53 protein-coding genes (2 of these 53 only partly in view) are annotated in these 56399 nt (G+C 69.4%); 19 read left to right on the plus strand and 34 right to left on the minus strand.

The window, feature by feature from the left end; translation table 11 throughout:
* A protein-coding gene (locus GQ56_RS0117060) for a DUF3459 domain-containing protein (protein WP_031399805.1) crosses the window boundary here: on the minus strand, positions 1 to 1404 show its 5' portion. It extends 249 nt beyond the left edge of the window; the window shows 1404 of its 1653 coding nt (coding positions 1-1404); its start codon is at positions 1402 to 1404; its stop codon lies beyond the left edge, outside the window.
* Positions 1405 to 1710: 306 nt separating this feature from the next.
* Here GQ56_RS0117060 and GQ56_RS0117065 point away from each other — a divergent pair, with 306 nt between their 5' ends.
* Positions 1711 to 2418: a class I SAM-dependent methyltransferase gene (locus GQ56_RS0117065; protein WP_031399806.1), complete on the plus strand. Its 708-nt coding sequence runs from the start codon at positions 1711 to 1713 to the stop codon at positions 2416 to 2418.
* Between the two features lie 88 nt (positions 2419 to 2506).
* Positions 2507 to 3175: a glutathione S-transferase gene (locus tag GQ56_RS0117070; RefSeq protein ID WP_031399807.1), complete on the plus strand. Its 669-nt coding sequence runs from the start codon at positions 2507 to 2509 to the stop codon at positions 3173 to 3175.
* Positions 3176 to 3205: 30 nt separating this feature from the next.
* Here the strand turns inward: GQ56_RS0117070 and GQ56_RS0117075 are convergent, their stop codons facing one another.
* Positions 3206 to 3859 (minus strand): DUF1345 domain-containing protein, encoded by a 654-nt coding sequence (locus GQ56_RS0117075; protein ID WP_031399808.1) that lies wholly within the window; start codon positions 3857 to 3859, stop codon positions 3206 to 3208.
* A 137-nt stretch (positions 3860 to 3996) separates the two neighbouring features.
* Here GQ56_RS0117075 and GQ56_RS0117080 point away from each other — a divergent pair, with 137 nt between their 5' ends.
* Positions 3997 to 4728, plus strand: coding sequence for a metallophosphoesterase (locus GQ56_RS0117080; protein WP_031399809.1), 732 nt, complete (start codon positions 3997 to 3999; stop codon positions 4726 to 4728).
* 55 nt (positions 4729 to 4783) lie between these two features.
* Here GQ56_RS0117080 and GQ56_RS0117085 read toward each other — a convergent pair whose 3' ends face one another.
* Both GQ56_RS0117085 and GQ56_RS0117090 read right to left on the minus strand, forming a co-directional pair.
* On the minus strand, positions 4784 to 5479 hold the full coding sequence (locus tag GQ56_RS0117085; RefSeq protein WP_407638592.1) for an RES family NAD+ phosphorylase: 696 nt from the start codon (positions 5477 to 5479) through the stop codon (positions 4784 to 4786).
* 2 nt (positions 5480 to 5481) lie between these two features.
* Positions 5482 to 5901: an MbcA/ParS/Xre antitoxin family protein gene (locus GQ56_RS0117090; protein ID WP_031399811.1), complete on the minus strand. Its 420-nt coding sequence runs from the start codon at positions 5899 to 5901 to the stop codon at positions 5482 to 5484.
* 232 nt (positions 5902 to 6133) lie between these two features.
* On the opposite strand from GQ56_RS0117090, the gene GQ56_RS0117095 reads away from it, so the two are divergent.
* Both GQ56_RS0117095 and GQ56_RS0117100 read left to right on the plus strand, forming a co-directional pair.
* Positions 6134 to 6916 carry an ABC transporter substrate-binding protein gene (locus GQ56_RS0117095; protein ID WP_031399812.1) on the plus strand — a complete coding sequence of 261 codons (783 nt, stop codon included), beginning with the start codon at positions 6134 to 6136 and terminating at the stop codon, positions 6914 to 6916.
* A gap of 1143 nt (positions 6917 to 8059) precedes the next feature.
* Positions 8060 to 8446, plus strand: a complete 387-nt coding sequence (locus tag GQ56_RS0117100; protein WP_031399813.1) for a GtrA family protein — start codon at positions 8060 to 8062, stop codon at positions 8444 to 8446.
* Between the two features lie 25 nt (positions 8447 to 8471).
* Here GQ56_RS0117100 and GQ56_RS0117105 read toward each other — a convergent pair whose 3' ends face one another.
* Entirely contained in the window at positions 8472 to 9953 is a 1482-nt protein-coding gene (locus tag GQ56_RS0117105) for a sigma-54 dependent transcriptional regulator (RefSeq protein WP_031399814.1), read from the minus strand.
* Between the two features lie 443 nt (positions 9954 to 10396).
* A complete protein-coding gene (locus GQ56_RS0117110) occupies positions 10397 to 11314 on the minus strand; it encodes a metal-dependent hydrolase (RefSeq protein ID WP_031399815.1) in 918 nt (305 codons plus the stop codon).
* Between the two features lie 580 nt (positions 11315 to 11894).
* On the opposite strand from GQ56_RS0117110, the gene GQ56_RS0117115 reads away from it, so the two are divergent.
* From GQ56_RS0117115 to GQ56_RS0117125, 3 genes are all read left to right on the plus strand, one after another.
* A complete protein-coding gene (locus GQ56_RS0117115) occupies positions 11895 to 12236 on the plus strand; it encodes an FKBP-type peptidyl-prolyl cis-trans isomerase (RefSeq protein WP_031399816.1) in 342 nt (113 codons plus the stop codon).
* A 34-nt stretch (positions 12237 to 12270) separates the two neighbouring features.
* Positions 12271 to 13044, plus strand: coding sequence for a helix-turn-helix transcriptional regulator (locus GQ56_RS0117120; protein ID WP_031399817.1), 774 nt, complete (start codon positions 12271 to 12273; stop codon positions 13042 to 13044).
* Between the two features lie 188 nt (positions 13045 to 13232).
* The gene (locus GQ56_RS0117125; protein WP_031399818.1) at positions 13233 to 14681 is read left to right on the plus strand and encodes an MFS transporter; all 1449 of its coding nucleotides are present in this window, start codon (positions 13233 to 13235) and stop codon (positions 14679 to 14681) included.
* 10 nt (positions 14682 to 14691) lie between these two features.
* On the opposite strand, the gene GQ56_RS0117130 is transcribed toward GQ56_RS0117125, so the two are convergent.
* Positions 14692 to 15627 (minus strand): hypothetical protein, encoded by a 936-nt coding sequence (locus GQ56_RS0117130; RefSeq protein WP_031399819.1) that lies wholly within the window; start codon positions 15625 to 15627, stop codon positions 14692 to 14694.
* A gap of 160 nt (positions 15628 to 15787) precedes the next feature.
* On the opposite strand from GQ56_RS0117130, the gene GQ56_RS0117135 reads away from it, so the two are divergent.
* A complete protein-coding gene (locus GQ56_RS0117135) occupies positions 15788 to 17023 on the plus strand; it encodes an MFS transporter (RefSeq protein ID WP_031399820.1) in 1236 nt (411 codons plus the stop codon).
* Positions 17024 to 17144: 121 nt separating this feature from the next.
* Here GQ56_RS0117135 and GQ56_RS0117140 read toward each other — a convergent pair whose 3' ends face one another.
* The 10 genes from GQ56_RS0117140 to GQ56_RS0117185 form a co-directional block, all read right to left on the minus strand.
* The gene (locus GQ56_RS0117140; protein WP_031399821.1) at positions 17145 to 18311 is read right to left on the minus strand and encodes a glycosyltransferase family 4 protein; all 1167 of its coding nucleotides are present in this window, start codon (positions 18309 to 18311) and stop codon (positions 17145 to 17147) included.
* Positions 18311 to 19495 (minus strand): glycosyltransferase family 4 protein, encoded by a 1185-nt coding sequence (locus GQ56_RS0117145; RefSeq protein ID WP_031399822.1) that lies wholly within the window; start codon positions 19493 to 19495, stop codon positions 18311 to 18313. Before GQ56_RS0117145 ends, GQ56_RS0117140 begins: the two co-directional genes overlap by 1 nt.
* Positions 19492 to 20958 (minus strand): O-antigen ligase family protein, encoded by a 1467-nt coding sequence (locus GQ56_RS0117150; protein WP_031399823.1) that lies wholly within the window; start codon positions 20956 to 20958, stop codon positions 19492 to 19494. The genes GQ56_RS0117145 and GQ56_RS0117150 overlap by 4 nt, the downstream gene beginning before the upstream one ends.
* A 10-nt stretch (positions 20959 to 20968) precedes the next feature.
* Complete coding sequence (locus tag GQ56_RS0117155; RefSeq protein WP_031399824.1) at positions 20969 to 22105, minus strand: glycosyltransferase; 1137 nt, start codon at positions 22103 to 22105, stop codon at positions 20969 to 20971.
* A gap of 49 nt (positions 22106 to 22154) precedes the next feature.
* On the minus strand, positions 22155 to 23114 hold the full coding sequence (locus GQ56_RS0117160; protein WP_031399825.1) for a glycosyltransferase family 2 protein: 960 nt from the start codon (positions 23112 to 23114) through the stop codon (positions 22155 to 22157).
* Positions 23115 to 23179: 65 nt separating this feature from the next.
* Positions 23180 to 25405, minus strand: coding sequence for a polysaccharide biosynthesis tyrosine autokinase (locus GQ56_RS0117165; protein WP_031399826.1), 2226 nt, complete (start codon positions 25403 to 25405; stop codon positions 23180 to 23182).
* 50 nt (positions 25406 to 25455) lie between these two features.
* Positions 25456 to 26634: a polysaccharide biosynthesis/export family protein gene (locus tag GQ56_RS0117170; RefSeq protein WP_031399827.1), complete on the minus strand. Its 1179-nt coding sequence runs from the start codon at positions 26632 to 26634 to the stop codon at positions 25456 to 25458.
* Complete coding sequence (locus GQ56_RS0117175) at positions 26628 to 27071, minus strand: low molecular weight protein-tyrosine-phosphatase (protein ID WP_031399828.1); 444 nt, start codon at positions 27069 to 27071, stop codon at positions 26628 to 26630. The genes GQ56_RS0117170 and GQ56_RS0117175 overlap by 7 nt, the downstream gene beginning before the upstream one ends.
* Before the next feature lie 30 nt (positions 27072 to 27101).
* Positions 27102 to 28514, minus strand: a complete 1413-nt coding sequence (locus GQ56_RS0117180) for a UDP-glucose dehydrogenase family protein (protein WP_031399829.1) — start codon at positions 28512 to 28514, stop codon at positions 27102 to 27104.
* Positions 28515 to 28589: 75 nt separating this feature from the next.
* On the minus strand, positions 28590 to 29963 hold the full coding sequence (locus GQ56_RS0117185; protein ID WP_031399830.1) for an undecaprenyl-phosphate glucose phosphotransferase: 1374 nt from the start codon (positions 29961 to 29963) through the stop codon (positions 28590 to 28592).
* 74 nt (positions 29964 to 30037) lie between these two features.
* On the opposite strand from GQ56_RS0117185, the gene GQ56_RS45565 reads away from it, so the two are divergent.
* Both GQ56_RS45565 and GQ56_RS0117190 read left to right on the plus strand, forming a co-directional pair.
* The gene (locus GQ56_RS45565; RefSeq protein WP_152603349.1) at positions 30038 to 30310 is read left to right on the plus strand and encodes a hypothetical protein; all 273 of its coding nucleotides are present in this window, start codon (positions 30038 to 30040) and stop codon (positions 30308 to 30310) included.
* Positions 30311 to 30391: 81 nt separating this feature from the next.
* Positions 30392 to 31918, plus strand: a complete 1527-nt coding sequence (locus GQ56_RS0117190; RefSeq protein WP_031399831.1) for a mannose-1-phosphate guanylyltransferase/mannose-6-phosphate isomerase — start codon at positions 30392 to 30394, stop codon at positions 31916 to 31918.
* Between the two features lie 121 nt (positions 31919 to 32039).
* Here GQ56_RS0117190 and GQ56_RS0117195 read toward each other — a convergent pair whose 3' ends face one another.
* The 8 genes from GQ56_RS0117195 to GQ56_RS0117230 all read right to left on the minus strand — a co-directional run bounded on the left by GQ56_RS0117195 (position 32040) and on the right by GQ56_RS0117230 (position 39058).
* On the minus strand, positions 32040 to 32981 hold the full coding sequence (locus GQ56_RS0117195; protein ID WP_031399832.1) for a transposase: 942 nt from the start codon (positions 32979 to 32981) through the stop codon (positions 32040 to 32042).
* A gap of 705 nt (positions 32982 to 33686) precedes the next feature.
* Positions 33687 to 34268, minus strand: coding sequence for a DUF3501 family protein (locus GQ56_RS0117200; RefSeq protein ID WP_031399833.1), 582 nt, complete (start codon positions 34266 to 34268; stop codon positions 33687 to 33689).
* Between the two features lie 31 nt (positions 34269 to 34299).
* Positions 34300 to 35637 (minus strand): heterodisulfide reductase-related iron-sulfur binding cluster, encoded by a 1338-nt coding sequence (locus tag GQ56_RS0117205; protein WP_031399834.1) that lies wholly within the window; start codon positions 35635 to 35637, stop codon positions 34300 to 34302.
* A 120-nt stretch (positions 35638 to 35757) separates the two neighbouring features.
* Positions 35758 to 36180, minus strand: a complete 423-nt coding sequence (locus GQ56_RS0117210; RefSeq protein WP_031399835.1) for a rubrerythrin family protein — start codon at positions 36178 to 36180, stop codon at positions 35758 to 35760.
* 264 nt (positions 36181 to 36444) lie between these two features.
* Complete coding sequence (locus GQ56_RS0117215) at positions 36445 to 37713, minus strand: RNA polymerase sigma factor (RefSeq protein WP_031399836.1); 1269 nt, start codon at positions 37711 to 37713, stop codon at positions 36445 to 36447.
* Complete coding sequence (locus tag GQ56_RS0117220; RefSeq protein WP_031399837.1) at positions 37710 to 38126, minus strand: VOC family protein; 417 nt, start codon at positions 38124 to 38126, stop codon at positions 37710 to 37712. Before GQ56_RS0117220 ends, GQ56_RS0117215 begins: the two co-directional genes overlap by 4 nt.
* Positions 38127 to 38157: 31 nt before the next feature.
* Entirely contained in the window at positions 38158 to 38580 is a 423-nt protein-coding gene (locus tag GQ56_RS0117225; RefSeq protein WP_031399838.1) for a YciI family protein, read from the minus strand.
* 124 nt (positions 38581 to 38704) lie between these two features.
* Positions 38705 to 39058, minus strand: coding sequence for a YciI family protein (locus GQ56_RS0117230; RefSeq protein ID WP_031399839.1), 354 nt, complete (start codon positions 39056 to 39058; stop codon positions 38705 to 38707).
* A 202-nt stretch (positions 39059 to 39260) separates the two neighbouring features.
* On the opposite strand from GQ56_RS0117230, the gene GQ56_RS0117235 reads away from it, so the two are divergent.
* The 4 genes from GQ56_RS0117235 to GQ56_RS0117250 all read left to right on the plus strand — a co-directional run bounded on the left by GQ56_RS0117235 (position 39261) and on the right by GQ56_RS0117250 (position 43746).
* The gene (locus GQ56_RS0117235; RefSeq protein ID WP_031399840.1) at positions 39261 to 41063 is read left to right on the plus strand and encodes an ExeM/NucH family extracellular endonuclease; all 1803 of its coding nucleotides are present in this window, start codon (positions 39261 to 39263) and stop codon (positions 41061 to 41063) included.
* Positions 41064 to 41398: 335 nt separating this feature from the next.
* Positions 41399 to 41785 carry a DUF883 family protein gene (locus tag GQ56_RS0117240; protein ID WP_031399841.1) on the plus strand — a complete coding sequence of 129 codons (387 nt, stop codon included), beginning with the start codon at positions 41399 to 41401 and terminating at the stop codon, positions 41783 to 41785.
* Positions 41786 to 41837: 52 nt separating this feature from the next.
* On the plus strand, positions 41838 to 42422 hold the full coding sequence (locus tag GQ56_RS0117245) for a BPSL1445 family SYLF domain-containing lipoprotein (RefSeq protein WP_031399842.1): 585 nt from the start codon (positions 41838 to 41840) through the stop codon (positions 42420 to 42422).
* 271 nt (positions 42423 to 42693) lie between these two features.
* Positions 42694 to 43746 (plus strand): AI-2E family transporter, encoded by a 1053-nt coding sequence (locus GQ56_RS0117250; protein WP_031399843.1) that lies wholly within the window; start codon positions 42694 to 42696, stop codon positions 43744 to 43746.
* Positions 43747 to 43804: 58 nt separating this feature from the next.
* Here the strand turns inward: GQ56_RS0117250 and GQ56_RS0117255 are convergent, their stop codons facing one another.
* From GQ56_RS0117255 to GQ56_RS0117280, 6 genes are all read right to left on the minus strand, one after another.
* Positions 43805 to 44326 (minus strand): hypothetical protein, encoded by a 522-nt coding sequence (locus GQ56_RS0117255; RefSeq protein WP_031399844.1) that lies wholly within the window; start codon positions 44324 to 44326, stop codon positions 43805 to 43807.
* A 203-nt stretch (positions 44327 to 44529) separates the two neighbouring features.
* Complete coding sequence (locus GQ56_RS0117260) at positions 44530 to 45546, minus strand: NADP-dependent oxidoreductase (protein WP_031399845.1); 1017 nt, start codon at positions 45544 to 45546, stop codon at positions 44530 to 44532.
* Positions 45547 to 45583: 37 nt separating this feature from the next.
* Entirely contained in the window at positions 45584 to 46372 is a 789-nt protein-coding gene (locus GQ56_RS0117265; protein WP_031399846.1) for an SDR family oxidoreductase, read from the minus strand.
* A 435-nt stretch (positions 46373 to 46807) separates the two neighbouring features.
* Positions 46808 to 47398: a phosphatase PAP2 family protein gene (locus GQ56_RS0117270; protein WP_031399847.1), complete on the minus strand. Its 591-nt coding sequence runs from the start codon at positions 47396 to 47398 to the stop codon at positions 46808 to 46810.
* Positions 47399 to 47479: 81 nt separating this feature from the next.
* Entirely contained in the window at positions 47480 to 48796 is a 1317-nt protein-coding gene (locus tag GQ56_RS0117275; RefSeq protein ID WP_031399848.1) for an Nramp family divalent metal transporter, read from the minus strand.
* A complete protein-coding gene (locus GQ56_RS0117280) occupies positions 48745 to 49815 on the minus strand; it encodes a helix-turn-helix domain-containing protein (protein WP_031399849.1) in 1071 nt (356 codons plus the stop codon). Before GQ56_RS0117280 ends, GQ56_RS0117275 begins: the two co-directional genes overlap by 52 nt.
* A 496-nt stretch (positions 49816 to 50311) precedes the next feature.
* Here GQ56_RS0117280 and GQ56_RS0117290 point away from each other — a divergent pair, with 496 nt between their 5' ends.
* Positions 50312 to 51235 (plus strand): LysR family transcriptional regulator, encoded by a 924-nt coding sequence (locus tag GQ56_RS0117290; RefSeq protein WP_031399850.1) that lies wholly within the window; start codon positions 50312 to 50314, stop codon positions 51233 to 51235.
* Positions 51236 to 51333: 98 nt separating this feature from the next.
* Complete coding sequence (locus GQ56_RS0117295) at positions 51334 to 51735, plus strand: OsmC family protein (RefSeq protein ID WP_031399851.1); 402 nt, start codon at positions 51334 to 51336, stop codon at positions 51733 to 51735.
* Between the two features lie 89 nt (positions 51736 to 51824).
* Here GQ56_RS0117295 and GQ56_RS0117300 read toward each other — a convergent pair whose 3' ends face one another.
* The gene (locus GQ56_RS0117300; RefSeq protein WP_031399852.1) at positions 51825 to 52706 is read right to left on the minus strand and encodes a Dyp-type peroxidase; all 882 of its coding nucleotides are present in this window, start codon (positions 52704 to 52706) and stop codon (positions 51825 to 51827) included.
* A 490-nt stretch (positions 52707 to 53196) separates the two neighbouring features.
* Here GQ56_RS0117300 and GQ56_RS0117305 point away from each other — a divergent pair, with 490 nt between their 5' ends.
* Together GQ56_RS0117305 and GQ56_RS0117310 are read left to right on the plus strand one after the other, a co-directional pair.
* Entirely contained in the window at positions 53197 to 55059 is a 1863-nt protein-coding gene (locus GQ56_RS0117305; RefSeq protein ID WP_031399853.1) for an ABC transporter ATP-binding protein, read from the plus strand.
* A 211-nt stretch (positions 55060 to 55270) separates the two neighbouring features.
* Positions 55271 to 55984 carry a riboflavin synthase gene (locus tag GQ56_RS0117310; protein ID WP_031399854.1) on the plus strand — a complete coding sequence of 238 codons (714 nt, stop codon included), beginning with the start codon at positions 55271 to 55273 and terminating at the stop codon, positions 55982 to 55984.
* Positions 55985 to 56002: 18 nt separating this feature from the next.
* On the opposite strand, the gene GQ56_RS0117315 is transcribed toward GQ56_RS0117310, so the two are convergent.
* Together GQ56_RS0117315 and GQ56_RS0117320 are read right to left on the minus strand one after the other, a co-directional pair.
* Complete coding sequence (locus GQ56_RS0117315) at positions 56003 to 56296, minus strand: hypothetical protein (protein WP_235212708.1); 294 nt, start codon at positions 56294 to 56296, stop codon at positions 56003 to 56005.
* Positions 56297 to 56367: 71 nt separating this feature from the next.
* Positions 56368 to 56399: the end of a voltage-gated chloride channel family protein gene (locus GQ56_RS0117320; protein WP_031399856.1), read on the minus strand. The gene runs 1210 nt beyond the window's last position; the window shows 32 of its 1242 coding nt (coding positions 1211-1242); the start codon falls outside the window, past its right edge; its stop codon occupies positions 56368 to 56370.

Genomic DNA, 56399 nt, shown 5'->3' on the forward strand with positions numbered 1-56399 from the left:
GAGCCGCCATGACGCGAGCAACGCGTCGGCATCGCCGTCCCCGTCCGCCTTCAGCGCGCGCGCATCCTGCGGCCGGCAATCGGACAACCGCGGCGCGATCAGCTTCGCGCGCACCGCGAGCGCCGACTGCACGAAATGCGCGCGCTCGGCATCGCGCGCGGTTTCGTCGAAGATCAACGGAATCTGCGGCGTGAGCAGCGACAGCGCCAGCGCGGCCAGACCGGCCGCGTGCCCGCCGTTGCCGGGCCCGCCGTCGCGCCACGCGCCGTCGGACAGCACGAGCGACGTCAGCGAAAGCCCCGCCTCGGCGGCCATCCCTTCTCCCGGCGCGGCCGGCTGGAACGCCGCGCCGGCCGCGGTCAGCGCGCGGGCCAGCGTGTGGATCGACTGGTGCGTGGAAATGCCTTCATGCGCCGACGTGTCACGCCCGGTCAGGCGGTGCAGCGCGCGTTCGCCGCAACCGTTCCACTGCGCATCGAAATGGGTATCGGCAAGATGCGCCGGATGCCGCTCGCTGCCGAGCACGAGATGGATCAGCCGGTCGGCCGGCACGGCCGCGCGCACGCGGTCGGCGATCTCGCGCAGCCACGACACGCCGATGCGATCGGCTTCGCGCAGGCGCAGCCCGTCGCAACGATATTCGTCGATCCAGTACAGCGCGTTGTCGCAGAAGAAATCGCAGACTTCCGGATGATCGAGCGCGAGCGGCGGCGCCTGCAGCGGATCGTCGCGCGTGTGGAAGAACGGCGCCGCATAGTGGCGCAGCGCATCGGTGCCGCTGCCGAAGCGCGCATAGTCGAGCTCGAGCAGCACCGCGAGACCGTAGCCGTGCGCGTCGTCGATCAGCGCCTTCAGCGCGTCGGGGCCGCCTTCGGACGCCAGCGGCGCGAACGGCAGGCTGTCGTGCGGCGACGCGAGCAGCTCCAGCGCGGTCACGCCGAGGCGGGCAAGCTGCGGCAGGCGGCGGCGCACGCCGGCGAAGCCGCCCACCGCGTGCGGGCGAATCGCGTAGAGCGCGATGTCTTCCCACGCGCGCCCGCGCCAGAACGTGTTGCGCCACGTGAACGCACGCGGATCGACGACTTCGCTCGGGCCGTTGAGCCCTTCGGGTTGCGAGCGCGATGCGGGATCGGGAATCGACACGGCGTCGTCGAGGCGATAGCGGTAACGCACGCCCGCGCCGTAATCGGCAAAGACTTCGAACCAGTTCGGGCCGGCGGCCGTCATCGGCACGACCACCGGGCCGTAGCCGGTATCGAGTTCGAGCTGAACCTGCGTGACGCCCGGCGCCCACACGCGAAAATGCGTGCGCGGCGTCGCGCAGAGCGCGCCGCAGGGCTGCGCGCCGAACGGCAGGCAATGGATGAAGTGCTGCGCATACGGATCGTGCGGACAATCGGACATCATGCGCTCCTCGTGCGTGCCGGGCGGCATGGCCGCGCCAGCGGCGCGGCGCATCGGGGCCCGGCATGCGACGGCCAGGCGAGAGGGAGAAACGAGTATGCGCCGGATTCGCCCTCGCAATGTGGGGCACCCGGACATTATTAAATACGAACAGACCCCTCGAAGCAGGCAGCCGCGCACCGTGCCGGCGAGGCGGGTAGCCGGCATACCGGGATGGCGGCTCGCCTTGTTGCCCCGGCCGTGCCCGCTTACGCTCGGTACGATGCGCGCGAACACGTCGTCCGCGCCCGACCCGAGGAGCCCGTCATGTCCGTTCCCGCCAGCGCCGCGAAATTCGACCCGGCCCGCGCCCACGAATACGCCGAGCAATCGCGCATCGCGCTCGCCGGCTACGATGCCTGCCATGAACTCGCCGCGTGCATGCTCGCGTCGGCGATCACTGCGCCCGATGCGCGGATCCTCGTCGCCGGCGCCGGCGGCACGGGACAGGAAATCTGCGTGGCGGCCGCGCTCGAGCCGGGCTGGCGGTTCACCGCCGTCGATCCGTCCGCGCCGATGCTCGCGCTTGCCCGCGCGAACGTCGAGGCGGCGGGCTTCGGCACGCGCACGGCGTTCGTCGAGGACGGCGTCGAGGCGTTGCCGGACACGGTCGCATTCGACGGCGCGACGCTGATCGGCGTGCTCCATCACGTCCCCGGCGACGATGCGAAGGACGCGCTGCTGCGCGCGATCGCACGACGCCTGAAACCCGGCGCGCCGCTGGTGCTCGCCGGCAACCACCGCCGTTACGCGGACCACCCTCGCCTGCTCGATGCGTGGCAGCAGCGCTGGCGCATGAAGGGCGCGTCGCCCGACGCCGTGCGCGCGCAACTCGCGAAGATCCTGCAGGGCGCCGATCCGCCCGCCTCCGAGGAAGCCGTGTTCGGACTGCTGCGCGATGCGGGCTTCGAGGCGCCACTGCGCTTTTTCGCGAGCCTGTTCTGGGGCGCATGGATCGCCGTGCGGCGCGCATGACGGATCGGCGCGGCGCACGACAGGTTGTCGCACGGACGCCGTGCGCGCTGGGTATGATGTCGTTCCCGCCCCCACTTCCGGCGTCGCCATGCTCACCGTCCATCACCTGAACAACTCGCGTTCGCAGCGCGTGCTCTGGCTGCTCGAGGAACTGGATGTGCCGTACGAGATCGTGCGCTACGAGCGCGATCCGAAAACGATGCTCGCGCCGCCCGCGTTGCGCGCGATCCATCCGCTCGGCAAATCGCCCGTCGTCACCGACGGCGGGCGCACGTTCGCCGAATCGGGGGCGATCGTCGAGTATCTGGTCGAGCGCTACGGCAACGGGCGCCTCGCGCCGCCGCCCGGCACGCCCGAGCGGTACGACTACACGTACTGGCTCCACTACGCGGAAGGGTCGGCGATGCCGCCGCTGCTGCTCAAGCTCGTCGCGCTGCGGATCGCGCACGCGCCGATGCCGTTCTTCGCGCGGCCGGTCGCGCGCAAGATCGCCGCGACGCTGCAGTCGAGCTTCGTCGATCCGCAGATCGCGCTGCATCTCGGCCACATCGACGACACGCTGAGCCGCACCGGCTGGTTCGTCGGCAACGACTTCAGCGCGGCCGACATCCAGATGAGCTTTCCGCTCGAAGCCGCGACCGCGCGCGGGGACGACGGCCGGCATCCGGCGATCGCGCGCTTTCTCGACACGATCCACGCGCGGCCCGCGTACCGGCGCGCGCTGGAGCGCGGCGGCCCGTACGAGCTGCTCAAATAGCCCGGCGGGCGGCGCGGGCGCGGGCCCGGCTCAGCTCAGCAGGCCCGCCGCGACGTTGATCGACAGCCCGAGCACGGCCATGTTGAAGTAGAACGACAGGATCGACTGCGCGAGCACCGCGCGCCGCGCGGAGCGGTTCGTCAGCGAGACGTCGGCCGTCTGCGACGCAACCGCGAGCGTGAACGCGAAATACAGGAAATCCCAGTAATCGGGTTCGGGGTTCCGGTCCGGGAAGCGCAGCGCGCGATCGCTGCTCGGCGAGCCGTAGTAGAGCCGCGCGTAGTGCAGCGTGAAGATCGTCGGAATCAGGAACCATGCGCCGAACAGCGTCGCCCCCGTGATCGCGTAATGGCCGAGCCCCGCGCGGAAGCCGACGCTCTTGGCGGTCGCGAGCTCGATCGCGATCGCGGCCACGCTCGCGACGGTGGCGACGCAGATGACGGTCAGCACGGTGGTCGCGTTCTCGTCGTCGCGGATCGCGATCTCGCGCACCTTGTGATGGTGCGCGGTGACCATGCGCACCCACATCAGCGCGAGATACAGCCAGATCGCGCAATCCCAGCCGATCAGCGCACGCACGGTCGGACGCAGCGGAAGCGGCAGCAGCACCGCGCACAGCAAGCCGGCGGCGAACGCCGCGACCATGCGCGGGCGGTTACGCAATACCTGCGGATAAAACGTCATCGTGTGATTCCGAAAGCGAATGGAAAGGATCCGGCCGGCGCGCGGACAACCCCGCCGCGCCGTACCGGCGGGTAGCGCCCCGATTATCGCCATTCCGGCATGACGTGACGATGGGCGCGAGCGCCTAAGATAACGGAATGACCGCCACCGCCTCCCTCTGCCGCCATCCGGCGAATTCGGCCGGCCGCGACTTCGTCGTCGGCGACCTGCACGGCTGCGTGAACGTGCTGCGTGCGCTGCTGCGCGAGATCCGCTTCGATCCCGCGTGCGACCGGCTGTTCTCGGTCGGCGACCTCGTCGACCGCGGCCCCGAATCCGAAACCACGCTCGACCTGCTCGACCGCCCGTGGTGCCACGTCGTGCGCGGCAATCACGAGGAAGTGCTGAGCCTCGTGTCGCGCGGCAAGCTGTCGCCCGACGCGTGGCGCGGAATCGGCGGCGACTGGGGCGCCGACCTGGCGCCGGAGCGGCTGCACGCGCATGCCGCGCGCGTCGACGCGCTGCCGCTGGTGCGCACGATCGGCGACGGCCCGGGGCGCTTCAACGTGCTCCACGCGGAATTCTTCGGCACGGACGCCGCGCTCGACACGGGCCGCTATGCGCCCGACGTGCGCGAGCGGCTGATCTGGGGCCGCGATCTCGTCCAGGGGCTCGCCGATCCGGCGCGGCAGGCCGGCCTGTCGCTGACCTGCACCGGGCACACGCCCGTGCGCGCGCCGCAGCGGATCGGCGCACAGTGGTTCATCGACACGGGCGCGTTCGCGCCGGCCGGGCGGCTCACGCTCGCCGAGCCGCACACCGGACGCACGTGGTCGATGACGCAGGCCGAAGCGCGCGAACGCCACGCGAGCGACTGGCCGCTGCCTTAGGGCCGGCTCCGCCAATGACGGGCCGCCGGCCCGTTCATCCGGGCAACGGCCCCCCCTAACCGACCTGATTCAGTTCGAACACCGCATCGACGGCCGAGCCGTTCCAGTTGTATTCGAGATAGGCCGCGTGATGGCAGTCGTGCAGCAGCGCGGTGCGGAACGCCGCCAGGCATTCGCCGCGCGGGTCGCGCACCGACGGATAGACGATTCCCGCGCCGCCGGCATTGCGCACCGCGCGGCCGAGCGCCTGGCCGGCGCTGTAATCGAGCGGGTGCAGCAGCGCCGGATCGCGTTGCGGCCAGGCGCGCACGTCGACCGCGTCGCCTTGCGCGAACACCGTGTAGAGCCGCATCTGCTGGCGCATCGGCGGCTCCTTCGTGGCGGCCAGGAACAGCGCGCCGTGATAACGCGTTTCCGCGATCGCCGTATCGCGCGAGCGCGCGCAGTAGAACACGCCGTAGCTGCCGTCGGAAAAACGGCTGCCTTGCGGATTCAGGTGCGTGAACGCGGCCATGATCGGCCCCCAGCCGTGCCCATAGCGCCGCTCGGCGGGCGGCACGAGATCGAGCGTGCCGACTTCGTTGCGGATCCGGTCGTTGGTCAGCGATTCGAGCGCGTACAGCGCGTCGAAATCGTCCGCCGAGGCCACCCGGTCGAACAGGTTGATCGCCGGGAACCGGGTGGGAATCACGCGATAGGCGGGCGCCCAGTCGACGGCGGCCGTGGGCCATTGTTGTGCTTGGATCGGCAGTGTCACGCCCAGCCACCTCGCATCGCGTCGAGATATTGCCGGACGGCGACCAGATCGCCGACATTGCCGGCCAGCATCCGGTCGAGGGCGCGCCTGCCGCCGAACGGCGCCGCGTCGTTGGGCCGCTTGACCCATGCATCGGCAGCGGACGGCTGCGGCAGCAGGATCTGCAGCGCCTTGTAGATGCCGAGCAGCAACGATAGCCGCTCGAGCGTATCGCGCGGCAGCCGCGCCGATTCCGGCGCGGCCTTCCACTTGAAGAACGTCGAACGGCCGGGCGACCCGAGCAGCACGATCTGCTCGTCGATCGTCAGCTCCCAGTCGCGCGCGATGTTGAAAAACGCACGCAGGCCGGCCGCCGACATCTGCGCGACCGAGGCCTGCGGCGGGGCGGAATGCGAATCGTAGGCGGGCTGTGACATGATCGTTAGTCTCGAAACGAATTTACTAACAAGATTAGTCCATTTTCGTATTTTTGCAAGGGTCGACACCCGTCGATCGACCTGTGCATCCGCCAAAACGATATTTTTTGTCCATTCTGGACTCTTATTTTATTTTCTGCGTTAATGGCCGTGCGGACACCGCGCGCAGACGCGGTTCGTGTCCGTGGAGCCGTGCCGCACTGAAACCGGAAGCCCCGCCAAGGAACGCACCATGAAGAGACTGATTGCCGCTGTTTCGATCGCCCTGCTCGCGGTATCGGCAGGCCCTGCCGCCGCGAAGGACTGGACCACGATCCGCTTCGGCACCGACGCCAGCTACGCGCCGTTCGAGTCGAAGGCGCCCGACGGCAAGCTCGTCGGTTTCGACATCGACCTCGGCAACGAGATCTGCGCCCGCCTGAACGCGAAGTGCGTGTGGCTCGAGAACGATTTCGACGGGATGATTCCGGCGCTGAAGGCGAAGAAGTTCGACGCGGTGCTGTCGTCGATGTCGATCACGCCGCAGCGCGCGCAGCAGATCGGCTTCACGACGAAGATCTACAACCAGCCGACGCGGCTCGTCGTGAAGAAGGGCTCGCTGCTGCTGCCGACGGCCGAATCGCTGAAGGGCAAATCGATCGGCGTCGAGCAGGGCACGACGCAGGAAACGTATGCGAAGGCGTACTGGGGCAAGCAAGGCGCGAACGTCGTGTCGTACCAGAATCAGGACGGCGTGTACGCCGACCTGACCTCGGGCCGCCTCGACGCGGCGCTTCAGGACGAGGTGCAGGCCGCGATCGGGTTCCTGAAATCGCCGCGCGGCGCGAACTACACGTTCGTCGGCCCCGAACTCGTCGACGAGAAGGTGCTCGGCATCGGCGCCGGCATCGGGCTGCGCAAGGAGGACACCGACCTGAAGGCGAAGATCGATCGCGCGATCCTCGACATGGTCAAGGACGGCACCTACAAGCGGCTCGCATCGAAGTACTTCGACTTCGACATCTACGGCGGCTGAAACGGCGTCGCGCGCGTACGGGCGCCACCCTCGTCGCGCGCGTCCGACCGCCCTCCCTTCACCATCGGACGGCAACGGCGTGGCGCCGTGTGCCGTCGCATCGGATGCATCGACCGTCTCGCCCGCGGCGCGACGTCGCGCATTTCATTCGGATTGCAGATCGATCGTTCGCGGCAGCGCTGCGCGGCGCGAACGGCGACCGTACCGCTTCGGTCAGTACGCGAAGACCGGGCGTCGAGGTACCGGCGCCCGTACGCACATGCCCTTGCGAATCGGGTTGGCATGCAGAAAAGCGCCGACCCGGCGCGGGTGACCGGCACTCAGCCGGATCCGTCTCGCGCCGGGCGCGGAGAGATGGCCTGTCGATGCATGCCGGCGGGCTGCGAGAACGACGTCCGACCCGCGATGCGTCGAATCACTGCGATCGCGGCCTGCCGGCCGCGGCGTGTGGCGATCGATCATTTTTCTACCCCGTTTCAGTCTGATGCTTGTTCCGGCAACCGGACGCAGCCGGTGCCCCGACGATCGGGCGACGACGTTCCGTGCACGCCGGAACGCGGCTGCTTCACCGCGCTCCGTCGCCGCATCCCCGCGGACTGCATCCGGGCCGGCACCGGCAGGGTTCGCTGCCGGCCCGGTCGGACCTGGTGTCGTCGACTTTCGCACGCCCACCTTCGCAAGGAGCGGGCCAGCTTCGCGCGAGCCCGTCCGGACAAGGCGTCGATCGGGCAATGCGGCGGCGGGAACGGGTGCGGCATGCCGAAGGTTGCGAAACTGAAACACGCGGCGCGCGGCACGCGCCGGCCGCACGGCGGCCAAGCCTTGCCGGATAAGGCTGAACAATGCGGCGCGGCATTTTTACCGATGCGCGTCCGGCCGTTCGGCGCGATTCGCCGCGCCATTTCGCGTCGCGGCCGACGCGAAATGTTTCATGCGCTTTACATGCGGCCGGCGGCACGCGGGCCGCACGTCTGCCGCGAGAGGAGTCGGCCTGCGCCGAGCCGGCCGGTTGCGGGGCTCGCCCCGCTATACTGCGAAACCGGCTTGCACCCCGTTTGCCGCGGCGTCTTCGCCGGGAAACGCCCGGCCCCACGACCCCGCTTCACACGCCGCCACGCCGCCCGAACGAACGGAACGCCCTCGATGATCCGCGTCCTCCATGCCGCCGAACGCACCAGGCTGATCCGCTTCGGCGTATCGGGCCTCGGCTCGACCGCGCTGCATGCGCTGATCGCGGCCGCGCTGTTCGCGCTGTTCGACGCGACGCCCGTGATCGCGAACGCGGTCGCGTTTGCGTGCTCGACCGCGTTCTCGTATCTCGCCAACACCCTGTGGAGTTTTTCCGCGCCCGTGACGTGGGGCAACTTCGTGCGCTTTCTCGCGGTCGCGACGGCCGGCCTGGTCGTGACGATGCTGCTTGCGCACGGCACCGAAACGCTCGGGCTCGCACGCGCGTGGAGCATCGTCGCGGTCGTGCTGTGCGTGCCGCCCGTCACGTTCCTGCTGCACCGGCTCTGGACCTATCGCTGAGCGGTGCGCGCATCGCGCGCACCGCTCAGCCGACCCGCTGATGCTCCGCGTCGCCGGACGGCGCACCGTCGTGCCCGCCGCTGTCGCCGTTCCCGCCGTTGTTGTCGTGCTCGTTCAGCCCGTGCTCGATCATCATCCGGTAGAGCGTCACGCGCGAAATGCCGAGCTCGGCAGCGGCCTTGTTGATGCGGTGATCGTTGCGCAGCAGCGCGTTCTCGATCGCGGTGCGCTCGGCCAGCGCCCTCGCCTGCTCGAGCGTGACGGGCTCGGTTTCGCCGGGCGTGTCGAGCCCGAGATCGTGCGGCGTCAGCAGCCGGCTCTCGGCCATCACGATCGCGCGCCGCACGCGGTTGATCAGCTCGCGCACGTTGCCGGGCCACTCGTAGCGCCGCATCGCGTCGAGCGCGGCCGACGTGAAGCCGCTGATCTTGCGGCCGCTGTCGGCCTTGTACTTCTGCAGCACGTAATGCGCGAGGATGTCGATGTCCTTGCCGCGCGCGCGCAGCGGCGGCTCGTGGATGCGCAGCACGCACAGGCGGTGATAGAGATCCGCGCGGAAGCGCCCGGCCTCGACCGCGCCGTCGAGATCGACGTGGGTGGCCGAGATGATCCGCACGTTGACCGCGATCGATTCCTGCCCGCCCAGCCGCTCGATCTTCCCTTCCTGCAGGAAGCGCAGCAGGCTGGCCTGGCTTTCGACCGGCATGTCGCCGATTTCGTCGAGGAACAGCGTGCCGCCGTTCGCCGATTCGATCCGGCCCGCGCGCCGCTGGTTCGCGCCGGTGAATGCGCCGCGCTCGTAGCCGAACAGTTCCGACTGCAGCAGATGGTGCGGAATCGCGCCGCAATTGATCGCGACGAACGGCCCCTTCCCGCGCCCGGAACGCTCGTGAATCGCCAGCGCCGTCAATTCCTTGCCGGTGCCCGATTCGCCCGAGATGAACACGCTCGCGTCGGTCTTCGCGACCTTGCGGATCGTGCTGAACAACTGCTGCATCGCCTCGCAGTTGCCGATCATCCCGTGCTCGCCGATCGACGCCGCGTAGGCCGCGCCGTCGACCCGGTCGAGCGCGGCCATCCCGCGCGCATGGCCGAGCACGTGCGAAATCCACTCGTAGGGCAGCGGCAGCGTCACGTAGTCGAAACAATAGCTGCGGATCAGCTCGCGCACGGCGGGGCCGATCGTGACGCCCGCCTGCGCGATGGAAATCCAGCCGATCGACGGCTGGCTCAGGCACGTCTTCAGCGCGGGATAGTCGCGCGACGTGAACCCGGTGAAGTCGACCAGCCCGGCGGCCACGCTCACGCCGGACGTCATGTTCTGCGCGGCGCCGGCCGTCTTCGCGACGGCGATTTCCCAGCCGAGCCCGCGCAGCTGCTCCAGCAGCGGTTCGTCGGGCGAGCGCATGATCACGAACAGCTTGCGCCCGTCCTCGGGAGCGGTGACGGACACATGCGTCAGCTCGGGCGCCGCGGGCCCGTTTGCGTCAGGTGACCTAGCAACCATCGTTGTTCCCCGCTTGGCATTGGTATCGCGCGCGCCGGCTCACCGTCGCGTACGACGGACCTCGATCGAACCGACATATTGGCCGCATTTCCGTCCGAATAAAATCCCCCCGCGCACGAATCGCGCAAGAGGTGGACAGTGTCATGAACGGTATATCGATGCCGCCGTCGCGCGGCTAGATGGGTGTTATCCCGGTGGCGTGCGCGGCACGCACGGTTGCGCGCCCCGCAAAGCCGCGCCGGCGCTGGTGCGCGGCGTTCGCGGCCGTTGCCGAGTGGCTCGGCGCGGCTCGCCGCCGCATGCGTGCGCGACGGACCGACCGGTCGGCCGGACACCGGTGCGGCCGGTTCCGGTTGATTTCGATCAATCGTCAGAAGTAGCCGGCTGATGCACGAACGCAACACGCGCGGCCCGCCGCCGCGCAGGCCGGCGCGACGCCCGCCTCAGCGGCCCGACGCGAGCGGAGCCGGCGTATTCGCGCGGCCGCGGCCGGCCGGCGCCCCGCCGGGGTCGCCGTAGGCGGCGGCGAGCGCGTCGACCCGCGCAAGATGGTGGCGATTGTCGTGATCCCACGGATGGAAACCGGGCCGGAAGAAGCTCAGCCATTCGCCGGCGATGCGCGGAAACAGGCCGCGACGCGGCCCGTACAGGAACGCGATCATCCGCAGCATGCCCCGCACGTGATGGCCGGCGCCGCGATCACGCCACAGCAGCGTCGCGTGCATCAGGAACACGGTCGGCCAGAACGTCAGCGTCGTCAGCAGATAGACGCCGATGCGGACCAGGTAGCGGCGCAGCCCCGGCTTCATCGCGGCGTTCCATACGTCGAACGACACGGCCTTGTGCTCGGTTTCCTCGAGCGCGTGCCAGATCCACATCTGACGATAGCCCTCGACCGAACCGTCGAGACGCGTGGGATCGCGCAGCAGCCAGTCGGCGAGCATCGCGGTGTAGTGTTCCGCCGCGACCGTGTGCGCGAGCTGCACCGAGTGCGGCAGCTTGCGCTTCATGTAGCCGAGCACCGCCCACACGCGCTGGTCGAGCTTGCGCGCGGGCAGGCGGTTCGCCTGCATCAGCTCGTTGTACTCGATGTGTTCGCGGGTGTGCATCGCCTCCTGGCCGATGAAGCCCAGCACCTGTTGCTTCAGCACGGGATCGTCGATCCGGTCGCGGTAGTTGCGCACCGAATCCATGAAAAAGCGTTCGCCGGCCGGGAACAGCAGCGACAGCGCATTGAAGAAATGGGTCACGTGCGACCCGAGGCCATGCCAGTCCTTCGCGCGTTCGACCGGCAGGTCGAAGCGCAGGTCGCGACGCACCGGCATGATCCCGGCCGCGGTGGCGGAAGCGGCTGACTTCATTTCATCGTTCTCCTGTTTCGGGCGCGGCCCGGCGCGTCGTCCGACGCGACCGGTGCAACCCCGGACGGCGCATTCCGCGCCGCCAAAATCTTGACATCGACAAATGTAACGATAGGCCGCCGGTGCCGGCGCGCGCAAGCCGCGCGGTAGATGCGCGCTTCCAAACAGGGCACGGTCGGAAACGCGGAAAAAGCGGTGCTGGAGCAGCGTCCGCGCGGGCCGTCATTCGAACGCGCGTGGCCGCCCGCGAACGATGTGCGACGCCCGGCGCCGGGTTGCGCCGGCAGCCCGCAAGCCCCGTGCGGCGGGCGCCCGGCCGAAGCCGGCGGCGCCATGCGGCCTGCCGCCGGGCACTCCGGTCGCACCGATTCATACGCACGGCGCCCTTGTGCGGTGCAACCGCGCCTGCACCGCCCCCGGAGACATTCAAACGCGCGTTCCATTTGCGTTTCCGGCAGCTGCGGCCACGGCATGCCGCCGCCGTCGGCGCGGCCCGCGCGGCGAGCCTGCGCGACGTGCGGCGGCCCGCTGCGCGCTCGCCTACAATAGCGGTCTTGTTCACCCTATTTCAGGAGAAGTCATGTCTGTCACCACGACCGAATCGGGCCTCAAATACGAAGACCTGACCGAAGGCACCGGCGACGTAGCGCAAGCCGGCCAGACCGTCAGCGTCCACTACACGGGCTGGCTGACCGACGGTCAGAAATTCGATTCGAGCAAGGATCGCAACGACCCGTTCGCTTTCGTGCTCGGCGGCGGCATGGTCATCAAGGGCTGGGACGAAGGCGTGCAGGGCATGAAGGTCGGCGGTGTACGTCGCCTGACGATCCCGCCGCAACTCGGCTACGGCCCGCGCGGCGCCGGCGGCGTGATTCCGCCGAACGCCACGCTCGTGTTCGAAGTCGAACTGCTCGCGATCTGACGCGGCACGCCGCCGCCGGCCGACACGCTGCGCCATGACGCACCTTCCGTCCCCCACCGTCGCACTGCATCGCTACGACGCGCTCGAAGCGTCGGACGTGCATGACTTTCACCAGATCGTGCTCGGCATCGACGGTGCGATGGTGATGGCGGTGGACGGCGTCAGCCGGCGTCTCGACCGGCACGGCGCGTGGCTGGTTCCGGCCGGCGCGCGCCACGATTACGCGGGCCTGGGCGAGAACCGCCAGCTCGTGCTCAACCTTCCAGTCGCGTCGCTCGCGGTGCCGCAGCGGCTGTTCGACAGCGCGCGTGCGATGGCGATCGATCCGGCGCTGACGTCGCTGGTCGCGCAGATCGCGGCGGCCGCCGCGCAGCTCGAAGCGCCGGCCGGCGACGCGCAGCACGCGGCCGCCCGCCGGTTCCAGTGGCAGGCCGCCGCGCGGCTGTGCGGGGCGCTGCTCGACGAACGCGGCATCGCCGCGCCCGCGGCAGGCCTCGATTTCGCGCGCATCGACCGCTGGCTGCGCGCGCGGCTCGCCGAGCCGCTGCGCATCGCCGATCTCGCCGCGCACTGCGGCTATGGCATGCGCCGGTTTCATCAACTGTTCGTCGACGCGTTCGGCGAAACGCCGCATCGCTACCTGCAGCGGCTCAGGCTCGACGCGGCCGTGATCCTGCTCGCCGACGGCCGGTATCCGCTCGTCGATATCGCCGGGATGGTCGGCTTCGCGGATCAAAGCACGTTCACGCATGCGTTCACGCGGCGCTTCGGCATGGCGCCCGGACGCTGGCGCGGCGAACGGCACTGAGCAGGCTCGTGCGCCCGTTCTGAGCGCGTGCCGGCGCATGTCGCGGCACGGTTCTTCGGCAAACCGCACAGCCTCCGCTTCGCTTCCCGCACTTTCCCGCTCGCCGCCTCCGCCACCGCGCATCGCCCGTATCGACGCTTCACGTCCCGCTGAAACATCGTCCGCCCGTCGCGTCCTACGATCGACGCATGGACAAGACCGCCCCCTCCTCCGCCTTCCCGCCCGCACTCGCCCGCGTCGTCGCGACCGTCAGCACCGGTTTCGTCGTCACGCAGCTCGACGTGACGATCGTCAACATCGCGCTCGCGCATCTCGCCGGCGACCTGCACCTGCCGGTTGCCGGCCTGCAGTGGGTCGTCGATGCGTACACGCTCGCGTTCGCGGTGCTGATGCTGTCGGGCGGCGCGCTCGGCGATCGCTTCGGCGCGCGCCGCCTGTACATCGGCGGCCTCGTGCTGTTCGCGCTCGCGTCGCTCGCGTGCGGCGCCGCGACCGCGCCCGCGATGCTGGTCGCGGCCCGCGCGCTGCAAGGCGTCGGCGCGGCGGCGATGCTGCCCAATTCGCTCGCGCTGCTCAACGACGCGTGCCGGCACGACCCGCACCTGCGGGCGCGGGCCGTCGGCGGATGGACGGCGGCCGGCGCGATCTCGATCGCGGCCGGCCCCGTGATCGGCGGCCTGCTGATCACGGCGTGGGGCTGGCGCGGCATCTTCCTCGTGAACCTGCCGCTGTGCGCGGCCGGGCTCGCGGCCGCGCTGGCCTGGATACCCGCACGCCGTGCCGGGGCGACGCCGGCCGCGCCGTCCCGGTCCGTCCGCGCACTCGACCTGCGCGGCCAGTTCATCGCAATCGTGATGCTCACCGCGCTGACCGGCGCCGTGATCGAATGGCGGCCGCTCGGCTTCGCGCATCCGCTCGTCGCCGGCGGCTTCGCGCTCGCGGCGCTGGCCGCGCTCGCGTTCGTCGTGGCCGAAACGCATACGGCCACGCCGATGCTGCCGCTGTCGCTGTTCCGCCATCGCACGTTCAGCGCGGCCGTGCTGTTCGGCATCTGCGTGAACCTCACGTACTACGGCACCGTGTTCGTACTCGCGCTCTATCTGCAGCGCGCACGCGGCGAATCGGCGTTGCAGGCAGGCCTCGCGTTCCTGCCGCTGACGGGCGGCTTCCTGCTGTCGAACCTCACAAGCGGCCGCGTCGTCGCGCGTCACGGCCCGCGCGTGCCGATGCTGGCGGGCGCGCTCGTCGCCGCGCTCGGCTACGGATCGCTGCACGTCGTCGACGCAGCGACGCCGCTGGCCGTCCTGCTCGTGCCGTTCCTCTTGATTCCGACCGGCATGGGTTTCGCGGTGCCGGCGATGACGACCGCCGTGCTTGCGTCGGTCGCGCCCGAGCGGGCGGGCATCGCGTCGGCCGTGCTGAATACCGCGCGGCAGGCCGGCGGCGCGATGGGCGTCGCGGCGTTCGGCGCACTCGCCGGCGGCGGCGGCGCGGCACAGGTCGTGAACGGATTGCGGATCGAGACGGCCGTGTCGGTCGCGCTGCTGGTCGCGGCCGCGCTGCTCGCCACGCAGGTGCGGCCCGATGCGCATCGCCGCGCCGCGCCCGCGCGTCAGGCCATGCCGGCGGCCGACTGAAAGCGGACGGTCATGCGTCGCCGGGATCGCGCTGGACCAGGTGACGCCACGGAAACACGTTCTCCCTGAAATGGCTCACGTAGCCGCCGCTGCCGGCCTGGATCACGCTGAACGACAGCCGCGGATGCAGCGCCTGCAGCGCGTCGAGCGCCTCCCGATCGAGACAGGTATTCCTCAGCGCCAGCGTATGGAGCCGCTGGCCGGCCGGGCTTCTCAACAGGCGCTCGTACGCATCGAACGACGTCACGCTGCCGGCGTCGCGGCGGTGCTTCCACGTTGAATGCAGTTCCGTCGATTCGGAAAAATCGAGCCAGCCGAGCGACGGCAGGCTGTCGCTGCCGGCCAGACGGTCGATGAACTGCTGCGTATCGGATCCGCCGCCGATGCGCAGCCGGTTCAGATGCGCGAGCGGCACCGCGAAGAACGCCGCATCGGGCGCGTTCGGCACGGTCAGCTCGGCGAGAAACGGCGCCTTCGCGACGAAGCGGGCGATCTCGCCGCCCTCCTGCATGATCCGGCCGCGACGCACGATCATCGACTGGTTGCGATCGGCCGGCTCGGTGGGCCTGACGTACAGCGAACGCAGCATCGGGAACTGCGCGTCCGAATCGAGCAGCGGACCGAAATCCCATTCGCGCGAGCCGTTCGCGCCTTCGTCCGGGCCGCTGAACGCGAGGTCGGTCACGCACGCCGCCACGTCGCGTTCCGCGAGGCATTGCAGCATCCAGTCGAACGGCTCGTCCCAGGCGCCGCCGAAGTACCGGACGTGCAGCCCGGCCCGCATCGGCGCAACGGCGACATGGTTGAAATCGGTCAGCCACAGCGGCTCCGCCGGATCCGCATGATCGCGCCCGTCCTCGGCCCCTTCCTGCTCGCAGTAGTCGTGGATCCTGCGCTGCAGGTCGAGCAGCCGCCGATAGCCGGCGGAATCCAGCGGGTGGGACATGGCGATGCGGCTCCGGTCAGGACGATCGCGACAGTCTATCCGACGGTACGGCGATCGCGCGCGCCACCCGGCACCCGCCACGCAACAGGTTGCATTTTAAAACTACTTTTCCTACACTCACACCAGTTTTAATTTGCAACTACATTGCGAGAGGGAACCCATGGATTCTTCCTGTCAGTCCGGCGGCGTTGCCGCGAGCCCGGCCACGCACGCGGCGTCTCCGGCCGACGGCGGCCGCCTGTCCGCCGCAAGTGTCGCGCTGCTGGCCGTCTGCTGCGCGGCGAGCGTCGCGAACGTCTACTACGCACAGCCGCTGCTCGATTCGATCGCGCGGGATTTCGGCGTGCCGCAGGCCGCCGTCGGCGGCGTCATCACGGCCACGCAGCTCGGCTGCGCGCTCGCGCTGCTGTTCGTCGTACCGCTCGGCGACCTGCTGAGCCGCAAGCGCCTGATCACCGTGCAGCTTCTGCTGCTGACGGCCGCGTGCATCGGCGTGGCCGCGGCGTCGACGCGCGTCGCGCTGCTGGCGGGCATGATCGCGATCGGGCTGCTCGGCACCGCGATGACGCAAGGGCTGATCGCGTGCTCGGCCGCACTCGCGGGCGCCGGCGAACGCGGGCGCGTGGTGGGCGCCGCGCAGGGCGGCGTCGTGATCGGGCTGCTGGCCGCGCGCTCGCTGGCCGGCGTCGTCACCGATATCGCCGGCTGGCGGGCCGTCTATCTCGCGTCGGGCGCGCTCACGATCGCGATGCTCGTCGTGCTGACGCGGCTGTTGCCCGACATGGACGAACCGCGCGAGCGCATCGGTTACGCCGCCTTGCTGCGTTCGATGGTGTCGCTGCTGCGCGACGTGCGCGCGTTGCGCGTGCGCGGTGCGATCGCGCTGCTGATGTTCGCGGCGTTCAGCATCTTCTGGAGCGCCCTCGTGCTGCCGCTCAGCGCGCCGCCGCATTCGATGTCGCATACGCAGATCGGCGCGTTCGGCCTCGTCGGCGCACTGGGCGCGGCGGCGGCCGCACGCGCGGGCCGGCTGGCGGATCGCGGGCGCGGCGAAGCGACCACCGGCGCCGCGCTCGCGCTGCTCGCGTGCTCGTGGCTGCCGCTCGCGTTCGGCAATACGTCGATCGCGCTGCTGATCGTCGGCATCGTGCTGCTCGACATCGGCGGACAGGCCGTCCACGTCGTCAACCAGAGCATGATTTTCGAGGCGCGGCCCGATGCGCATGCGCGCCTCGTCGGCTGCTACATGCTGTTCTACTCGGCCGGCAGCGGGCTCGGCGCGATCGCGTCGACGATGATGTATGCGCGCGCCGGATGGACCGGCGTGTGCACGCTCGGCGCGGTCGTGAGCGTCGCGGCGCTCGGCTTCTGGGCCGCGACGCGCCGGCGCGCGTGACGCGTGCGGGCGTCGCGTATCGCATGGAAGCGGGCTCGCCCGTCGCGGGCGGCGTGCGCCCGAGCCGACCGCACGCCGCGCCGCTCGCCGGCCCGGCGTGCGCGATGCCCGTCGCGGCCGTTCAGCCCGCCGCCCGGATCGCCTCTTCGTACACGCCGGCGACGCGCCGCGCGATGACCGCGTTGTCGAAATGATCGCGCGCGTAGCGCTTGCACGCGGTCTCGTCCGGCAGCGCGATCGAACCCGACAGCGCGGCGCCGAGCCCCTCGGCAATCGCGGCCGCGCCGGTGGACGGCAGCACGAGATCGTTCGACAGCCCCGCGACCGCCTCCGGCAGCCCGCCCACCGGCGTGACCAGCACCGGCGTGCCGGACGCCAGCGATTCGACGGTGATCAGCCCGAACCCTTCGAGCGCGACCGTCGGCACGACGCTGACCGTCGCCGCGCGATACAGCGCCGCGAGATGATGGTCGGGCACGAAGCCGAGCAGCTTCACGTTGTCCTGCAGCCCCGCCGCGTCGATGCGCTGCTGCAGTTCCTCGCCGATCTTGCCCTTGCCGGCGATCAGCAGCAGCACGTCCGGGTGACGGTGCCTGACGAGGCCGATCGCGTCGATCAGGTCCTCCAGCCCCATGCGCCGCACGAGCCGCCGCACGGCCAGCACGATCGGCCGGTCCTGCGGCAGTTGCAGCCGGTGCCGCGCGTCGCCGGGCGTGAGCGGCGTATCGAACTGCGCGGTATCGACGCAGCCGGGAATCACGCGCACGCGCGACGGATCGATCCCGTAGCGGTTCGTCAGGATCTGGCCGAACGCCTGCGACAGCACGATCAGCCGCGACGAGCGCGTATAGACGGCCTGTTCGAGATAGCGCTTCGCGCGCTGCCCGAGCGACGCCGCGCCCTCGACCTGGCTTTCGTCGGCCCACGGCCCCTGGAAATGCGACACCTGCGGAATGCCGCGCGTCACGTCGAGGCCCGGGAACGTGTACAGCGCGAAGTGCGACGAGATCACGTCCGGCCGCGCGCTGCGGATCTCCGCGCGCAGCGCGCGCCGCGCGGCGAGCATCCGGCGCGCGAGCGGCTCCGTCGCGGGGCCGAAGCCCTGGATCGAGCCGCCGGTGTCGTCGGCGACCTTCGGCGAGCCGGCGACGAGCCCGCGCACCTCGACGCCCGCGCCCGGCAATGCGCCGACGAGCGAGTAATACATCCGGTCGAGGCCGCCCGCGCGTTCGGGAAACCAGTGCATGCCGATCTGCAACGATCTGATCGGCCGGGAAGATGAGGACATCACGATGGCTCCTGCGTGACCGCATGCTCGACCCGCTCGAATGCGGACGGCTGCGAGGGTTGGCCGATGCGCCGGTAAAGCGCGACGTACTGGGCGCCCATGTGCGCCCAGCCGAAACGGGTCATCAGTTCGCGCGCGGCGTCGCCCATCGCGCGACAGGTGTCGCGGGACGCCGCGAGCGTTTCGATCGCCCGGGCGAGCGCGGCCGGATCGTCCGGGTCCTCCAGCACGATCCCGCAGTCGCGCGTGATGATTTCCGCGCCACCCGCCGTGCGCGCGGTGACGACCGGCAGCCCGGCCGCCATCGCCTCCAGCAGCGACAGGCTCATCGCCTCGTAGCGCGACGGAAAGACATACGCGTCGACCGAGCGCATCAGCGTCGGCATGGTTTTCACCAGGCCGAGGAAATGCACGCGCGCATCGATGCCGAGCGCGCGCGCCTCGTCCGGATACGGGCTGCCGGGCAGATAGCCCGCGACCGCGAGATGCACGTTCGCCGGCAGCTTCGTCAGCGCCTTCAGCACGGTGCCGAGGTTCTTGCGCGGCGTGCGCAGGTCGCCGACGAACAGCAGCAGGAACGCGTCGCCCGGCAGCCCGAACGCCGCCCGATCGGCCTGCGCGCCCGCGAACGCGCCGCCGTCGACGCCGTTGTAGATCACGCTGATCTTGCCGCGGTCGATGCCGAGCGCGGCGATCTCGTCGGCCACCTTCTGCGACACGGCGGTGATCGCGCGCGAACGCCGGTAGGCCCAGCGCTCGAGCACGGCATTCACGCGCGTATAGACGTACTGGTACGCCGACCACGGCCCCTTCGCGGGCCCGAACGGATAGTACGGACTCTTGAACCAGCCGCCGTGCACGAAGTGCGCGGTATTCACGTCGGCCCCGATCCACGAGATGAAGCCGTTCACGTGCAGCACGTCGTAGTCGCCGCGGTGCGCGCGCAGCCAGGCCGCGCTCTTCAGCGCGAACACCTGCTGCCTGACGAGATTCGACGGCCAGAAGCCGCCGACCTTCACGGGCACCCAGCGCACGCGCGGGTCGGCCAGCAGCTCGGGCGCGACGTGCGACGCGACCAGCGTGACCTCGCACTGCTCGGCCAGCGCCGCGCGCGCGATTTCGTAGTTGACGCGGCCCTGGCCGTCGTTATGCCGCACGACGTGCGTGACGATCGCGATTTTCAATGGTCGCCTCCCCGTAAGTGCGCGGCGGCCGGCAGGCGTTGCGCCTTCTGCCAGTGCGCCGCGGCAAGAATCGAAAACATGGCCGTGAACATCAGCAGCCCGCCCGTGCCGATCAGCGAGTTCGTGAACACGAGCATCGCGAGCGTCGACAGGCACAGGCTCAGGCATGCGCCGACGAACTTGTCCTTGCGCAGCCTGAACGCCGCGCGCAGCGTGCGGCCGAACAGCATCGCGACGCCGGCCAGGTACAGCAGCGTGCCGGGCCAGCCGAGCACGAACGGCACGTTCATCACGCCGCTGTCGAAGCTGCCGTACTTGCCGAGCTCGCCGCTGTCGCTCGACAGCTTCGTGGATGCGCCGGTCGCGCCCATCCCCTCGCCGGCGACGTCGGTGAACGCCGTCTGCGCGAAGGTCGCGTAGAACTTGTTGCGATCGTCGTAGCTGCGGTCGTCCTTCAGGTTCCCGATCGACTGGAGCCGCTGGCCGAGACGGTCGGCCACCGGCCCGACGGTCAGGAGCGGCACGCACAGCCCGACCAGCACGACGCCGCTGACGAGAATCCGCATCCGTACGCGGTTGTTCGACTGCGCGAGCTGGATCGCGAGCGCGATCACCCAGCCCCCCCACGTCGAGCGCACGAGGCACAGCGCGAACGACACGAAGCCGGCCGCCCCCGCGAACCAGCGGATCTTCTGCGGCGCCGCGAGCACGAACACCAGCGCGCCCATCATCGCGAACGCGAACGGCCCCGACGAGTTCATCGTGCTGAACACGCGCACGCCGTACGGCACCGGCTCGCCCTGCGACCCCATGTCGGAACCGATCATCCACAGCACGTCCCATTGCGGCATCACGAAGTACTGCACGACGCCGTACACGCCCATCACGAGCATCCCCCACATGAAGGTGGACAGCAGCACGTCGCGATACTCGGGATGGTTGCGCGCGTTGACCATGATGTGAAAGCCGATCAGTACCGGGTACACCCAGTTCGCGAGGTCGTAGGTGGCGGCCATCACGCCGCTCGACACGATCCCGACGAGGTACGCATACGTGAGCCCGAACAGCATCAGCAGGACGGGAATCCCGCGCCGCTGCGCGAGCACGCGGTAATGCCGGATCAGCCCGAAGCCGGCGATCATCGTCACCGCGAGCGGCGCGACCTGGATCAGGCTCGTCGGCGTGAACGCGCCCTTCGACCAGTCGGCGAGACGCCGCACCTCCGGGCTCAGGAACCACACCCACCACATGAACCCGACGTAGCGCGCCGGGCTCTTGAAATACAGCCAGATGCCGACCGCGATGGCCAGCACCGGAAACGCGAGCGTCAGCACCTTGCCCTGGTGAATGGCGATCAGCGCGGCGGTGAACGTCCACAACCCGGCCTGCCCGACCCAGTGCTTCGGTTCGGGCAAGCGGCTGCGGCGGCGCGGCGGCGCGCGTTCGGCGGCAAGCGTACTCATCGGCCCGCCCTCAGCGCGACGACGGATGCGAATCCGCAAGCGGCATCGCGCTGCCCGCGGCCGCCGGCGCAGGGCGCCGGCGCAGCATGTCGCGCGTGATCCGCACGTGCTGCTCGGCGAACGCCCGGGTGGTCAGGTCGCGCTCGCGCAGGCACGCGGCCGCGGCCCGTGCGCAGTCGAGCGCCGCGCCCGGCTCGGCGACGAAGCGCTCGGCGGCCTCGCGCATCGCCTGCGCGTCGAACGCCGGCACATAGGCGGCGGTGTCGTGCGGGAAATAGTCGCCGAGCCCGCCGACGTCGGACACGATCATCGGCTTGCCGACAGCGGCCGCCTCGAGCATCACGGTGATGCCCGACGCGTGGTGGTTCGGTCGCAGCGGCACGACGATCACGTCGGCCCACGCGTACAGCGCGTGCTGCTTCGCGAGCCCCGACGCCGCGCCGATCGTCACGTTCGGCGCATGCCACGCGCGCGGCACGCGGCGGCGCGTCGCGAGCCGCACGTCGTAGCGCGCGTCGCCGCCGAACGCGGCGAGGAACGTGCGCCAGTCGCGGTCGCGGTCGTTGCCGATCGCCGCGATCCGCAGCGGCCGGTTCGGTTGCCACTGGCGCGGCTCGCCGATCGGGAAATCCTGCGTATTCAGCCCGTAGTAGACGAACTCGGCGTCGCGCCCCAGATGGCGGCGGCACAGCTCGGCGTTGTCGCGGGCGAGCGTGGTCAGCGCATCGGCGCGCGCGAGCAGCGTGCGATACAGCCAGCGGCGCGGGGCGCCGAAGCTGCTCCACCGGTCGAACAGCCACACGCTCTGCGCGAGCAGCAGCGGGCGCCGGCCGCGCGCGCCGGCGAGCTTCAGGATCAGCGCGGCGGCGAGATGCTCCTGCTCGGTATGCGTCCAGATCACGTCGGTATCCAGTAGCGCGGCCCGGTTGCGCCATGCATGCACGACATCGAAACCGAGCGCCGCCTTCAGCGCGCGGCGCGCGATGCCGGCAACACGGCCCTCGCCGCCGTCGCGTGAATAAGTCAGCCGGAATTCGTCGGATTCGGCATGGTGATAGCCGTACAGGCAACCGATGTTCTCGCCTTTCCGGTAGGTACGCGGATCGGCGCCGTAAAACAGATGGACATGGACCTTGGTCGCGGTCATGCGAGCCCTCCTCCGGGTTCGGCTGCGCGGCGTTGCGCGCGCAGCCCGTTCAAGACGCCACCGGCGGCAGCGCCGCGCCGCGCGCGGCCGGGTTCGCGCGGCGCGCCTCGCGTGCGCCGCGGCGCACCGCGCGCCAGTGTTCGAGCACGCGGGCGCGCCGCGTGGTGTGCAGCGACAGCAGCACGTGCGCGACGCCCGGATAGACGCGCGTGCCGACCAGCGTCCACCACCACCACGCGATCTCGCGCCGGACCGGCGGCAAATGCTCGCGCAGTGTCAGCTGCAGGTTGTACGCGCCGTTGCTGAGCGCATTCAGCGACGCGGCGTCGCGCCGATCGTCGTCGAAGCGCTCGGCCGGAAAATGGTCGACCGCGATCGCCGGGTCGTAGACGAGCTTCCAGCCATCGCGCCGCACGCTCATGCTGAACGCCATGTCGTTGTGCACCTGCGCGCCCGCGCCGCGCAGCCGCGTGTCGAAGCGCAGCCGCTCGATCGCGGCGCGGCGGTAGCTCATGTTCGCGCCCTTCAGCATGTCGACTTCGCGCATGCCGCCGACGCCGAGATGATGATTGCCGACGATCCTGCCCGACAGCGTGAGCCGGCCGACGCGTTCGCGCGACTCGTCGAGCACGCGGCCCTTCTCGTGGACCCAGTCGCGCCCGCCGACCGCGCCCACGCGCGGATCGGCCCGGAACGCGGCCTCGACGCGCGCGAGCCAGTCGGGGTGCGGCGCCGCGTCGTCGTCGGTGATCGCGACGATGTCTCCGCACGTCGCGTCGAGCCCCCGGTTCAGCGCGGCAACCTGGCCCGGCACATCGACCGGCACGATGCGCAGCGGCAGCGCGCCTCCGACGGCCGGATCGGCGAGCCGTTCGTGCGTGGCGTCGTCCTCCGGGCGCGCCACGACCACGACCTCGTCGGGCAGGCGCTGCTGCCGCTGCAGCGCCTGCAGGCAGCGCGCGAGGTCGGCGGGACGCCGGTAGGTCGGAACGAGCACGGAAATTTTCATCGTCGGGTTCTCCAGTCGGCCGGGCGGGCGGCGGGCGCGGCCCGCCCGGCTGCGTGCGCCGCGCATCAGGCGCTCAGGTATTCGTGCACGGCCGCATAGCCGCGTCCGTAGCCGCGCGCCTTCGGCGGCACGCCGTTGAAGATCCCGCCTTCCAGATCGACGCCCGCGGTGCGCAGGCGCTTGATCGCGTCGGCGATCTCGCCCTCGGTATGCATGCCCGAGCGCAGCACGAGGAAGGTCGCACCGGCCATGCGGCCGATGATGGTCGCGTCGGTGACGGCGAGCACCGGCGGCGAATCGATCAGCACGACGTCGTAGCGCTTGCCGAGCCCCTCGAGGTATTGCGGCAGGCGCGCCGACATCAGCAGTTCGGAAGGGTTCGGCGGGCGCGTGCCGGCCGCGATGAACGACAGGCCCTGCACCGGCGTGTCGCGCACGGCATCCTCGAGCGCCGCCTGGTCGCTCAGCAGCTCCGACAGGCCGGGCTGCACGGTGAGCCCGAAGTAGCGGTCGAGCAGGCCGCGACGCATGTCGGCGTCGATCAGCAGCACGCGCTTGCCCGAATGCGCGAGCAGCACCGCGAGGTTGACCGTCAGGAAGCTCTTGCCGATCCCCGGCGTCGGGCCCGTCAGCACGATCACGCGGTTCCTGGCGTCCATCAACGCGAACTGAAGCGCGGTGCGCAGGCTGCGCAGGCTCTCGACGCCGAGATCCTTCGGTCGCAGGCTCGCCAGGATCGGCCGCGCGCGGCTGCCGCCCTTCTCGGCCGCCGCGTCGAGCTTTACCTGCTCGGCGCTCTGCGGCACCAGCCCGTACAGCGGCAGGTTGAACGCGCGCTCGATGCGGTCGGGATCCTCGATGCCCTGGAACAGGTTGCGGCGCAGGAACACGACGCCGGTGCCGAGGATCAGCCCGAGGAATACCGCGGCCGACAGGATCAGCACCTTCTTCGGCTTGACCGGATCGCCCGGGCGCAGCGCCGAATCGACGAGGTGGATGTTGCCGCCGGTGCCCGCCTTCTGTACCGACAGCTCCTGCACGCGGTTCAGCAGCAGCACGTAGATGTCCTCCGCGACCTTCGCGTCGCGCTGCAGCTGGACGGCCTTCACTTCGGTGGCCGGCAGGCTGCGGAAGCGGTTGCTGAACTTGTCCTTCTCGCCCTGCAGCTCGGCGAGCTGCTGCTTCGCGGCGATCACCATCGGATGGGAATCGGTGAAGCGCTGCGCGAGCGACGCGAGCTGCAGGCGCTGCGCGGCGATCTGCTGCTCGTACTGCACGCTGCCTTCCAGATACACCTTCGCCTCGTCGCTCGCGTTGATCGAGCCCGACGTGCGCTGGTACTGCGTCAGCGCGGCTTCCGCGCGTTCGAGATCGGCCTTCAGGCGCGGTTCCTCGCCTTGCAGGAAGTCGAGCATCTTGGTCGCTTCGGACTGCTTGGCGACCACGTGCTGGTTCAGGTACGACTGCGCGAGCGCGTTCGCGATCGCGGCGGTCTGCCCGGGGTCCTTGCCTTCGAGCGAGATCTGCACGACGCCCGTCTGCTTGCCCTGCTCGGTCACCTGGATGCCGGCCTGGAAGCCGGTGATCGCGTCGAGATCGTTATAGCGGATCACCGTGAACTGCGTGCCGGGGCGCGCGACGAGCTTCGACACGAGCAGCGTCACGCCGCCGCCCTGCGCCGCTTCGCCGACACGGCCCGACAGCAGCCGGCCGCCGTTGTCGTCGGCGAGCGCATAGGTGCCGTCCGGGCCGGCCGTCAGCGTCAGCTTCCTGCCCTCCAGCGCGGGCACGACGCCGATCGAATCGACGTCGGCGACTTCGCCGCCCCATGCGTACGACTTCAGGCCGAGCCACGGCCGCGCCGGCTCGCCCGGCGTCGCGACGCGCGCGGCGAGGCTGCCGATCACCGGCAGCGTCTTCGGCACGACCGAGAAATTCAGCTTGAACTGCTCGACGACCGGCGCCACCACGCCGCGGCTCTTGATGATCTCGATTTCCGCATCGGTCGGCGCCTGCTGCGGGCCGCTGTTGATCACCGCACCCGTCTGCGTCTGCGTGAGCGCCTGCGACGTGTTGTCGTTGCCCTCGACCCGCACGTGCACGTCGGCCTGGTAGACCGGCTTCGCGATGTAGCAATAGAGACCGGCGAGCGCGACGACCGTCACCGCGATGCCGAGCAGCAGCCAGATGTCGTCCATGATCACCTGGAGCAACTGGCCCAGGACGAGGTCTTCTTCCTCGGTTTTCGCGGCCGGATCCGCGTAGACATGTTTCGCTTGCGTGTTCACCATTCGTTCCCGCTTGAGTGGTGCCGGGGCGGAGGCGCCGCCCCGGCGGGCTGTCAGCGCGTGATCTGCTTCATGTAGAAAATCGTCTGGATCGTCGGCAGCACCTGCTGCAGCACGCGGTTGAACTGCACCGAGCCGGCCGTGCTGACGTAGACGACGTCGAGCGGTTGAAGCGGGAAGCGGCTCGACAGCATCAGCGCATCGGGCTGCGTCATGTCGAGACGGAACACTTCCGGCTTCGTCGGGTTGTCGCGCATCCCGCGCATCACGTAGATCCTGCGCGGGTTCGCATCGGTGTCGAGGATGCCGCCGCCCGCGGTCAGCGCGTCGGCGATGGTCAGCCGGCCCTTGAGCATCGGCACCGTGACCGGCGTCTTGACCTCGCCCATGATGAACACGCGGCTGTCGCTGCGGTCCGGCACGTTGACGATGTCGCCGGGCTGCAGCATCACGTTCTGCCGCACTTCGCCGCGATCGAGCAGGCCGTTCGCGTCGAGCGTGTAGAGCTGGCCGTCGCGCGTCAGCCGCACGCGCTGCAGATCGGCCTCGGCGGTCGAGCCGCCCGAGCGCGAGATCGCGTCGACCAGCGTCAGCGGCACGTCGCTCACCGCGAGCGGGCCCGGCTGCTTCACCTCGCCCGTCACCTGCACCTTCTGGCTGCGGAACGACAGCACGCGCACGTCGAGCTGCGGCTTCTTCACGTAGCGCGACAGGCTCGCCGCCAGCTCCTCGCGGATCTGCGCGATCGTCTTGCCGGCCACGCGGATCCGGCCGACGAACGGGAAGAAGATCGTGCCGTCGGCGGCCACCGTCTGGCCGTACGGATCGGCCTGACCCGGCAGCGCCGTCGTATACGGCTGCTGCAGCGCGCCCGCGATCGTCTGCGTCGTGTTGCCGCCGCTCGAGAACGACTGGCCCTGCGGCGTCGTCAGTTCCGGGTGGTCCCACACCGTGACGCCGAGGATGTCCTGCGGGCCGACGCGGTACACGTACTGCGCCGGATCGGCGTAGCGCCCCGGCGGCAGCGGATGCTCGACCTGCTGCTTCTGCAACTGGTCCATCACGACCGTGGCGTCGATGTAATGAACCGGGTAGGTCTCGGCCGCGGTCTGCCGGCCCTCGTCCTTCAGGTTCGACGCATCGAGGTAGTTGCCGGGCGCGGTCGCACAGGCCGACAGGAGGATCGTCAGCGCGACGGCAAGCGCCACGGGGCGCAGCGGGCGTTTCAGCATAGTTTCTGTAGCCATCCTTGAACCAGGCGTTCGATCAGTGAGTAGCTCTCGCGGTAGTCGGCCTCGGGGCCGCCGTGCGGATCGGCAATCTCGGCCCCTTCCCACTTGCCGAGCAGGTGCACCTTGCCGCGCGCGAACGGATCGACCGCCTCGACGGCCGCGATCTGTCCGCGCTCGCTGACGAGAATCAGGTCGGCGTCGCGCACGATCCGGCGCGACAGCCGGCGCGAGCGATGGGGCGTCGCATCGACGCCGCACTCGGCGAGCAGCCGCCGCATCACCGGATCGATGCCGTCGCCGTCGTTCGCCTGCACGCCGGCCGAATGGAACGTCGGGCGCGGGCCGCCGCGCGACGCGGCGTGCGACTTGAACAGCAGCTCCGCCGCCGGGCTGCGGCAGACGTTGGCGTGGCAGACGATCAGGATGTTCCGGAACATGGCGGCTCGCGACGAGTGACGGGAAGCGGGTTACGCGCTCGCGGGCGCGGTGCCCGGCACCCGGGCGGCGACGGCCCCGCGCGAGCCCGGCCGGCCGATCGGGTGGTACTCGATGCCCAGCTCGCGCATCGTCTCCGGCTCGTACAGGTTGCGCCCGTCGAAGATCACCGGCGCCTTCCACAGGCGGCCGAGCGCGACGAAATCCGGGCTCTTGAACGCCTTCCATTCGGTGACGATCACGAGCGCGTCGGCGTCGCGCGCGGCCTGCGCCTCGTCGTCGACGAAAGTCAGGCGCTCGAGCCGGCTCGGGTGAGCGGCGAGATCGAGCGCGAACACGCGGCGCGCCTCCTGCCGCGCGACCGGGTCGTACGCAACGACGCGCGCCCCGCGCGACAGCAGCTCGGCGATCAGCTCGCGGCTCGGCGCTTCGCGCATGTCGTCGGTGTTCGGCTTGAACGCCAGGCCCCAGACCGCGAACGTGCGGCCGGTCAGGTCCTCGCCGAAACGCGCGACGATCTTGTCGGCGAGCACGCGCTTTTGCGTCGCGTTGACCGACGACACGGCCTTCAGGATCCGCAGCGATTGACCGTGCTCGTCGGCCGTGCGGATCAGCGCCTCGACGTCCTTCGGAAAGCACGAGCCGCCGTAGCCGCAGCCGGCATACAGGAAGTGATAGCCGATGCGCGGATCGGAACCGATGCCGCGGCGCACGGCCTCGATGTCCGCGCCGAAGCGGTCGGCGAGGTTCGCCAGCTCGTTCATGAACGAGATGCGGGTCGCGAGCATCGCGTTCGCCGCGTATTTCGTGAATTCGGCCGAGCGCACGTCCATGTACAGCGTGCGCTCGTGGTTGCGGTTGAACGGCGCGTACAGCTTCTTCATCAGCTCGCGGGCGCGCTCGCCCGGCACGTCGTCGTCGCAGCCGATCACGATGCGGTCCGGCCGCGTGAAATCGTCGACCGCCGCGCCCTCCTTCAGGAATTCCGGGTTCGACACGACCGAGAACATCGGCTCGCCGCCGCGCTTCGCCAGTTCCCCGGCGACCGCCGCGCGCACGCGCCCGGCCGTGCCGACCGGCACCGTCGACTTGTCGACGATCACCTTGAAGCCGGTCATGTAGCGGCCGATGTTGCGCGCGGCCGCGAGCACGTACTGCAGGTCGGCCGAGCCGTCCTCGTCGGGCGGCGTGCCGACCGCGATGAACTGCACGTCGCCGTGCGCGACCGCGGCCTCGATATCGGTCGAGAAGCGCAGGCGGCCGGCCGAGCGGTTGCGCGCGATGACTTCCGCGAGGCCCGGCTCGTGGATCGGCACGCCGCCGTCGTTCAGGATGTCGATCTTTGCCTGGTCGACGTCGAGACAGAACACGTCGTGCCCGATGTCGGCGAGACACGCGCCGGTGACCAGCCCCACGTAACCGCTGCCGATGATAGTCAGATTCATGATGTGTCGGACCTCTTGACCAATGATTCGAAATTCGTCGCGCCGCAGCGCCCGCGCGGCCCCGGCGTGCCGCGCTCAGTACGCGTTGCTGCCGGTAAAGCCTTTCCAGAGCGTCAGCACGACGATCTTGATGTCGAGCCAGAACGACCAGTTCTGCATGTAGTACAGATCGAGCTTCACGCGCCCCATCATCTTCTCGATCTGGTCGGTCTCGCCGCGAAAGCCGTTGATCTGCGCCCAGCCGGTGATGCCCGGCTTGATCCGGTAGCGGAACATGTAGCCCTTGACGAGATCCTTGTAGATGTCGTCGTGCGCGAGCGCGTGCGGACGCGGGCCGACGACCGACATCTCGCCCTTCAGCACGTTGATGAACTGCGGCAGCTCGTCGAGGCTCGTGCGGCGCAGGAACCGGCCGACCGGCGTCACGCGCGCGTCGTTCTTCGTGGCCTGCGTCACGTGCCCGGCCGCTTCCTGGTGCACCTTCATCGAGCGGAACTTGTAGATCTCGAACTCGTGCCCGTCGATGCCCTTGCGCTTCTGGCGGAAGAACACCGGCCCGCGCGACGTCAGCTTGATCAGGCCGGCGATCAGCACCATCGCCGGCGCGAGCGCCGTCAGCGCCGCCAGCGCGAACAGCCGGTCGAACACGAACTTCGGCAGGATCCGCACGTCGGTGATCGGCGACGCCGCGAGGTTGATCGCCGGCACGCCGAGCAGCTCGACCACGTCCTGGTTGAAGAACGACAGCGTGCGCACGTCCGGGATGAAGCGGATATTCACGAAGTCGTGGCGGAACACGGTCACGATATGGTGAATCCGGCGTTCCTCGGTGATCGGCAGCGTGAGCCACAGCTCGCTGATCGCCCGGCTGCGCACCAGCCACACCAGCGATTCGAACTGCCGCTCGATGCGCACGTCGTCGAGCGCGACCTCGCCCGGCGCCTCGCTTTCGTCGTACACGCACACCGGATTGAAGCCCGCTTCCGGTCGCGCCCGCATCTGCGCGATCAGCCGCCGCGCGGCCGGCGTCCCGCCGACGATCGCCACCGCCTTCAGGTTGTAGCCGCCGCGCCGCAGTTGCCGCAGCACGACGTGCACGCACGTCTTCGAGCCGACGAGCAGCGCCATCGTCACGACCGCCCAGTAACCGAGCCACAGCCGCGACAGGTCGCCCGACTGGTGAAAGCTGAAACTCATCAGGACGCCTGCCAGTTCGACCGCGAGCCACGCGAACGCGACACGGCCGACCAGCCCGACGAGACGCTTGCCGCGCCACGACTGATAGATGCCGAAGGCGGGGAAGCACACGACGACCAGCAGGCAATCGAACAGCATCATCGTGCGCTGCAGGTCGTCGAGCCCGATGGCGCCACCGTGCAGCGCGGCGGCGATCAGCGCCCCCGCCACGACCATCGCGATATCGATGACTCTCGCCAGCACGCTCAACATGTCCGCTTCCTCTTTGAACAGGCGTTCGTCGAACCGCGCGTCGTGCGACCCATGCCGCACCTTCGATTCAAACGTTGCATGACGCTATTGAAGCGGCAAGAAAATTCCGCCTCAAGCGCACAAGTATTTCGAAAAATAATCGGAAATTCTTGCCGTTTCTCTTTTTAATTAATTCGGCAGGTTTTCCCGAAAAGATCCCGATCGGGGAATTTTCAGGAAGCTTAACGATTTCCTCCAGCCCTTTGCCGGCGGTCATGTCAGACTCACCGTCGGAATTATTTTTTTATTTTTTATTTGCATCGAATGTTGCCGTCGAAAATTCCTCCGGACGATCCCACGGCGAATAACCGGCAATGGGCCCGGTTTTATTGTCGATTTACTTCATGCTAAAACGGCAGGCACCGACTTCAACCGTGGAGAGTGTCATCATGAATGCTCCGGCCGTGGCTGCCGAAACGCGCCATTCCTCTTGCGCCCCCTCCGCCGCCGGCACGCGCGTCGCCGTGCAGCCGGTGATTCTTGCCGGCGGCTCCGGCACGCGTCTGTGGCCGATGTCGCGCGAGCGTTTTCCCAAACAGCTGATCGGCCTGCTCGGCGAGCATTCGCTGCTGCAGTCGACCGCGCTGCGCCTCGACGGCCTGACGGCCGACCATCCGCTGAACGACGACGTGCTGATCGTCTGCGGCGAGGATCACCGCTTCACGACCGCCGAGCAACTGCGCCTGACCGGCAAGTCCGCGTCGATCATGCTCGAGCCGCTCGGCCGCGACACCGCCCCCGCCCTGACGCTGGCCGCGCTGCGGCTCGTCGCCGGCGGCCAGGACGCCGTGATGACCGTGATGCCGGCCGACCATGCGGTCGCCGATCTGCCGCGCTTTCACGCGGCCGTCGCGGCCGGCGTGCGCTGCGCGGCGCAGGGCCGGATCGCGACGATGGGCATCGCGCCCACGCACGCGGAAACCGGCTACGGCTACCTCCGCGTCGGCGCGCCGCTCGACGCCGCGGACACGAGCGGCCTCGACGTGCGCCGCCTCGAGCGTTTCGTCGAAAAGCCGCATCTCGAACTTGCCCGGCAGTACGTCGCATCGGGCGAATACTGGTGGAACAGCGGGATCTTCATCGTTCGCGCATCGGTGTGGCTGAACGCGATCCGGCAGCTCGAACCGGCGATCCACGCGGCCTGCGAGCAGGCCGTGGCCCGCGGCACGGCCGACGGCGATTTCTTCCGTGTCGACCGCGACGCGTTCGCCGCTTCGCCGTCGAACTCGATCGACTACGCGGTGATGGAGCCGCTCGCGAGCCAGCCGCAACTGTGCGAAAGCGTCGTCGTGCCGCTCAACGCCGGCTGGTCGGACGTCGGCTCGTGGGACGCGATCTGGGAAATCTCGGCGAAGGACGAGGCCGGGAACGTCGGCCGCGGCCACGTGCTGCTCGAAGGTGCGGAATCGACGTTCGCGCATTCGGAAAGCCGGCTCGTCGCCTGCCTCGGCACGCAGAACCTCGTCGTCGTCGAAACGCCCGACGCCGTGCTCGTCGCGGACAAGTCGCGCGTGCAGGACGTGAAGAAAATCGTCGGGCGCATCAAGGCGCAGCGCGGCGCGGAAGCCGCCGATCACCGCAAGGTGCATCGGCCGTGGGGCCACTACGACTCGGTCGACACGGGCGAGCGCTTCCAGGTGAAGCGCATCGTCGTGAAGCCCGGTGCGCGACTGTCGCTGCAGATGCACCACCACCGCGCCGAACACTGGATCGTCGTGCGCGGCACCGCACGCATCACGCGCGGCGACGAAACGTTCCTGCTGTCGGAAAACGAATCGACGTACATCCCGCTCGGCGTGTCGCACCGCCTGGAGAATCCGGGCAAGATGCCGCTCGAGCTGATCGAGGTGCAATCGGGCGCGTATCTCGGCGAGGACGACATCGTCCGCTTCGACGATACCTACGGCCGGCAGTGACGCAGCGTGCACCCGGAGCGCCGCTTCGACGGCGGCGGCCCCGGGCAACGCGTGACGGGGAGGCCCGCGCTGCCGCGGGCGCCGTGGCGCACGACGCCCGCGCGTCACCGCGGTATGGCGATCAGCCTACGCGGAAAGCGTACTCGTGACGCTCAGGCTGCACCGGATCGTTGCGGCTTTCGGACAGCGCGCCCGCATGGCGCTCGGCGATGAAGCGCTTGATGTCCGACTCCGCCCGCGCCAGCGCGGACAGGCCGGACAGCACCTCGCCTTGCGGCTTGCGCGCCGGCTCGTCGCTTGCCCCGTGGCGATCGATCCACTGGCGCGCCCAGTCGAGCGCGAACTGCTCGGCCGCCTCGGCGTCGGTGAAGCGCGGGCCGATGAGGCCCGAGCGCTCGACGCGCCGTTCGTCCTGCGAAATCTCGGCCCATGCGCGATACATCAGGTTCTGCACGGGCTGCGCGATGCCGCAGATCGAATAGCCGCGATACGCATCGACCTGCGGCTCGGCCGCGGCAAAGCTCGCCGACGACGCATGCGCATGGTGCAGCGCCATCGGCGGCGCGCCGGGCACCGCGAACGACGCCTCGGCCCGACCGGCCACCGCGTCGCCCGGGGGGGCGGCCCGCGACGCGCCCTCGCCACGCCAAACGTTTGCGTGCGCGACCGGCAGTTGCCACGACTCGGGGTTCTGCCAGAACACGCCGCGCAGCCGATCGTTGTCGGGCGCGGGCTCCGCGCGGCGCGCGGGGACGACCGGCAACGGCGGCGGCGGGACATACGCGAACGTGCGCCCGCTGAACCGGGTCAGCACATCGATCATCTGCAGCAACGTGCCGCTCGCAAGCCAGTCCTCGTAACGGCGTCGGCACGTCGGCCCGGACGGATAGCGTCCGGGCAGCTTCGACCAGGCTTCCCCGGTCGTCAGGATCCAGAGCACCGCATTGGCAACGACGCGCGGTTCGGCACGCGGTCGCCCGCGACGGTTCAACCGGATGGGTTCATCGGCGATCAGCGTTGAAAGACGAAACCACTCTTCATCGTTAAGCTCATCGAAGAACATAGTAGATCTCTCCACACAGCCAGGCCGGGGCTGCGATTGGCGGCGCCGTCGCGACGTGTCGCGTCGCATGGCGGCCAGGTTGCACATTATGGTTATCCCGTGTCGTGCATGCCGATGCGACACCGCACGTTCACGGTGCCGCCATTCCCGGCAATGACGCACAAATCACGTGTCTCACTCCAATGCGGGAATTTTTGTGCACAAAGCATACCATCCCCATGGCTTATCTCAATATGACAACGACTTAATGTTACGTGCTGAAACAACCTGTCATGGGCAGGCAATCCATTTACGCATGAATTTTTTTGCGAGATCGTTATGCCCGCAGCTGGAAAGGCCCGTCTGGCGGGGCTCCAGGGCGCATCGCAAGGCCGCTGCAATGGCTGTTTTTCGGCCTTTTACACCCACCGCCGGCAACAATCCAAGGCATTGCCGACCGGCATCGGTAAATCAGGGGAATATTCGTAACAGGACATTCACGAATCGGTAAATCATTCGAATTCCACACGATTTAATTATCCCTGCACACAATCTCTTTATTGTTTCTCTGCGGGTGATGAAAGGACAGTGACGCGCGATGCACATTTTTCGCCGCAAGCAAACTCGCGACGCCGGCGACATCTATCGCGCCGCAAGCGTGCGGACATCCTGTTTAGGGTCAGAACAGAAAAGCGACAGCCGCGCACGGGACGCGCGGCGCCCGCGTCAGCGCAGGTCAGCCGCCAGCGACGTGGCCACGTCGGCCTCCACGCGCCGCGGCGGCAGCGTGTATGCCGCGTGATCGCAGCCGATCGACAGCGCGGCCCCGCCCTTGAGCGCCGCGCGCATCGGCGCGTCGAGTTCGAAGCGCACGAAGTGCACGGCCGAGGTCTTGCTGGCGTTGTCGCGCTCGAGATCCTCGTCGGCGATCGCATGGACGCTCGCGTACCCGTCGACCTGCAGGTACACGCGGTCCTCCACACCGATCAGCCGCTCGAGCGCCGCGCGCCGCTCGATCTCGTTCTCGTACTCGATCTGCAGCGTCGCCTTCAGGTTGGTGCCGTCGGGCACGAGCGGCAGGTACGCTTCCAGCTCGCCTTCGATGCCCGCCCGATCGAAGATCTTCTCGATGTGCAGCATCTCCTGGATCTGATAGCGGATCGTCGTCTCGTCCTCGAACAGCAAACGCAGATGGTTGCCGAGCGCCACCGCGCGGCGGCGCTTGTACGCGACGAGCCGCGCGTGTTCGGCCTTGCGGATCTGCGCATACGCTTCGAGCGTCAGCAGGGAGTCGCGGGTGAGCGTCATCGGAAGTCCTCGTGGGTGGGCCGGCCGCGGCTCAGATGCCGTACGCGCGGCGCAGCAGCGTGAGCGGATGCGCGAGCGGCGCCGGCGACAGCCCCTGCTCGTCGATGCCCTGCACGATGTGATGGCCGGCGAGCGCGCAGTCGGACGACACCACATCCGGCTGCGGTTCGGCCATCGCCTTGAACACGGGCGCACCGATCCGCATCGCGTCCGCATGGAACGCCTTCTTCACGCCGAACGTGCCCGCATGGCCCGAGCAGCGCTCGACGACGTGCACGCGCGTATCCGGCACGAGCGACAGCGCGTCGGCCGTCTTGCGGCCGATGTTCTGCACGCGCGCGTGACACGGCACGTGATACGACACGGTGCCGAGGCCCGTCTTGAAATCGGTCTTCAGCAGCCCGTCGCGATGCCGCGCGATCACGTATTCGAACGGATCCCAGAAGGCGTCGGCCACCGCGCGCACGGCTGCGTCGCCGGGGAACATCAGCGGCAGCTCGCTCTTGTACATCAGCACGCAGCTCGGAATCGCGCCGATCAGCGCATAGCCTTCGCGGGCATAGCGCTCGAGCACGGGCAGGTTCCGGTCCTTCTTCGCGGCGACGCCCGCCAGGTTGCCCTGCTCGAGCAGCGGCATCCCGCAGCACGCTTCGCGCGCGACGAGTTCGTACGGGATCTCGTTGTGCGCGAGGATTGCCAGCAGGTCGTGGCCGATGCCCGGCTCGTTGAAATTCACGTAGCACGTCGCGTAGATCGCGACCTTGCCGGGCGTGCGCTCGCCGTCGCGCACGGGCACGCCGTCCGAGGGCTTCGCCGTGCGCCGGAACTTGCGCGTCGCGAATTCCGGCAGCCATGCGTCGCGGTCGACGCCGAGCGCCGCCTCGAGCGCATGACGCGCGGGCGGCGTGCGGTTCACCGCGTTGACCGTCTGCGTGACGACCGGAATGCCGGCCAGGTGGCCAAGCGCATCGGTGTTCGACAGCACCTTGTCGCGCAGCGTCGCTTCGCCCCGCCGGTAGCGCGCGGCCTTGCCGCGCAGCATCAGGTGCGGGAAGTCGACGTTCCATGCGTGCGGCGGCACGTACGGGCATTTCGTCATGTAGCAGAGGTCGCACAGGTAGCACTGGTCGACGACCTTGCCGAACGCCGCCTTCGGCACTTCCTCGATATCGCCCGCCGGCGTGTCGTCGACCAGATCGAACAACGCCGGAAACGCGCCGCACAGCGACACGCAGCGCCGGCATCCGGCGCAGATGTCGAACACGCGCGTCATCTCCGCGTCGATCGCGGCCGGGTCGTAGAACGTTTCGGACTGCCAGTCGAGCGGATGCCGGGTCGGGGCTTCGAGACTGCCTTCCTTGTGGGGCATGGAACGCTCCAGCGTGGCGCGCGTGCGCGCCGGCGCCGCCCGCGCCAAGCAGGCGGCGATGAACGAACAGCCGGCCGCTTGCCGGTCGCGCGGCCATGCCGCGCGGCCCGCGGCGGCCCGTCAGTCGACGAGACTGTCCAGCGCCTTCGTATAGCGGTTCGCGTGGCTGCGTTCGGCCTTCGCGAGCGTCTCGAACCAGTTCGCGATCTCGTCGAAGCCTTCGTCGCGCGCCGTCTTCGCCATGCCCGGATACATGTCGGTGTATTCGTGCGTTTCGCCGGCGATCGCCGCTTCGAGATTCAGCCGCGACGAACCGAACGGCAAACCCGTGGCCGGATCGCCGACGGCTTCCAGGTATTCGAGATGGCCGTGCGCATGGCCGGTTTCGCCTTCGGCGGTCGAGCGGAACAGCGCGGCGACGTCGTTCTGGCCTTCGACGTCGGCCTTCGACGCGAAATACAGATAGCGCCGGTTCGCCTGCGATTCACCCGCGAATGCCGCCTTCAGGTTCTCTTCGGTCCTGCTGCCCTTGAGTTGAGCCATTTGCGCCTCCGTGCAGGTCGGCACGGCCGCGTACGAGGCCGGGCCGATCAGGTATGTGGGGAGCGATGCGCACGCCGGGCGGCGCGCGTCGCGCTTTTCAATCTAGGCGCTCGCGTTCGCATCCCCCAATAGGCTTTTTCAATCCGGGCGATAGTGCTGGCGCGTGGCGCGGCGCCCGCGGCCGGGAGCGTGCGGCGTGCAATGCGGCGTGCGATGCGACCTGCTCGCGCGGGCTGCGCGCGTTGCGTATCCGTCATGCATTCGTCACGCATCCGTCGCGCGCCCGAGCAGCAATTCGCGTTCGCGCGCATTGCGCGTCAGCTCCGCCGCACGGCGGAATTCGGCTCTCGCCTCGTCGGCGCGGCCGAGCTTCGCCAGCAGGTCGCCGCGCACGCTCGGCAGCCAGTGATAGCGCGCGAGCGCGGGATCGTCGCGCAGCGCGTCGACGAGTTCGAGCGCCGCGGCCGGCCCGAACGCCATGCCCACCGCCACCGCGCGATTCAGCTCGACGACCGGCGACGGCGCGACTTCGGCGAGCGCGTCATACAGCGCGACGATCTGCGCCCAGTCGGTGTCCGCCGCCTGCCGCGCACGCGCATGGCAGGCGGCCAGCGCGGCCTGCAGCGCGTACGGCCCGCGCACGCCGCCGAGCGTCGTCGCGTGTTCGAGCGCCGCGAGGCCGCGCCGGATCAGCAGCGGATCCCAGCGGCTGCGATCCTGATCGAGCAGCAGCACGGGCCGGCCCTGCGCGTCGGTGCGCGCATGCATGCGCGACGCCTGCAGCTCCATCAGCGCGACGAGCCCGAACACCTCGCTCTCGTCCGGCGCGAGCCCGGCCAGCACGCGGCCGAGCCGCAGCGCCTCGTCGCACAGCGCCGGACGCGTCCAGTCGTCGCCGGCGGTCGCCGCGTGGCCCTCGTTGAACACCAGGTAGATCACTTCGAGCACCGACGCGAGCCGCGCGGGCCGCGCATCGGCGGCCGGCACCTCGAACGGCACGTGCGCCGCCGAAAGCGTGCGCTTCGCGCGCACGATCCGCTGCGCGATCGTCGCCTCGGGTGTCAGGAACGCGCGCGCGATCTCGGCCGTCGTCAGCCCGCCGAGCAGCCGCAGGGTGAGCGCGACGCGCGCATCGGTCGACAGCACCGGGTGGCAAGACGTGAAGATCAGCCGCAGCAGGTCGTCGCCGATGTCGTCGTCGCGCGCATCGGCAAGCGCGTCGGCGATGTCGGGAACGACGTGCGCATCAAGCGCGTCCATCTCGCGGCCGAGCTGGTCGCGCTTCGCGGCATGGAGCGACTCCTGCCGGACCCGGTCGAGCGCACGCCGCTTCACGGCCGTCATCAGCCATGCGGCCGGGTTGTCGGGCACGCCGTCGACGGGCCAGTGCTCGAGCGCCGCGACGAGCGTGTCCTGCGCGAGTTCCTCGGCCACGCCGACGTCGCGCACCACGCGCGCGGCACGCGCGATGATCTTCGGCGCCTCGATCCGCCACACCGCCTCGATCGCACGATGCGTCGCCTCACGCGTCACGACGCGTGCCCCGGGGCCGGCGCATCCTGCGCCACGTACATCAGCTCCCACGCGTGGCCGTCCGGATCGGCGAACCCGTGACCGTACATGCCCGGATATTCCATCGGCGGACGCGGCGCGGTGCCGCCGGCCGCGCGCGCCTTCGCGACGACCGCGTCGACTTCGGCGGGGCTTTCGCACGACAGGCACGACAGCACCTGCACGTGCGTTGCCGGATCGACGACGGTGCGGTCGGTAAAGGTCTGGAAAAACGGCCGCACGAGCAGCATCGCGAAAATCGTGTCGCTGATCCTGAGGCAGGCGGCCTGGTCGTTGGTATAGGCCGGCACGACCTCGAAGCCGAGCGCCTGGTAGAACGTCTTCGCGCGCGGCAGGTCGGCCACGGGCAGGTTGATGAAAACCATCTTGTGCATGGGTTGCTCCGGTGCGGATTGAATCAGGCGATCAGGCGGCGTGGCCGCGGCCGACATGGAGTTCGCGGAACCGCTCGACCGCGTCGCTCGGCGTGAGGTCGTCGAGTTCGAACAGCGGCCGCACCTCGATCTCGCAGTCCATACCGGCGCCGAACGGTGCGGGGAAGCGGCGCGTCCATTCGAGCGCCTCGTCGCGCGAACGCACCTGGATCAGCGTATAGCCCGCGATCAGTTCCTTCGTTTCGGCGAACGGGCCGTCGACCACCGTGCCCTTGCCGCCCGCGTAGCACACACGCCAGCCGCATGCGCTCGGCTTCAGCCCGTTCGCGTCGAGCAGCACGCCGGCCCGCGCCAGCTCCTCGTGATAGACGGTCATGGCCTCGACCAGCCGGTTGTCCGGCAACGCGTCGGACTCGCTGACGGCATTGGCCCGGATCATGATCATGAATCGCATCGTGCACTCCTTGTCGTGGGTGAAAAGCGGCGGCCCTCATCGGCGCCTCACCCGCACGACGGGCGGCGTCCGGCCGGATCGACACGTTCCGTGACAAATCAGGGTAAATACGGGGGTGCGCCGGTCACAGGAAGCACGGGCCGACCGCGCGCACCTCGACCGTGCACCATTGCGCGGCCGGGCACTGGCGCGCGATCTCGATCGCTTCCTCGCGCGTGTCGACGTCGACGAGGAAGAAGCCGCCGACCATCTCCTTCGCCTCCGCGAACGGGCCGTCGAGCAGGCGCGTCTCGCCGTCGCGCACCTGCACGCGCGTGCCACGCTCGGCGCGCTCCAGCGACTCGACGCCGCGCAGCACGCCGCGCGCCTTCAGCGTCTCGGCGAAATCGACCATCCGCGCGTACAGCGCCTGACCTTCGTCGAGCGTGCGCTCGGCGCGCTGGTCGGTCGGTTCGACAATCAACAGCATGTAGGACATGGAGCTCTCCTGTGGGAACGGGGTGCGGCAGCGCTCGCCATGCGATCGGGATGCGCCGCCCGATGCAAAAGCGTAGCAGCCGCCGTGCGACCTGCCTGCCTGGCCGAACGGAACTGGCCGGATGGCCAATTCGGCCGCTTCCTGACATTTTGCCGTCAAGATGCCTGCCGAACCGCCGGATTTTCTTCATCAGGAGCCCTCCATGTCACGCCTGCTTCCGCCGCTTGTCGTCGCCCTCCTCGTCTCGGCCGCCGCCCGGCCGGCCGCTGCCGCGCTGCCGGTCAGCGCCGGCTGCGGCGGCGCGACCACGCCTGTCGTCGAGCTACGCACCGCCGGCGGCCCGTCGCCGCTGGCCGGGCACACGACGTCGATCGAAGCGGTCGTCACCGCGACGTTCGGCGGCGCGGACGGCCTGGGCGGCTTCTTCGTCCAGCAGGCCGATGCGCAACGGCGCCATCGGCCGGGCATCCCGGAAGGCGTGTTCGTCTACGCGCCGAACGCACGCGCGCAAGCCGGCGACCTCGTGCATCTCACGGGCCGCGTCGACGAGCGATACGGCCGGACGCAGTTCACGCTGTCGGGCAACGTGACCGTGTGCGCGCACGGGCAGTCGGTCACGCCGGCCACGCTCACGCTGCCGGTCGCCACGCCCGCCGTGCTGGCCGCGCACGAAGGCATGCGGGTGCGCCTGCCGCAAACGCTGTCGGTCAGCGATACCCACGCACTCGGCCGCTACGGCAACCTCGTCCTCAGCAATGGCCGGCTGCGCATGCCGACCCAGGTCGCGCCGCCGGCCGAAGCCGCCGCGCTCGCGGCGGCCAACGCGCGCAACCGCATCGTGCTCGACGACGGCTCGGGCCGCCGCGACCCCGCAACCGTGCGCTATCCGCCGCCCGCCCTGAGCGCCGCCAACACGCTGCGCGCGGGCTACACGGTACGCGGCGTCGAAGGCGTGCTCGAGTGGCGCCACGGCGAATGGCGGCTGCAACCGGTTGCCGGCGCCGCGCCGGTGTTCGATGCCGCCGCGAATCCGCGTACCGGTGCGCCGCCCCGGCATCCGGATGCCGACCTGCGCATCGTGTCGTTCAACGTATTCAACTATTTCAACGGCGACGGCCACGGCGGCGGATTCGACGCGCCGGCCGACCGTGGCGCGAAAACGCCCGCCGCGTTCGCCCGGCAGGAGGCGAAGATCGTCGCGGCCTTGCGCGCGCTGCGCGCCGACGTGATCGGGCTGATGGAAATCGCCAACAACGGCTACGACGACGCGAGCGCCGTACGGCGTCTCGCCGCGCAGCTCGGCGACGGCTGGCGCGCGGTCGAGCCAGCCGCCGCGCGGCTCGGCCGCGATACGATCGCGGTCGCGCTGCTGTACGACAGCCGCGCTGTCGAGCCGGTCGGGCGCGCCGCCACCGTCGCGCTCGGCGGCCGGCACCGCCCGCCGCTCGCGCAGACATTCCGGCGCATCGGCGGCACGCGCGCGCTCACGGTTGCGGTCAATCACCTGAAGTCGAAGAACTGCCCGAACGCGACCGGCGCCGAGCGCGACCAGTCGGACGGCCAGGGCTGCTGGAACGCGGCGCGCACGCGGGCCGCCGCGCGCGTCGCCGACTGGCTCGCCACTTCGCCGACCGGCGCGGCGGCCGACGGCGTGCTGCTGATCGGCGACCTGAACAGTTATGCGAAAGAGGACCCGCTTCGCGCGCTCGAATCGCGCGGCTACACGAACCTCGTCGCGCGCTTCGTCGGCGATGCTGCGTACAGCTACGTATTTCGCGGCGAAGCGGGCAGCCTCGACCACGCGCTCGCCACCCCGGCGCTCGCCGCGCGCGTGAAGGCCGCGCACATCTGGCACATCAACGCCGACGAGCCGGCCGCGCTGCAACCCGTGCCCGACTACCGGACGCCCGCGCTGCGGGCAGCGTACTACGCTCCCGATGCATACCGCTCGTCGGACCACGACCCCGTCGTCGTCGACGTCGCGCTTGACGACGGCGCCCGGTGACCGGCCAACGGCACGGCATGCACCGTGCGGGTCGCCTCCGTGCCGACTAGTGCAATTGCACCGGCGCAAGGCCTGCAACGGCACTATTTACCTGGCTATACCGGAGACGCCATATTTACCGCACATTCACCGCCCACCGCTGCCCGATACGCGGATTCGCCAGACATGCGAAATTGTTACAACCGCCGTGCCGCCCCGTGCGGCGGGGCTTCGCGGCGATCCTGCCGACGAGTTGAAAGCTTGTCTCGAAACTCAATCGGGCCACGTGAATCAGATTGGTTGCTGGGATTCGTCTTATCTTCAAATTAGCCTTGAACCGAAGGAGGATAACCACCATGGCGCTTACCGACTCGATCGAACACAAGCTGGACCGCGGCCTCGCCGACATCCGTCGCACCGGCCGGCGCGTGGGCCGCACGACACGCTCGGCCGCCCGCGACCTGCATGCCGACGTGACCGACGATCTGCGCGGGCTGGTCGACGAACTGGAAGACCTGCTGAAGAACGATGGCGACGGCGATATCGCCGCGCTGCGCAAGCGCGTGCAATCCCGGCTCGACGAAGCGCGCAACACGCTCGACGACGCATCGGGCAACGCGGCGGCGCGGCTGCGCGATTCGGCCGAACGGGTGTCGCAGGTCGTGCGCGACAACCCGTGGCAAACCGCCGGCGTCGTGGCCGGCCTTGCATTCGTGGCGGGCCTGCTCCTCGCCCGCCGTTGAACGGGGCTGCCCGCCCCGTTCGCCCTCACTCAGACAACGAAGGAGAATCGCCATGCAAAAGACCCTTGCCATGAAAGCCGCCGCCGCCGTGATGCTCGGCAGCCTCGCGCTCGCCGGCTGCACGACCACCCCCGACAAACCCGAGAACGCCGCGACCAGCGCGTCGAAACGCCAGTCGATCGACGCCAGCGTCAACGCGACGCTGTCGCGCCTCTATTCGACGGTGCCGGGTTCGCGTGAGCTCGTCGCGAAATCGCGCGGCGTGCTCGTGTTCCCGAACGTGCTGCAGGCCGGCTTCATCGTCGGCGGCCAATCCGGCAACGGCGCGCTGCGCGTCGGCGGCAGCACGGTCGGCTACTACAACACGTCGTCGCTGTCGGTCGGCCTGCAGGCCGGCGCGCAGTCGAAGGCGATCGTGTTCCTGTTCATGACGCAGGATTCGCTCGACGCGTTCCGCAAGTCCGAAGGGTGGGCCGCCGGCGCCGACGCGTCGGTCGCGGTCGTGAAGGTCGGCGCGAACGGCGCGATCGATACGACCACGGCTACCGCGCCGGTCGAGGTGCTGGTCCTGACCAACGCCGGCCTGATGGGCGACCTGTCGGTCAACGGCACCAAGGTCACGAGGCTCGACATCTGACGATGCGGCACGCGGCGTCGCGCCGCGTTCGCGTTCGCGTTCCGGCAACGCCGCGGCCCCGGCCGCGGCGTTGTCGCATGGGCCGCGCGCAGCGGCTATGATGGCGGCGCCTTTGCGGGCATACTCCGGATCGGGCCGCCCGGCGGATGGCCGCCCGCGGAGGGCCGCCCCGCGGCGCATTTTGCCGCGCACCCGCGACGTTCGAGAACCGATCGCGCGCGGGACAACGGAATTCAATCAAACCACGCATCAATCTGCGCGAATGTCATCCATGGATAGCGGACACGATCACCAAAAATTCTTCTATTTCCTGCTGGCCGCGGTCACCGTCGGGCTCTGCTGGATCCTCGCGCCGTTCTCCGGCGCCGTGTTCTGGGGCACCATTCTCGCGATCCTGTTCCAGCCCGTGCAGCGGTGGCTCGCCGCGCGCTTCGGCAAGCGGCGCAACCTCGCCGCGCTCCTGACGCTGTCGCTGATCGTCCTGATCGTGATCCTGCCGCTCGTGTTCGTCGCCGCGACGCTCGTGCAGGAAATCGCATACGTGTACCAGGAAATCAAGACCGCGCAGCCGAACTATTCGCAATACTTCCAGGACATCATCCACGCGCTGCCGTCGTCGATCCAGCACCTGCTGCAGAAGTACGGACTGTCGAACCTTCCCGGCATCCAGAAGAGGCTGACCGACGGCGCCGCGCAGATCAGCCAGCTCGCGGCCACCCAGGCGCTCAGCATCGGCCAGAACACGTTCCAGTTCGTCGTGAGCTTCGGCGTGATGCTGTACATGGTGTTCTTCCTGCTGCGCGACGGCGGCGAGATCGGCCGCCGCGTGCGCCGCGCGCTGCCGCTCGACGACGAGCACAAGAACCTGCTGCTGGCAAAATTCACGACGGTCGTGCGCGCGACCGTGAAGGGCAACATCGCGGTCGCGCTCGTGCAGGGCGCGCTCGGCGGCCTGATCTTCTGGATCCTCGGGATCGAGGGCGTCGTGCTGTGGGGCGCGCTGATGGCGTTCCTGTCGCTGCTGCCCGCGATCGGCGCGAGCCTCGTGTGGGTGCCTGCCGCGCTCTACTTCGTGATGATCGGCGCGTTCTGGAAATGCGCGATCCTCGTCGCGTTCTGCGTCGGCGTGATCGGCCTCGTCGACAACCTGCTGCGCCCGATCCTCGTCGGCAAGGACACGAAGATGCCCGACTGGGTCGTGCTGATCTCGACGCTCGGCGGGATGGCGCTGTTCGGCATCACCGGCTTCGTGATCGGGCCGCTCGTCGCCGCGCTGTTCATGGCGAGCTGGGACATCTACGCCCGTTCGGAACAGGGCGAATGACGCACCGCGCGCCATGCGCGCGACGGCCGGCCCTCCGCGCCACCGCGGGCGGCGGCCGTCACGGATGACGGATGCGGATCACGACGGGCGCCACGGCGCCCGTTTCTTCATCCGCCACCACCGTCAGCACGCCGCCGTACGGCCCCACGCGATGGCCGCGCCCCGATGTCAGCGGTACGCCTCGCGCATCGTGCGCGTCGCGCCAGGTTGCGCGCACACTCGAACCGGCATCCGGCGCGAACGGCGCGCCGTCGACCCCGACCAGCGTCACCTGCGCGCCCGGCAAACGCCGGCCATGCGCATCGAACCGCAGCGTGGCCGCCGCGCCGCCGGCCGCGACTTCCCGCCCTTCCACCACCGCGTCCGACGGTGTGACGAACGTCACGTCGTAGAGATCGACGAGCGCACCGGCGAAACGCACGACGCCGCCCGGCGCGGCAGGCTTGCCCGCCGCCGCATTCGACATCGCCAATGCCACGCCGAGCCCGATCGCCATCATTCGCGCCGCACCGGCGGCGGCACCGCGCGCCGCCCGATCGCGCGCCGCCGCCGATGCCGTCCGCTTTGTCCTGTTTCGCATGCCCTCTCCCTGTCGCGAGACCCCAAAAAAACGGCGTGACACATCGGTCACGCCGCTTGTTCGCCGGCAATCACTGTAGGGAGGGCCGCCCGGGAAGGATATGGGACTGGTCCTAAACTGAGCCCCGGTTGATCGAATTCACCGTGCTCGACGACGCGTCGCGGCAGCAGGCGCGCGGCCTCGCGCGCCACGCCGCGGGACGGTCAGGCGTCCGGATCGACCCGCAGCACGAGCTTGCCGCGATGGTCGCCGTCGAACAGGCGATTCAGCACGTCGGGCGCGTTCTCGAGGCCGTCGGCCACGGTCTCCTCGGCCTTGAGCCGGCCGTCGCGCAGCCAGCCCGCGAGCGTCTGCACGGCTTCGCGGCTCTTGCGGTAGTCGAGGATCAGGAAGCCGCGCATCGTCAGCCGCTTCGAGATCAGCACGCCGACGTCGTCCGCCGCGCGCCCGCTGTTGTAGTTCGAGATCACGCCGCACAGCGCGACGCGACCGCCGATCACCATGCGCGACAGCACCGCGCGCATCACCTCGCCGCCGACGTTCTCGAAGTCGACGTGCACGCCGTCCGGCGTCGCCGCCTTCAGTTGCTGACGGAAATCGTCGGCCTTGTAGTCGACGGCCGCGTCGAAGCCGAGCGTCTCGGTCAGGTAGCGGCACTTGTCCGGTCCGCCCGCGATGCCGACCACGCGCGCGCCGTGGATCTTGCCGATCTGCCCGGCGATCGAGCCGACCGAGCCGGCCGCCGCCGACACGACGAGCGTCTCGCCCGGCTGCACCGGCGCGATATCGGTCAGCCCGTAATACGCGGTCAGTCCGCTCATCCCGCACGCACCGAGCAGCGTCGGCAGCGGCAGGCCCGACTGCGCCGGCAGCTTCACGAGCTGCGCGGCCTGGTCGGCCGGTACGACCGCGTAGTCCTGCCATCCGACGAGCCCCTGCACGAGATCGCCCGCCGCGAAACCGGCGTGCCGCGACGCCACCACGCGCCCGATGCCGAGCGCGCGCATCACCTCGCCGATCGCGACGGGCGGCAGGTACTGCGGCACGTCGCTCATCCACACGCGGTTGGTCGGGTCCATCGACAGGTACAGCACGCGCACGAGCACCTCGCCGTCCGCGAGCGCCGGCACCGGCGCCTCGACGAGCGAGAAGTGTTCGCGGCCGACCCGCCCTTCCGGGCGCGTCTTCAGCAACAGCTGGCGGTTCACGGGTGTGGACACGAGGTTCTCCTCCGGTCGTTGTGGTTCGGGATGCGCGTCAGACCGCGCACATGCCGCCGTCGATCACGAGTTCGGCGGCCGTCACGAAGCGGCTCTCGTCGGACGCGAGATAGACCGCCGCATGCGCGACGTCGTCCGGCTCGCCGAGCCGGCGCAGCGGGATGCCGCGTGCGAGCTTGCGCGTCGCGTCGCGTTCGCCGAGCGTCTGGAACAGCGGCTCGACGATCCCCGTGCGGATGAACGCCGGGTGAATCGAGTTGCAGCGCACGTCGAGCTCGCGGCGCGCGCAGTCGATCGCGACCGACTTCGTCAGCGACGCGACCGCCGCCTTCGACGCGTTGTACGCGGTGAAATCGGGCTCGACCTTGAACGCGGCCACCGACGAGATGTTGATGATCGAGGCCGGATGGCTGGCGGCCAGATACGGCAGCGCGTGCTTGCAGCCGAGCACGATGCTCTCGACGTTGATCGCCATCACGCGCCGCCATTCGTTCAGCTCGATTTGCGCGGGCGAGCCGATCGAGCCGACGCCCGCATTGTTGACGAGCACCGACAGCCCGCCCATCGCCTCGTTCGCCTGCGCGAGCAGCGCCTGCCAGCTTGCTTCGTCGCGCACGTCCTGGGTCGCCGCGAACGCGACCGGCTTCGCACGGCCCGCGTTGAGTTCCTGCGCGAAGGCATCGAGCACCGCCGCGTCGGCGATGTCGGTCACGAACACGTGCGCGCCCTGCTCGACCATCCGGCGCGCGATCGCGCGGCCGAGGCCGCCCGCGGCGCCCGTGATGTATGCGCACTTGCCGGCAAGGCGCGGAGAAACGACTGTCATGTGACCTGCTCCTATCGTGAATCGTCGGCGCGCAACGCTGCCGCGACGGCGGACCGCGTGTCGCCGCCGGGCCGACGCGGGCCGGTTGCCGGTGCGTCGACGCCACGACGCGCGCCGTGGTTTCCGCGAGTATATCGAGACGGACGCGGCACGCGCCCGACGGACCGGGCAGCCGCCCCCGGTCGAACGACAGCCAGCGTACGCGAATGCCGCCAATCGATGAAATGAATATTCGTTATGCCCGGTCATCAACGGGAATCATGACCTTCGCCCGCCCGCGGCGATCCGCGAGCGGACGCGGCCGATCCTGCGGACCGGCCGGTTCGTCGGCTCAGGAGGCGGCGCATCGCGGGACGCGACGGGCGGGATGCAACCGGGAGAACGATACGGGGAACCGCCGCGCGATCGCCGGCAGCGACCGATGAGCGACGACCGTCAGAACCTGTCGCCCGACGGCGCGCGCACGAACGCGCAGAGTTGCGGCGAATGCGTGTCGATCATCTGCTGGAACGGTGCGCGGTGCCCGTACGCGATGCCCGACACGAGCAGCAGGCAGACGGCCGCGACACGCGGAGACACTGCGCGCTGCCGCGCGCCGTCGTAGCGGCGCAGGAACGCCAGCGCGACCAGCGCGCCGAGCATCCAGCCGACGACGACTTCGGGAACGGTGTGCGAGTGATCGAACACGCGCGCGACGGCCGTGACCGCGCCGATGGCCAGCCCGGCCGCGATGCCGGGCGCCTTGCCCGGCCGGAACGCCTGCCACAGCATCGACAGCGCGACCGTCCACACGGACGTCGACAGCATCGTATGGCCGCTGATCACGCGGAAATCGAAGCTGGGGAGTTCGATGCCGCACCCGGCGTAGAGGATCTTGGTTGCGCCGACCAGGCCCATGCCGGCGGCGAGCAGCACGCCCCAGCGCACGGCGAGGCGCCAGTCGGCCAGCGCGAGCCATGCCGCGCACGTCAGCGCGATCGGCAGGGTCAGCGCGGCATCGCCGAGGTTGCTGATTTCACTCCACATGACGGACTTCGGACGGCTATCGAAAGGCCGCAGTTTACCGCATGCGCACGGCGCGCCTGTTTCATCCTGTGACAGGCTGTATCAGCCTGCGACACCCGTGATCAGCAGCAGGTTCGTGCCGGTGATCACGGCGAACAGCGCCCACGCGGCGACCTGCATCCCGCGCCCGATCCCGTGCTCGCCCATCACCGAGCGATCGCTGACGGTCCGGATCAGCGGCCACATCGCGAACGGAAGCTGCAGGCTCAGCAGCACCTGGCTCCACACCAGCAACTGGCCGACCGAGCCGTCGCCGAGCCACAGCACGCCGATCAGCGCCGGCACGAGCGCGAGCCCGCGCGTGATCAGCCGGCGCTGGTAGCACGGGATCTTCGTATGCAGGAAACCGTCCATGATCACCTGGCCCGCGATCGTCCCGGTGAGCGTCGAGCTTTGCCCCGACGCGAGCAGCGCGATGCCGAACAGCAGCGCCGCCGCCCCGCCCGCGATCGGCGTAATCAGCTTGTAGGCCTGCTCGATGTCGGTCACGTTGTGCTGGCCCGTCGCATGGAACGCCGCGCCCGCGACGATCAGGATCGCCGCGTTGACGAGCATCGCGACGAACAGCGACACGCAGGTATCGATGCGCACCAGCGCGAGCGTGTCGCGAATCGTCCCGCGCGCGCCGCCGACCACGCGCCGCGTCTGCACGACCGACGAATGCAGGTAGAGGTTGTGCGGCATGATCGTGGCGCCGACGATGCCGAGCGCGAGCACGATCGCGTCCTTGCGGTCGTGGCCCGGGTCTCCCGGCACGAGCCCGCCGACCACCGCGTGCCAGTCCGGCGGCGTGATCGCGACCTGCGCGACGAAGCAGAACGCCATCGTCGCGATCAGCGCGAGCACGATCGCCTCGATCTGCCGGAACCCCTTGCCCTGCAGGCCGAGCACGATCACCGTGTCGAGCGCGGTCAGCACGATCCCCCACGCGAGCGGCACGCCGAGCAGCAGCTTGAACGCGAGCGCGCAGCCGAGGACTTCCGCGATATCGCACGCGACGATCGACACTTCGGCGGTCACCCACTGCAGGACGCGGCCGAACCGGCCGTAGCGGTCGTAGCTGGCCTGCGCGAGATCCCGGCCCGCGACGAGGCCGAGCCGCGCCGCGAGCATCTGCAGGAAGATCGCCGCAAGGCTGGAGAACGCGACCACCCACAGCAGCGAATAGCCGAACTGCGAACCGGCCTGGATGTCGGTCGCCCAGTTGCCGGGATCCATGTAGCCGATCGCGACCAGCAGGCCGGGGCCGAAGAAACGCTTGAGCTTCTGCCAGCGCGGCGCGCCGGCGTCGATCGTGATACTGCCCTTTACTTCCGACGGGCAGAAAGGGGCAGTGGCGGTAGTAGGGAGGAGTGGCATGAAAACCGGGAATCGAGATCGCGAGAGGTCGATTCTACGGGTATCCGTCCGATTGCCTCCCGCACGGTGGCGCACGCCGCGCAACCCGCCCCGGCATCGTGGCCGCACGCGGACGCGTGCCCCTCGCCGTCGTCCGCATCGACCGGCACGGTGCCGCGCGCATGGAGCCTTTCGCGCTCGGACACGCGGAATTCGGTTGGCGACATCAGCATGCGCTGGCGAAACAGCTTCGCGAGCCGCTCGCCGCTGCCGAACCCGGTGCGGCGCGCGACCTTGTCGGCCGGCAGCGTCGTGTGGACCAGCATGTGGCAGGCGCGCTCGAGCCGCACGTGCTGGACGAACTCGGTCGGCGTCACGCCGATCTCCTTCTTGAAGCGCCGCAGAAAGTTGCGCTCGCTCATCGCAACCGCCTGCGCGATGTTCGCGATCGAGGTGCGGTTCACGCTCTGCGCGCGCAACTGCTGCACCGACGTCCGGATCGACGGGCTCGCGCTCAGCTCGCGAAACGCCCACATCGACTGCACGTAGCGCTGCTCGACCGGCCGCATCATGTTGCTGGCGATCTCCTGCGCGGCGCGATCGCCGAGATCGGCGCGGAACATGTCGAGCACGACGGCGAACACGTCCGTTTCGCCGCCGTTCAGTTCGACCGTCGTCGCGGTACGCTGCCCCGCCCTGCCGGGCAGCCCGTCGAGCATCGCCGCCGGCCGCTGCACCGCCGCGAGCGTGGGCAGGTCCATCGCATCGACGATCCAGCGCGCACGACGGCGAATGTCGGTCAGGCGTCGCTGCAATGCGTCATCCCAATTGACGGCCGCGCGGTCGCCGTGAAGATGAAAGAACGCGAGCGCGCGGCGCCCGTGCTCGTCGCCGAGCGGATCGGCCGCAATGCTCACGCCGGACGACGACTGCAGCAGCCCGCCGGTTTCGGATACGTACTTCAACTGGTAATCGGCACTGTACGCGTGCAGACGATTCGCCAGATTGAAAACCTCGCCGAGTCGCGCGGCCTGAGCCAACGAAAACCCCGTGCTCAAATAGATAACGACCCATCTCTGATCTGCTGCATTCACTGGCCAAGCCCCCGCTTGTTTCGACTTTCTTGTAATACCGTCGAACTGTCGGGCTTATATTTGGTTTGAATGCGTTCGACAGGACGGCTATCCCGAAATATGAAGCGACGGCATCTTAGCCGAACGGATTGCGCGTTTGGCGCGAAATGGCCGACGCGGACAGCATCATGGCGGATTACTACAGGCTGTCGGACGGCGCCGGCCGGCCTGCGCGAATGCGCGCATGCCGGCACCGCCGCAGGTGGCGATCGGGTGCGTTGCGGCAGGCCTGTTCGACAGCGGCGCGCGGCGTCAGGCAGCGCGACGAAGCCGCCGCCGCCGCGCGATTGAAACGGCCCCGGCCGGCAGCCGGCATCTCCGTTCGCCGCGCACGCGAACCCGCGCCTCCGTTGCCCGCACATCCATTAGAATCGGCCCACGATTCATCACGCCGCCCGCCCCCGTGCCCGCCGATCACCGACTCGACCTGAACCTGTTTCGCGTGCTCGACGCCGTCTACGTGCATGGCGGCATCAGCGCGGCCGCCCGTGCGCTGCATCTCACGCAGCCGGCCGTCACGCATGCGCTCAACCGGCTGCGCGCGCATTTCGACGATCCGCTGTTCGTGCGCCAGGGCAACCGCGTCGTGCCGACCGAGCGCACGCGCGCGATCATCGCGGACGTGCAGCAGCACCTGAAGGGCCTGCAAGGCACCGCGCGCGCGCCGTCGGGCTTCGATCCCGCAACGCTCGACCTGAGCATCGCGGTGGGCATTCGCGACGTGCTCGAATCGATCGCGCTGCCGCGGATCGTGGCCGCGTTCGCCGAGGAGGCGCCGGGCCTGCGGCTCGTGAGCCGCCGCATTGCCGTGACCGACATCGAGCGCGAGCTCGCATCGGGCAATCTCGATCTCGTCGTCGACCGGCGCGTGCCGACCGGCCCGCGCATCGCCACCGAACACCTGCTCGACGATTCGCTCGTCGTCGCGCTGCGTCGCGATCATCCGCTGGCGCGCGAACCGCTGCGGCGCGGCGACTATTTCGCGGCGCGGCACATCGCGGTGTCGTCGCTCGGCGAGCCGCAATCGCTCGACGTGCTGCTCGGCAACGACGGCCGCTTCCGCGATATCCGGCTCACCTGCCAGCACTACTTCGCCGCATGCCAGATCGCCGCGGCCGGCAACCTGCTGGTCACGCTGCCGCACACCTATGCGCTGAGGATGGCCGCGCTGCTGCCGATCGTCGTGCAGCCGCTGCCGCTGCGGCTCAAGCCGTTCCCGCTGCTCGCCTACTGGCACGAATCGCGCGACGCCGATCGTGCGCACCAGTGGGTGCGCGAACGCGTCGCCGCGCTCGTGCGCCACAGCGCCGGCGCGACCGACGCGTAGCCGCGCAGCGCACGCCGCCGCGGCCGGGACGGTATGCTGACGGCTGCACGCCGCCATGCGGCGCCCGCTTTTCCTTGCCCGCTTCCCGGAGACCTGCCATGCCGCTCATCCACGCCGCCGCCGTCCTCGATGCCGACGCGCCCGACTACGTCGTCCGGTTGCAGGCCGGCACGCACGCGCTGACCGGCGACGAGGCGCCGCGCGAAGGCGGCCAGGATCGCGGGCCCGCGCCGTACGAGTTCGTGCTGGCCGGTCTCGCGCAATGCACGGCCGCGACGCTGCGCATGTACATGCAGCGCAAGGCGTGGCCGGCCGCGCGCATCGACGTGCGCACCGAGCTGCATGCCGATCGCGACGGCACGCAATACGTGCGCCGCATCGTGACGCTCGACGGCCCGCTCGACGATGCGCAACGCCAGCGCCTCGCCGAGATCTGCGAGAAGACGCCGGTCACGCAGTTCATCAAGCGCGGCACGCGGATCGACACGACGCTGGGCTGACACGCGCGGCGCACGATCGTCGCGCCTAAACGAAACGGGCGGGGCGCGCATGATGCACGCCCCGCCCGTTCGTCGATCCGGTCTCGCGCTTACAGTCCGAGCGCGGACAGATCCAGCTTGCCGCCCTTCATCGGCGGGCACCAGAAGTAGGCGCCCGTCAGCGGCTGCGTGAAGCGGAACAGGCCGTCGACGATCCCGTCTTCCGCGCCGCTCATGCGACGCATCTGCACGTCGAACGCGCGGAACGAGTTGCCGAACGCGACGAAATAGAGGCCGGCGCGGCGCGCATCCGACCACGGCGACGAACGGCGCAGCATGAATGCCTCGGGCTCGAAGCTTTCCTGCGCGGTGCGCTTCACGTGCGCGAACTCGGGCGCATCGTCCAGTTCTTCGTTGTCCGAGCGGCGGCGCCCGATGATGTTGTCCATGTCGCCCGACGGAATGCGCTCCATCCGGTCGAAGTCGTGCAGCCATTGCTGGACCGCGACGAAGCTTGCGCCGTCGAGCCCCGCGCCCTGCCCCGCGACGATCGCCGCAGCCACCGCCGCGTCGCCATCCGGGTTCTCGGTGCCGTCCTCGTAACCGGACAGGTCGCGGTCGTTCGAATAGCGGAAACCGTCGACGGCGTCCTGCAGCGCGAACGCCGGCGCCAGCGCGCGTTCGATCGCCCGCGCGCGCAGCACGATCTCGCCGCGGTCGTCGCCGCGCAGCCAGACCCACACGTCGGCCGGCGTCGCCGGCAGCGTGCGGTCCTGCACCTTGAACGCCGGAAATTCGACGAGGCCCGGAACCGGGCGCCCCAGGTGCGCGGCCAGCGCATGCCCGAACCCGACGACCGTGTCGCGTCCGTCGACGATCTCGCGCAGCGCGGCCAGCGCCGCCGCCACATTGCCGTCGTTCGAAATCGTGAAAGTGAGGTATCGGGCCGCCGTATCGATCGGGGTCAGGATGCCTTGCTGAACGTCGCTCATCGTTTCCTCAGGAATGTATCGTGGTGAATCCGCGCGGGCTGCATCGTCCCGCGCTGCGAACGCTGAAGTGTAATCGATGCGCACGCCGGCCCATGCGCCGCCGCGCCGCGCGAGGCGCGCGACAAAAGGGCCGGAACCCTGAATGCCAACCGTGTCGACGCGGCAACGCCGCATTCGTCAGACGTTGCGGCGCGCCGGGCACTGCTGATAGAATCTTTCCACGTCTTTTCGGCGTCCTTTCAACCGTTCACTTCAGGGGAGGTGCAGATGTTGCCAATGCCAGCCACCTTCCCGAACGTGGTCCCGCGGCGCAGCTGATCCAGCCCGCCGTCCGCGCCGGCTCCCGGGCTTTTCACCAACCCGTCGGCCGCGCCTTTTCCTGACAGCCCGTTCCGTTTCGCCCGCGTGTCCTTGCGCGGCTCCGGCTGTTGCGTTTTCGATGTTCTCCGAACCGGAAAGTCCCGTCGCGCGATGCGCCGGGCAACGATACATGACCCAGAAAACCACTCGTCAGGGCGGCCATGCATTCCAGGCCGTATTCGGCTTCACCTTCCGCTACTGGCGCAAGCAGCCGGCCCGCATCGCCACGGTCGTGGCGCTGGCGCTGCTCGCCGCGCTCGTCGACGTGCTCACGCCGCTGTTCGCGGGCCGCCTCGTCGACGCCCTGTCGGCCGGCGTGACCGACCGGGCCGCCGCGTGGCATTCGGCGCTCGCCGCCTTCGGCACGCTCGCCGCGCTCGGCCTCGGCGCGACGGTGCTGCGCCAGGGCGTGTACCTGAACATCATCCCGCTCACGCTGAAAATGATGAGCGAGATCGCGGCCGCGTCGTTCCATCGCGTACAGCGCTTCTCGACCGACTGGCACGCGAACAGCTTCGCGGGCTCGACCGTGCGCAAGATCACGCGCGGGATCTGGGCGCTCGACCTGCTGAACGACACCGTGCTGATCGCGCTGCTGCCGTCGGTCGCGATGCTGGTCGGCGCCACCGTGCTGCTCGGCACGCACTGGCCCGCGATGGGGCTCGTCGTCGGCGCGGGCTCGCTGCTGTATATCGCGGTGACGGTCGCGGTATCGCTCGGCATCGTCGCGCCGGCCGCGCGGCTCGGCAACCTGTGGGATACGCGCATGGGCGGCGCGCTCGCCGATGCCGTGAGCTGCAACGCGGTCGTCAAGGCGTTCGGCGCGGAAGCGCGCGAGGAAGCGCGGCTCGAACGCGTGATCGACAAATGGCGGCAGCGCACGCGCCGCACATGGGTGCGCGGCACGTTCAACGGCGGGCTGCAGGGCGCGATGCTGGTGGCGATGCAGGCGGCGATGATCGGCGTCGCGCTGCGGCTGTGGGCGAACGACGAGGCGAGCGTCGGCGACATCGCGTTCGCGCTGACGATGTTCTTCATGCTGCAGGGTTACCTGCGCGACGTGGGCATGCACATCCGCAACCTGCAGCGCTCGGTGAACGACATGGAGGAACTCGTCGCGCTCGAATCCCAGCCGCTCGGCATCGACGATCGTCCCGGCGCGCCGGCCATCCGCATCGGCCAGGGCGAGATCCGCTTCGAGCACGTGACGTTCCGCTACGGCAGCCATCCGGTGCCGCTGTACGACGACTTCTCGATGCGGATCGCGCCCGGCGAGCGCGTCGGCCTCGTCGGCCACTCGGGGTCGGGCAAGACGACCTTCATCAAGCTGATCCAGCGCCTGTACGACGTGTCGGGCGGCCGCATCACGATCGACGGCCAGGACATCGCGCACGTGCGGCAGGATTCGCTGCGCAGCCAGATCGCGATCGTGCAGCAGGAGCCCGTGCTGTTCCACCGCACGCTCGCGGAGAACATCGCGTATGCGCGCCCCGGCGCGAGCCGCGCGGAAATCGAACGCGCGGCGCGGCTCGCCAGCGCGCACGACTTCATCGCCGCACTGCCGGACGGCTATGACACGCTGGTCGGCGAACGCGGGATCAAGCTGTCGGGCGGCGAGCGCCAGCGTGTCGCGATTGCGCGCGCGTTCCTCGCCGATGCGCCGATCCTGATCCTCGACGAAGCGACGTCGAGCCTCGACAGCGAGAGCGAGGTGCTGATCCAGCAGGCGATGGAGCGGCTGATGGTCGGCCGCACGACGCTCGTGGTCGCGCACCGGCTGTCCACCGTGCGCGCGCTCGACCGGCTGCTGGTGCTCGATCGCGGCAAGGTGGTCGAGGAAGGCAGCCACGACGCGCTGATCCGTATCGACGGCGGCATCTATCGCCGGCTGTTCGAGCGGCAGGCGCTGGAGCTCGCGAAGGGGCTCGCCGATGCGCCGCCGCGCGCGGCCGACCACGACGCCGGCTCGCTGGACGAACCGGCCGAGGCCTGACGCCGGCCCGTCGCGCCGGGGCCCGATGGCGGGTTGCCGCCGCCGGGCCCCGGCCGTCAGCGGGTCAGGTTCAAGATCGGGGCCGTGCCGGGCGCACGGCCCTTTTTGCGTGCGCGGCCCCTGCGGGGCGCCCCGGAACCGCGCGTCGCGAGTCGTCGCTTCCGGGATCACTTATCATGTCGGCCAGGAAATTTGCGACGAGGGATCGACCATGTTTACAGGAATTGTCCAGGGCGTTGGCGTCATCCAGGCCATCAAGGATCACGGGGAGCTGAGAACCTTCAGCATCGCCTTCCCCGAACGGTTTTCGGACGACATCGAGATCGGCGCCAGCGTCTCGGTCGACGGCGTGTGCCTGACGGTGACGACCATCCATTCGCCGGAGCTGATCGACTTCGACGTGATGCTGCCGAGCCTGAAAATCACCACGCTGGCCGACCTGTCGACCGGCTCGCGGATCAACGTGGAGCGGGCCGCGAAGGACGGCGCGGAAATCGGCGGGCATCCGCTGTCCGGCCACGTCGACTTCCCGGGCACCATCCTGCACATCGCGACGTCCGAGCACAACCGGATGATCCGCATCGGCGTGCCGTCCGAGTTCAAGCGATACGTGTTCGCGAAGGGCTACATCGCGATCAACGGCTGCAGCCTCACCGTGTCGGACGTCAATCGCGACGAAGGCTGGTTCGAGATCTGGCTGATTCCGGAAACGCGGCGCGCGACGACCTTCGATGCGAAGGGCGTCAACGACAAGGTCAACATCGAGATCGAGCGCAGCACGCAGGTGGTCGTCGATACGATCCGCGAATCGGTCAGGGAAACGCTCGGCGAATTGACGGGTGTCGTCACCGCGGTGCTGGCGGAGAAAGGCGTCGACATCGAGGAGCTGCTGGCCCGCCACGTCGCGCGACTGCCGAAGCCGTAACGCCCGCCCGCCGGTGTTTCAGGTGATGCGCTGGATCACCGAATACCGGCTTCCGAGCGCGGCGGAGCCGAAACGGAACACCGCGTCGACCGGCGGGAGCAGGATTGCGTCGGAGCGGCATAGCGGGCGCGCAGAACGGACGGGATGCGCGGCCGTTTCCACCCGGCCCGACGTGCCGTCCTCGTCGAGATACACGTTCAGCCACACGCCGTCGCGCTCGAACGACATGCACAATGCGCCGGCCTCGACGCCATGCCGGTAGCCGGCGACGGGTGCGTCGCCATCCGCGAAGCGGTATCGAAGGCAGGGCATGGCAAGGCGGTTCGCTGCGGTCAGAAAGTCGTCCACTGTCATCCTGTGTATCCCGTTGGTGTCCGGCGGCCTCACTCCGCCTCGACCTGCGCGCCCTTCCCCA

Source organism: Burkholderia paludis, from assembly GCF_000732615.1.
Taxonomy (GTDB): domain Bacteria; phylum Pseudomonadota; class Gammaproteobacteria; order Burkholderiales; family Burkholderiaceae; genus Burkholderia; species Burkholderia paludis.

Coding starts and splice junctions, on each gene's coding strand:
- GQ56_RS0117110 (WP_031399815.1), bottom strand. CDS start 11,314: ATGAAGTCAGCCGCTTCCGCCACCGCGGCCGGGATCATGCCGGTGCGT.
- GQ56_RS0117175 (WP_031399828.1), bottom strand. CDS start 27,071: ATGTTCCGGAACATCCTGATCGTCTGCCACGCCAACGTCTGCCGCAGC.
- GQ56_RS0117270 (WP_031399847.1), bottom strand. CDS start 47,398: ATGTGGAGTGAAATCAGCAACCTCGGCGATGCCGCGCTGACCCTGCCG.
- GQ56_RS0117205 (WP_031399834.1), bottom strand. CDS start 35,637: ATGCCCCACAAGGAAGGCAGTCTCGAAGCCCCGACCCGGCATCCGCTC.
- GQ56_RS0117185 (WP_031399830.1), bottom strand. CDS start 29,963: ATGTTGAGCGTGCTGGCGAGAGTCATCGATATCGCGATGGTCGTGGCG.
- GQ56_RS0117105 (WP_031399814.1), bottom strand. CDS start 9,953: ATGGTTGCTAGGTCACCTGACGCAAACGGGCCCGCGGCGCCCGAGCTG.
- GQ56_RS0117200 (WP_031399833.1), bottom strand. CDS start 34,268: ATGACGCTCACCCGCGACTCCCTGCTGACGCTCGAAGCGTATGCGCAG.
- GQ56_RS0117220 (WP_031399837.1), bottom strand. CDS start 38,126: ATGCACAAGATGGTTTTCATCAACCTGCCCGTGGCCGACCTGCCGCGC.
- GQ56_RS0117275 (WP_031399848.1), bottom strand. CDS start 48,796: ATGCCACTCCTCCCTACTACCGCCACTGCCCCTTTCTGCCCGTCGGAA.
- GQ56_RS0117230 (WP_031399839.1), bottom strand. CDS start 39,058: ATGTCCTACATGCTGTTGATTGTCGAACCGACCGACCAGCGCGCCGAG.
- GQ56_RS0117075 (WP_031399808.1), bottom strand. CDS start 3,859: ATGACGTTTTATCCGCAGGTATTGCGTAACCGCCCGCGCATGGTCGCG.
- GQ56_RS0117255 (WP_031399844.1), bottom strand. CDS start 44,326: ATGCGAAACAGGACAAAGCGGACGGCATCGGCGGCGGCGCGCGATCGG.
- GQ56_RS0117315 (WP_235212708.1), bottom strand. CDS start 56,296: ATGCCCTGCCTTCGATACCGCTTCGCGGATGGCGACGCACCCGTCGCC.
- GQ56_RS0117300 (WP_031399852.1), bottom strand. CDS start 52,706: ATGAGCGACGTTCAGCAAGGCATCCTGACCCCGATCGATACGGCGGCC.
- GQ56_RS0117160 (WP_031399825.1), bottom strand. CDS start 23,114: ATGAAAATTTCCGTGCTCGTTCCGACCTACCGGCGTCCCGCCGACCTC.
- GQ56_RS0117305 (WP_031399853.1), top strand. CDS start 53,197: ATGACCCAGAAAACCACTCGTCAGGGCGGCCATGCATTCCAGGCCGTA.
- GQ56_RS0117310 (WP_031399854.1), top strand. CDS start 55,271: ATGTTTACAGGAATTGTCCAGGGCGTTGGCGTCATCCAGGCCATCAAG.
- GQ56_RS0117100 (WP_031399813.1), top strand. CDS start 8,060: ATGATCCGCGTCCTCCATGCCGCCGAACGCACCAGGCTGATCCGCTTC.
- GQ56_RS0117240 (WP_031399841.1), top strand. CDS start 41,399: ATGGCGCTTACCGACTCGATCGAACACAAGCTGGACCGCGGCCTCGCC.
- GQ56_RS0117265 (WP_031399846.1), bottom strand. CDS start 46,372: ATGACAGTCGTTTCTCCGCGCCTTGCCGGCAAGTGCGCATACATCACG.
- GQ56_RS0117165 (WP_031399826.1), bottom strand. CDS start 25,405: ATGGTGAACACGCAAGCGAAACATGTCTACGCGGATCCGGCCGCGAAA.
- GQ56_RS0117115 (WP_031399816.1), top strand. CDS start 11,895: ATGTCTGTCACCACGACCGAATCGGGCCTCAAATACGAAGACCTGACC.
- GQ56_RS0117140 (WP_031399821.1), bottom strand. CDS start 18,311: ATGTCCTCATCTTCCCGGCCGATCAGATCGTTGCAGATCGGCATGCAC.
- GQ56_RS0117090 (WP_031399811.1), bottom strand. CDS start 5,901: ATGTCACAGCCCGCCTACGATTCGCATTCCGCCCCGCCGCAGGCCTCG.
- GQ56_RS0117080 (WP_031399809.1), top strand. CDS start 3,997: ATGACCGCCACCGCCTCCCTCTGCCGCCATCCGGCGAATTCGGCCGGC.
- GQ56_RS0117150 (WP_031399823.1), bottom strand. CDS start 20,958: ATGAGTACGCTTGCCGCCGAACGCGCGCCGCCGCGCCGCCGCAGCCGC.
- GQ56_RS0117125 (WP_031399818.1), top strand. CDS start 13,233: ATGGACAAGACCGCCCCCTCCTCCGCCTTCCCGCCCGCACTCGCCCGC.
- GQ56_RS0117120 (WP_031399817.1), top strand. CDS start 12,271: ATGACGCACCTTCCGTCCCCCACCGTCGCACTGCATCGCTACGACGCG.
- GQ56_RS0117130 (WP_031399819.1), bottom strand. CDS start 15,627: ATGTCCCACCCGCTGGATTCCGCCGGCTATCGGCGGCTGCTCGACCTG.
- GQ56_RS0117070 (WP_031399807.1), top strand. CDS start 2,507: ATGCTCACCGTCCATCACCTGAACAACTCGCGTTCGCAGCGCGTGCTC.
- GQ56_RS0117180 (WP_031399829.1), bottom strand. CDS start 28,514: ATGAATCTGACTATCATCGGCAGCGGTTACGTGGGGCTGGTCACCGGC.
- GQ56_RS0117195 (WP_031399832.1), bottom strand. CDS start 32,981: ATGTTCTTCGATGAGCTTAACGATGAAGAGTGGTTTCGTCTTTCAACG.
- GQ56_RS0117210 (WP_031399835.1), bottom strand. CDS start 36,180: ATGGCTCAACTCAAGGGCAGCAGGACCGAAGAGAACCTGAAGGCGGCA.
- GQ56_RS0117135 (WP_031399820.1), top strand. CDS start 15,788: ATGGATTCTTCCTGTCAGTCCGGCGGCGTTGCCGCGAGCCCGGCCACG.
- GQ56_RS0117095 (WP_031399812.1), top strand. CDS start 6,134: ATGAAGAGACTGATTGCCGCTGTTTCGATCGCCCTGCTCGCGGTATCG.
- GQ56_RS0117170 (WP_031399827.1), bottom strand. CDS start 26,634: ATGCTGAAACGCCCGCTGCGCCCCGTGGCGCTTGCCGTCGCGCTGACG.
- GQ56_RS0117295 (WP_031399851.1), top strand. CDS start 51,334: ATGCCGCTCATCCACGCCGCCGCCGTCCTCGATGCCGACGCGCCCGAC.
- GQ56_RS0117155 (WP_031399824.1), bottom strand. CDS start 22,105: ATGACCGCGACCAAGGTCCATGTCCATCTGTTTTACGGCGCCGATCCG.
- GQ56_RS0117235 (WP_031399840.1), top strand. CDS start 39,261: ATGTCACGCCTGCTTCCGCCGCTTGTCGTCGCCCTCCTCGTCTCGGCC.
- GQ56_RS0117065 (WP_031399806.1), top strand. CDS start 1,711: ATGTCCGTTCCCGCCAGCGCCGCGAAATTCGACCCGGCCCGCGCCCAC.
- GQ56_RS0117190 (WP_031399831.1), top strand. CDS start 30,392: ATGAATGCTCCGGCCGTGGCTGCCGAAACGCGCCATTCCTCTTGCGCC.
- GQ56_RS0117250 (WP_031399843.1), top strand. CDS start 42,694: ATGGATAGCGGACACGATCACCAAAAATTCTTCTATTTCCTGCTGGCC.
- GQ56_RS0117225 (WP_031399838.1), bottom strand. CDS start 38,580: ATGCGATTCATGATCATGATCCGGGCCAATGCCGTCAGCGAGTCCGAC.
- GQ56_RS0117245 (WP_031399842.1), top strand. CDS start 41,838: ATGCAAAAGACCCTTGCCATGAAAGCCGCCGCCGCCGTGATGCTCGGC.